General features: G+C 54.8%; 54 protein-coding genes (1 of these 54 cut by a window edge). 38 read left to right on the top strand and 16 right to left on the bottom strand.

Features of this window, described 5'->3' with window-relative positions:
- The 3 genes from PEH01S_RS21255 to PEH01S_RS21265 form a co-directional block, all read right to left on the bottom strand.
- The coding region (locus tag PEH01S_RS21255) for an ABC transporter substrate-binding protein (protein ID WP_127487863.1) at positions 1-1,436 on the bottom strand (1,436 nt) is incomplete at its 3' end.
- Positions 1,437-1,567: 131 nt separating this feature from the next.
- Complete coding sequence (locus PEH01S_RS21260) at positions 1,568-2,044, bottom strand: cytochrome P450 (RefSeq protein WP_127487865.1); 477 nt, start codon at positions 2,042-2,044, stop codon at positions 1,568-1,570.
- A 474-nt stretch (positions 2,045-2,518) separates the two neighbouring features.
- Complete coding sequence (locus tag PEH01S_RS21265) at positions 2,519-3,946, bottom strand: ABC transporter substrate-binding protein (protein WP_127487867.1); 1,428 nt, start codon at positions 3,944-3,946, stop codon at positions 2,519-2,521.
- A 306-nt stretch (positions 3,947-4,252) separates the two neighbouring features.
- On the opposite strand from PEH01S_RS21265, the gene PEH01S_RS21270 reads away from it, so the two are divergent.
- Positions 4,253-5,275 carry a right-handed parallel beta-helix repeat-containing protein gene (locus PEH01S_RS21270; RefSeq protein WP_127487869.1) on the top strand — a complete coding sequence of 341 codons (1,023 nt, stop codon included), beginning with the start codon at positions 4,253-4,255 and terminating at the stop codon, positions 5,273-5,275.
- Between the two features lie 259 nt (positions 5,276-5,534).
- On the opposite strand, the gene PEH01S_RS21275 is transcribed toward PEH01S_RS21270, so the two are convergent.
- Positions 5,535-7,250 carry an ABC transporter ATP-binding protein gene (locus PEH01S_RS21275; RefSeq protein WP_025852768.1) on the bottom strand — a complete coding sequence of 572 codons (1,716 nt, stop codon included), beginning with the start codon at positions 7,248-7,250 and terminating at the stop codon, positions 5,535-5,537.
- A 228-nt stretch (positions 7,251-7,478) separates the two neighbouring features.
- Between PEH01S_RS21275 and PEH01S_RS21280 the strand changes: the two genes are divergently transcribed.
- The 7 genes from PEH01S_RS21280 (at position 7,479) to PEH01S_RS21310 (ending at position 13,157) form a co-directional block, all read left to right on the top strand.
- Positions 7,479-8,240, top strand: coding sequence for an IclR family transcriptional regulator (locus PEH01S_RS21280; RefSeq protein WP_025852767.1), 762 nt, complete (start codon positions 7,479-7,481; stop codon positions 8,238-8,240).
- Positions 8,241-8,258: 18 nt separating this feature from the next.
- On the top strand, positions 8,259-9,032 hold the full coding sequence (locus PEH01S_RS21285; protein ID WP_127487871.1) for an SDR family NAD(P)-dependent oxidoreductase: 774 nt from the start codon (positions 8,259-8,261) through the stop codon (positions 9,030-9,032).
- A gap of 41 nt (positions 9,033-9,073) precedes the next feature.
- Complete coding sequence (locus PEH01S_RS21290; RefSeq protein WP_127487873.1) at positions 9,074-9,985, top strand: fumarylacetoacetate hydrolase family protein; 912 nt, start codon at positions 9,074-9,076, stop codon at positions 9,983-9,985.
- 28 nt (positions 9,986-10,013) lie between these two features.
- Complete coding sequence (locus PEH01S_RS21295) at positions 10,014-10,328, top strand: UxaA family hydrolase (protein ID WP_025852763.1); 315 nt, start codon at positions 10,014-10,016, stop codon at positions 10,326-10,328.
- A 24-nt stretch (positions 10,329-10,352) separates the two neighbouring features.
- Positions 10,353-11,513, top strand: coding sequence for a UxaA family hydrolase (locus PEH01S_RS21300; protein WP_025852762.1), 1,161 nt, complete (start codon positions 10,353-10,355; stop codon positions 11,511-11,513).
- Positions 11,514-11,544: 31 nt separating this feature from the next.
- Positions 11,545-12,339 (top strand): SDR family NAD(P)-dependent oxidoreductase, encoded by a 795-nt coding sequence (locus PEH01S_RS21305; protein ID WP_127487875.1) that lies wholly within the window; start codon positions 11,545-11,547, stop codon positions 12,337-12,339.
- Between the two features lie 233 nt (positions 12,340-12,572).
- Positions 12,573-13,157 carry a hypothetical protein gene (locus PEH01S_RS21310; RefSeq protein WP_025852759.1) on the top strand — a complete coding sequence of 195 codons (585 nt, stop codon included), beginning with the start codon at positions 12,573-12,575 and terminating at the stop codon, positions 13,155-13,157.
- A 77-nt stretch (positions 13,158-13,234) separates the two neighbouring features.
- On the opposite strand, the gene nagA is transcribed toward PEH01S_RS21310, so the two are convergent.
- From nagA to PEH01S_RS21325, 3 genes are read right to left on the bottom strand one after another with little or no spacing between them, the layout of a single operon-like run.
- Complete coding sequence (gene nagA / locus PEH01S_RS21315; protein WP_127487877.1) at positions 13,235-14,419, bottom strand: N-acetylglucosamine-6-phosphate deacetylase; 1,185 nt, start codon at positions 14,417-14,419, stop codon at positions 13,235-13,237.
- Complete coding sequence (gene nagB / locus PEH01S_RS21320) at positions 14,416-15,144, bottom strand: glucosamine-6-phosphate deaminase (RefSeq protein WP_127487879.1); 729 nt, start codon at positions 15,142-15,144, stop codon at positions 14,416-14,418. Before nagB ends, nagA begins: the two co-directional genes overlap by 4 nt.
- Positions 15,145-15,147: 3 nt before the next feature.
- Positions 15,148-16,008, bottom strand: coding sequence for a MurR/RpiR family transcriptional regulator (locus PEH01S_RS21325; RefSeq protein WP_025852756.1), 861 nt, complete (start codon positions 16,006-16,008; stop codon positions 15,148-15,150).
- Positions 16,009-16,288: 280 nt separating this feature from the next.
- On the opposite strand from PEH01S_RS21325, the gene PEH01S_RS21330 reads away from it, so the two are divergent.
- The 6 genes from PEH01S_RS21330 to PEH01S_RS21355 all read left to right on the top strand — a co-directional run bounded on the left by PEH01S_RS21330 (position 16,289) and on the right by PEH01S_RS21355 (position 26,167).
- A complete protein-coding gene (locus PEH01S_RS21330; protein ID WP_127487882.1) occupies positions 16,289-19,360 on the top strand; it encodes an RCC1 domain-containing protein in 3,072 nt (1,023 codons plus the stop codon).
- 200 nt (positions 19,361-19,560) lie between these two features.
- The gene (locus PEH01S_RS21335; protein WP_127487884.1) at positions 19,561-21,375 is read left to right on the top strand and encodes a cache domain-containing sensor histidine kinase; all 1,815 of its coding nucleotides are present in this window, start codon (positions 19,561-19,563) and stop codon (positions 21,373-21,375) included.
- The gene (locus PEH01S_RS21340) at positions 21,353-22,930 is read left to right on the top strand and encodes a response regulator (protein ID WP_127487886.1); all 1,578 of its coding nucleotides are present in this window, start codon (positions 21,353-21,355) and stop codon (positions 22,928-22,930) included. The genes PEH01S_RS21335 and PEH01S_RS21340 overlap by 23 nt, the downstream gene beginning before the upstream one ends.
- Positions 22,931-23,003: 73 nt before the next feature.
- On the top strand, positions 23,004-24,344 hold the full coding sequence (locus tag PEH01S_RS21345) for an ABC transporter substrate-binding protein (RefSeq protein WP_025852749.1): 1,341 nt from the start codon (positions 23,004-23,006) through the stop codon (positions 24,342-24,344).
- Positions 24,345-24,366: 22 nt separating this feature from the next.
- Entirely contained in the window at positions 24,367-25,245 is an 879-nt protein-coding gene (locus tag PEH01S_RS21350) for a carbohydrate ABC transporter permease (protein ID WP_025852748.1), read from the top strand.
- 106 nt (positions 25,246-25,351) lie between these two features.
- Positions 25,352-26,167 (top strand): carbohydrate ABC transporter permease, encoded by an 816-nt coding sequence (locus PEH01S_RS21355; protein ID WP_246063024.1) that lies wholly within the window; start codon positions 25,352-25,354, stop codon positions 26,165-26,167.
- A 207-nt stretch (positions 26,168-26,374) separates the two neighbouring features.
- Here PEH01S_RS21355 and mtnA read toward each other — a convergent pair whose 3' ends face one another.
- Together mtnA and mtnK are read right to left on the bottom strand one after the other, a co-directional pair.
- A complete protein-coding gene (gene mtnA / locus PEH01S_RS21360; protein WP_127487890.1) occupies positions 26,375-27,463 on the bottom strand; it encodes an S-methyl-5-thioribose-1-phosphate isomerase in 1,089 nt (362 codons plus the stop codon).
- Between the two features lie 21 nt (positions 27,464-27,484).
- Positions 27,485-28,690 carry an S-methyl-5-thioribose kinase gene (gene mtnK / locus PEH01S_RS21365; RefSeq protein ID WP_025852744.1) on the bottom strand — a complete coding sequence of 402 codons (1,206 nt, stop codon included), beginning with the start codon at positions 28,688-28,690 and terminating at the stop codon, positions 27,485-27,487.
- Between the two features lie 212 nt (positions 28,691-28,902).
- Here mtnK and PEH01S_RS21370 point away from each other — a divergent pair, with 212 nt between their 5' ends.
- Complete coding sequence (locus tag PEH01S_RS21370) at positions 28,903-29,082, top strand: hypothetical protein (protein ID WP_127487892.1); 180 nt, start codon at positions 28,903-28,905, stop codon at positions 29,080-29,082.
- Between the two features lie 75 nt (positions 29,083-29,157).
- Here PEH01S_RS21370 and PEH01S_RS21375 read toward each other — a convergent pair whose 3' ends face one another.
- On the bottom strand, positions 29,158-29,325 hold the full coding sequence (locus PEH01S_RS21375; protein WP_025852742.1) for a hypothetical protein: 168 nt from the start codon (positions 29,323-29,325) through the stop codon (positions 29,158-29,160).
- Positions 29,326-29,484: 159 nt separating this feature from the next.
- On the opposite strand from PEH01S_RS21375, the gene PEH01S_RS21380 reads away from it, so the two are divergent.
- The 10 genes from PEH01S_RS21380 (at position 29,485) to PEH01S_RS21425 (ending at position 39,252) form a co-directional block, all read left to right on the top strand.
- On the top strand, positions 29,485-30,060 hold the full coding sequence (locus tag PEH01S_RS21380) for a DUF1802 family protein (RefSeq protein WP_127487894.1): 576 nt from the start codon (positions 29,485-29,487) through the stop codon (positions 30,058-30,060).
- A 131-nt stretch (positions 30,061-30,191) separates the two neighbouring features.
- On the top strand, positions 30,192-31,022 hold the full coding sequence (gene sufC, locus PEH01S_RS21385) for a Fe-S cluster assembly ATPase SufC (protein WP_025852740.1): 831 nt from the start codon (positions 30,192-30,194) through the stop codon (positions 31,020-31,022).
- 29 nt (positions 31,023-31,051) lie between these two features.
- A complete protein-coding gene (sufD, locus tag PEH01S_RS21390) occupies positions 31,052-32,365 on the top strand; it encodes a Fe-S cluster assembly protein SufD (protein ID WP_025852739.1) in 1,314 nt (437 codons plus the stop codon).
- Positions 32,362-33,588, top strand: coding sequence for a cysteine desulfurase (locus PEH01S_RS21395; protein WP_025852738.1), 1,227 nt, complete (start codon positions 32,362-32,364; stop codon positions 33,586-33,588). Before sufD ends, PEH01S_RS21395 begins: the two co-directional genes overlap by 4 nt.
- Positions 33,575-34,003, top strand: a complete 429-nt coding sequence (gene sufU / locus PEH01S_RS21400) for a Fe-S cluster assembly sulfur transfer protein SufU (protein ID WP_025852737.1) — start codon at positions 33,575-33,577, stop codon at positions 34,001-34,003. Before PEH01S_RS21395 ends, sufU begins: the two co-directional genes overlap by 14 nt.
- Positions 34,004-34,018: 15 nt before the next feature.
- On the top strand, positions 34,019-35,416 hold the full coding sequence (sufB, locus tag PEH01S_RS21405) for a Fe-S cluster assembly protein SufB (protein ID WP_025852736.1): 1,398 nt from the start codon (positions 34,019-34,021) through the stop codon (positions 35,414-35,416).
- A gap of 111 nt (positions 35,417-35,527) precedes the next feature.
- Positions 35,528-36,211 (top strand): Crp/Fnr family transcriptional regulator, encoded by a 684-nt coding sequence (locus PEH01S_RS21410; protein WP_127487896.1) that lies wholly within the window; start codon positions 35,528-35,530, stop codon positions 36,209-36,211.
- Between the two features lie 135 nt (positions 36,212-36,346).
- Complete coding sequence (locus PEH01S_RS21415) at positions 36,347-36,976, top strand: peroxiredoxin-like family protein (protein ID WP_246063022.1); 630 nt, start codon at positions 36,347-36,349, stop codon at positions 36,974-36,976.
- A 12-nt stretch (positions 36,977-36,988) separates the two neighbouring features.
- Positions 36,989-37,852: a DNA alkylation repair protein gene (locus PEH01S_RS21420; protein WP_174807153.1), complete on the top strand. Its 864-nt coding sequence runs from the start codon at positions 36,989-36,991 to the stop codon at positions 37,850-37,852.
- Between the two features lie 233 nt (positions 37,853-38,085).
- Entirely contained in the window at positions 38,086-39,252 is a 1,167-nt protein-coding gene (locus PEH01S_RS21425; RefSeq protein ID WP_025852731.1) for a C40 family peptidase, read from the top strand.
- A 60-nt stretch (positions 39,253-39,312) separates the two neighbouring features.
- Here the strand turns inward: PEH01S_RS21425 and PEH01S_RS21430 are convergent, their stop codons facing one another.
- The 3 genes from PEH01S_RS21430 to moaD form a co-directional block, all read right to left on the bottom strand.
- Positions 39,313-40,383 carry an HD-GYP domain-containing protein gene (locus tag PEH01S_RS21430; RefSeq protein ID WP_127487898.1) on the bottom strand — a complete coding sequence of 357 codons (1,071 nt, stop codon included), beginning with the start codon at positions 40,381-40,383 and terminating at the stop codon, positions 39,313-39,315.
- Positions 40,384-40,538: 155 nt separating this feature from the next.
- On the bottom strand, positions 40,539-41,615 hold the full coding sequence (locus PEH01S_RS21435; RefSeq protein ID WP_174807154.1) for a ThiF family adenylyltransferase: 1,077 nt from the start codon (positions 41,613-41,615) through the stop codon (positions 40,539-40,541).
- On the bottom strand, positions 41,602-42,327 hold the full coding sequence (moaD, locus tag PEH01S_RS35860; protein WP_127487900.1) for a molybdopterin converting factor subunit 1: 726 nt from the start codon (positions 42,325-42,327) through the stop codon (positions 41,602-41,604). The genes PEH01S_RS21435 and moaD overlap by 14 nt, the downstream gene beginning before the upstream one ends.
- Before the next feature lie 199 nt (positions 42,328-42,526).
- Here moaD and PEH01S_RS21445 point away from each other — a divergent pair, with 199 nt between their 5' ends.
- The 9 genes from PEH01S_RS21445 (at position 42,527) to PEH01S_RS21485 (ending at position 51,864) form a co-directional block, all read left to right on the top strand.
- Positions 42,527-42,994 carry a molybdopterin-binding protein gene (locus PEH01S_RS21445; protein ID WP_127487902.1) on the top strand — a complete coding sequence of 156 codons (468 nt, stop codon included), beginning with the start codon at positions 42,527-42,529 and terminating at the stop codon, positions 42,992-42,994.
- Positions 42,995-43,055: 61 nt separating this feature from the next.
- On the top strand, positions 43,056-44,498 hold the full coding sequence (locus PEH01S_RS21450) for a bifunctional metallophosphatase/5'-nucleotidase (protein ID WP_127487919.1): 1,443 nt from the start codon (positions 43,056-43,058) through the stop codon (positions 44,496-44,498).
- Positions 44,499-44,601: 103 nt separating this feature from the next.
- The gene (locus PEH01S_RS21455; protein ID WP_025852725.1) at positions 44,602-45,408 is read left to right on the top strand and encodes an undecaprenyl-diphosphate phosphatase; all 807 of its coding nucleotides are present in this window, start codon (positions 44,602-44,604) and stop codon (positions 45,406-45,408) included.
- Between the two features lie 173 nt (positions 45,409-45,581).
- Positions 45,582-46,676: an HD-GYP domain-containing protein gene (locus PEH01S_RS21460; protein ID WP_025852724.1), complete on the top strand. Its 1,095-nt coding sequence runs from the start codon at positions 45,582-45,584 to the stop codon at positions 46,674-46,676.
- Positions 46,677-46,841: 165 nt separating this feature from the next.
- A complete protein-coding gene (locus PEH01S_RS21465) occupies positions 46,842-47,198 on the top strand; it encodes a winged helix-turn-helix transcriptional regulator (protein ID WP_025852723.1) in 357 nt (118 codons plus the stop codon).
- A gap of 110 nt (positions 47,199-47,308) precedes the next feature.
- Positions 47,309-48,445: a radical SAM/CxCxxxxC motif protein YfkAB gene (gene yfkAB / locus PEH01S_RS21470; protein WP_127487904.1), complete on the top strand. Its 1,137-nt coding sequence runs from the start codon at positions 47,309-47,311 to the stop codon at positions 48,443-48,445.
- 46 nt (positions 48,446-48,491) lie between these two features.
- Entirely contained in the window at positions 48,492-49,859 is a 1,368-nt protein-coding gene (locus PEH01S_RS21475; RefSeq protein WP_127487906.1) for a hemolysin family protein, read from the top strand.
- 15 nt (positions 49,860-49,874) lie between these two features.
- Positions 49,875-50,924 (top strand): sporulation integral membrane protein YtvI, encoded by a 1,050-nt coding sequence (gene ytvI, locus PEH01S_RS21480; protein ID WP_127487908.1) that lies wholly within the window; start codon positions 49,875-49,877, stop codon positions 50,922-50,924.
- A 55-nt stretch (positions 50,925-50,979) separates the two neighbouring features.
- Positions 50,980-51,864, top strand: a complete 885-nt coding sequence (locus PEH01S_RS21485; protein ID WP_025852718.1) for a YitT family protein — start codon at positions 50,980-50,982, stop codon at positions 51,862-51,864.
- A 111-nt stretch (positions 51,865-51,975) separates the two neighbouring features.
- Here PEH01S_RS21485 and PEH01S_RS21490 read toward each other — a convergent pair whose 3' ends face one another.
- Positions 51,976-52,665, bottom strand: a complete 690-nt coding sequence (locus tag PEH01S_RS21490; RefSeq protein WP_127487910.1) for a C40 family peptidase — start codon at positions 52,663-52,665, stop codon at positions 51,976-51,978.
- 121 nt (positions 52,666-52,786) lie between these two features.
- On the opposite strand from PEH01S_RS21490, the gene PEH01S_RS21495 reads away from it, so the two are divergent.
- The 4 genes from PEH01S_RS21495 to PEH01S_RS21510 all read left to right on the top strand — a co-directional run bounded on the left by PEH01S_RS21495 (position 52,787) and on the right by PEH01S_RS21510 (position 54,985).
- Entirely contained in the window at positions 52,787-52,990 is a 204-nt protein-coding gene (locus PEH01S_RS21495) for a spore coat associated protein CotJA (protein WP_025852715.1), read from the top strand.
- Between the two features lie 20 nt (positions 52,991-53,010).
- Positions 53,011-53,274 carry a spore coat protein CotJB gene (locus PEH01S_RS21500; RefSeq protein WP_025852714.1) on the top strand — a complete coding sequence of 88 codons (264 nt, stop codon included), beginning with the start codon at positions 53,011-53,013 and terminating at the stop codon, positions 53,272-53,274.
- Positions 53,275-53,307: 33 nt separating this feature from the next.
- On the top strand, positions 53,308-53,877 hold the full coding sequence (locus PEH01S_RS21505) for a manganese catalase family protein (protein WP_025852713.1): 570 nt from the start codon (positions 53,308-53,310) through the stop codon (positions 53,875-53,877).
- Between the two features lie 427 nt (positions 53,878-54,304).
- A complete protein-coding gene (locus PEH01S_RS21510) occupies positions 54,305-54,985 on the top strand; it encodes an HAD family hydrolase (RefSeq protein ID WP_127487912.1) in 681 nt (226 codons plus the stop codon).
- 129 nt (positions 54,986-55,114) lie between these two features.
- On the opposite strand, the gene PEH01S_RS21515 is transcribed toward PEH01S_RS21510, so the two are convergent.
- Together PEH01S_RS21515 and PEH01S_RS21520 are read right to left on the bottom strand one after the other, a co-directional pair.
- Positions 55,115-56,284, bottom strand: a complete 1,170-nt coding sequence (locus PEH01S_RS21515; protein ID WP_025852711.1) for a YheC/YheD family endospore coat-associated protein — start codon at positions 56,282-56,284, stop codon at positions 55,115-55,117.
- A gap of 25 nt (positions 56,285-56,309) precedes the next feature.
- Positions 56,310-57,346, bottom strand: the 3' portion of a protein-coding gene (locus PEH01S_RS21520) for a YheC/YheD family endospore coat-associated protein (protein ID WP_127487914.1). It continues 157 nt past the right edge of the window; 1,037 of the gene's 1,194 nt are visible here — the last part of the coding sequence; its start codon lies off the right edge, out of view; it ends in the stop codon at positions 56,310-56,312.

Here is a 57,346-nt window from a genome sequence, read left to right on the forward strand (position 1 = left end):
TTGCCTTCCTTCGCATTCTTGGCATCCTGCTCCTGCTTGGCTTTAATATAAGCTTCCTGCCCTTTTTCCTGCATCGTCTTGAGCGCGTCGTCCACCGATTTCTTGCCTTCGATGACGGACTGGATTTCGTTTCCGGCCAGCTCGTTGAACGGTTGATAAAATCCCATCGGGATTTTGTTGTAGTTTTTGTAAAGGCTGTTCTCACTCATTTTCAGCATATAGAACGGCTCCATACTGCGGCCCTCGCGTTCTTTGGCATAGGCCGTTCGGGAAAGCATCGCCCCGTCTTCGGACTTGGATAGCAATCTGGCCATTTCCTCGCTGTTGATATACTTGACGAGCTCCCAAGCCGCTCTCGGATTGGACGAGTTGGCATTGACGGCGAACAGCCCGGAAAGGGAGACGGAGTTCGAAACTTCCGGGTTTTTCGGATCGACCGGTACGGTAACGATATCCCAGTTGACAGGCGTTACGTCTTTCATCGTTTCCTTGGCGCGTTGAAGGCTGTTAATCATATAAGAACCTTCAACCGTCATAGCAAGTCTTCCGGTGGCGAACAAATCTTTCTTCATATGGTCTTCCATCGTCATCGGCTTATTCGGATCGAATTTTTCGTCGCTGCCGGCAAACACCGCCCCCGATTTTAAAGCTTCCACTGTCGTAAGAAGCGCTTCTTTCCAGCCGTCCGATTGGATTGTGACCGCTCCTTTGTCCGGGTCGACGAAGGATAATCCGCTGGTCCCTCCGATAGCGTTCATCATTTGATAAGCAACTTGCTTCTTATCGGAGAAAGCAAACGATGCGTTCTGGGCAAAGCCATAGATCCGGTTGTCCCCTTGTCCGTCCTTCGGGAACCGCTTGGCGAGGTCCAGCACTTCGTTCCAGGTCATCTTGTTTTTCGGCAGCGGGACGCCGTGCTTCTCGAATAAATCCTTATTATAAAATAGCGCCTGACCGTAGAAGGAAGGGGTCAACCCGTAAATATTGCCGTTGCCTTTCGCTTTGATTTGCTCCACGACGCTCGGCAAAATATTTTCGATATCGAACTTGTCCTGACGAATGACGTCGTCGAGCTGGTACAGCTTGCCGTCGTTGGCCCACTTCTCGAACAGATCCGGCGAATCGAACAAAAGCACATCCGGTTTTTCTTCGTCAATAAGCTTCTGGAATTCCTCGTTCGGATCCTTGCCGCTGCCGTAGATGCCTTGCGTGGAAACGACTTGCACGTCAATATTCGGAAATTTTGCCGAGAACAAGTTGCCGTACTGCTGGAAGAAGTAACCTTTGTCCCAGAATACGACCTTGATGCTTGCTTTCTCGTCTTTGCCGAGCTCCTTAAGCGTCTTGGACGGTTTGTCTCCTCCCCCGGAATTACATCCCGCAATCAGCACAGCTACAGCCAATCCGGCCGTGAGCCCAATACGACTTCGTTTCATTGCTTTTTCTCCACCTTTTCCGAAAGACAGCATATTACCTTGCCGCGCCGTCTTTTCCAATTATTTCTTCATCCCACTCTAATAGACGGATGAAAGGCAGAAAAGAATTCATTTTTTTTCTAAAATTTTCTTTATAATTTTTTTACAATCCGTTCTCGGGGTCGAATTCGATCGGTAGCGCTTGGCGTCCGAAAAAGAAAGAGTTCGGAATCGGGGCAAGTGAGGCGCCTTACGCCAGATGGATGATTGGCCGAAGCCAGCCAGAGAACCAGGACATCGTCCTTTTTCAAGTGGCAGCCCTGAAACTCGGTATCCTGCTTCACAAACCTCAGGACCGCTTGAACAGGGGAATAAAACCGCGGCGTTTCTTCGATCATCGTATTTAAACGTTCGGCGTTTCCGCAAATCGCAGGCTGCAGCTCGTTGCGTTCGGTAAGCAGCCGTACGAAATTGCCGAGCAAATTCGTTGTCGTCTCGTTCCCGGCAATGAGCAGCAGGATGCAAAACTCCACGATTTGATTAAGGGTCAATTTTTCCCCGTTCACCTCGGCATAAACGATCTGGGAAATGAGGTCGTCCTGCGGATCGCTCCGTCGAAGCTCGATCACCCGCCGGAAATAGGCTTCCAGCTCCCACGCGCCTCCATCTGCTCGGCACGCAGCCGTTCGACCGATTCGTGATGGGCGTCCGCCGGCGCTTCGATTGTCAAATCTCCATCCGCTCCGTCAATTTTAGCTAAAAAACGGTCTCCTGCTTGGCAGCATGAACATATGGCAGAGCACAGCGTCAATATCGTTTAGAGGCGCACTCCCAAGGGGGTTATTTCGCTGAAACGATATTTCCTGATAGGGTCGTCCGCCGCGGCACTTGCCTTCGTTGCGGAGCATAAGCTCGCCCCGGGCCTTTGGAGCGGTACCTCGGTAGGGGAAGCAATCCCGACGGAAAGTGGATTTATCTCATTTCCGGCAAGCAGCCTATTCAACCTTAACCTCTGTAAAAAAGGGCGGCGGAGTCCAGGAATGTCCGTGACCCCACCGCCTTGGGATGCCTTCTGTTACTGCCGGTTCGGCAGGCTTCACTTCTCAGTTTTCCTTCGCATTGTTGGCATCCTGTTCCCGCTTGGCCTTGATATAAATTTCTTGCCCTTTTTCCTGCATGGTTTTGAGCGCTTCGTCCACCGATTTTGTGCCCTCGATAACTGCCAGGAGTTCCGTACCGGCCATTTCATTGAAGGGTTGATTAAACCCGAACGGTATGGTGTCCATGCCTTTCATCAGCATGTCTTCATTGCTATTCAGCATATAGAAAGGCTCCAAACTGCGGCCGTTCCGTTCCTTCACGTAGGCCGTTCGCGAGAGCAGCGAGCCGTCTTCGGATTTGGCCTGCAATTTGGCCATCTCGTCGCTGTTAATAAACTTGACGAGCTCCCAGGCGGCTCTTGGATTGGAAGAATCGACGTTAACGGCGAAAAGGTCCGAAAGCGATACGGCGTTGGACACGTCCGGATTTTTGGGATTGACCGGTACGGTGACGATATCCCAATTCACAGGCGGGTCTTCCGGAAGGTTCCTGGCGTTTTGAAGGTTTGGCATGGCGTAGGAGCCGTCCAGCGTCATCGCGACTTTTCCGGCGGCGAACAGGCTCCGGCCATCGTCCATAAGCACCGTTTTATTCGGAGCGGGTTTGTTGTCAGTGCCGGTATACACCGCGCCTGATTTCAAAGCTTCCATCGCAGTTACAAGTGCATTTTTCCAGCCTTCCGATTGAAGCGTAACCGTTCCTTTACCGGCGTCGACGTACGATAAGCCGCTGGTCCACCCGATGCTGCTCATCAAGTCTAAGCTGATGCGCTTTTTGTCGAGGAATGCCCCGGAAGAGGCAAATCCGTAAATCCGGTTGTCTCCTTGTCCGTCCTTAGGGAACCGCTTGGCGAGGTCCAGCACCTCGTCCCAGCTCATTTTATTTTTCGGCAGCGGCACGCCGTATTTTTCGAACAAGTCTTTGTTATAGAATAGAGCCTGACTGTAAAAGAACGGGGCCAAGCCGTAGATATTGCCGTTGCCTTTCGCTTTAATCTGCTCGATGACGCTTGGCAAAATGTTCTCCACGTCAAACTTATCCTGTCGAATGACATCGTCAAGCTGGTACAGCTTCCCGTCATTCGCCCATCTCTCAAACAGATCGGACGATTGGAACATAAGCACATCCGGCTTTTCGTCGTCGATGAGCTTTTGGAATTCCTTGTTCATATCCTTGTTGGGGTTGCGGAACATTCCCTGCATGGAAACGACCTGCACGTCAATGTTCGGAAATTTCGCCGAGAACAAGTTGCCGTACTTTTGGAAGAAATAATTTTTGTCCCAGTAGACGACTTTAATGCTGGCTTTCTCGTCTTTACCAAGCTCCTTGAGCGTTTTGGAAGGCTTGTCTCCGGCCCCGCCGGAAGTACAGCCCGTCAGCAGCACAGCCAGAGCCAACCCTGCCGTTAAACCTTTACGAATTCTCTTCAATGCTTGTCCACCCTTTTCCAAAGACGGATCGACGACCGTCTTGTCTGATATTTGTGTTTCCAAACCGTATAACGGATAAGGGCCATAGAAAAAGGACAACTTTTCTAAAAAACTTCATTACTCTTTGCAATAACACATCCAAATTTCGTAAAATTTCCTCAAGACCCGGAGATTTTTTGTATCCGCTGGATGAATTCCGGAAAAATTCCAAGCCATTCTATGGATTCTACAAGCATAAACCAAGGATGTTTGATAATGTCAATGTTGTAACCGTTGTCAAAATAACAGATCAGGAGGCATGATGTGATGAAAAAAAGTTGGCGTTCCCGTCTTTCCTGCATATCGACCGTTTTGACGCTTGGCTCGGTGCTGCTCTCGTTTCCCGCTTCGTCGATGGCCGCCTCCGTCACCTGCAGTACGGCTGCTTGCTTGAAAAATGCCCTCGCTAATGCGTCGCCGGGAGACGTTATTACTTTAGCGGCGGGCGTGACGTTCAACGGCAACTTCGTAGCTGCCGCCAACGGCTCCTCAACCGGCAAGATTACGCTGCAAAGCGCCAGCGCTTCCAACAAAGCCGAGCTGAACGGCGGCGGTACGGGGAGCGGCTATGCGCTGCACGTGACAGGCGACCATTGGGTAATCAAGGATCTGAAAGTGACAAACGCCAAGAAAGGAATCATGCTCGATCATGCGAATTACACGCTGATTGACGGGGCCGAGGTGTACCAGATCGGGGAAGAGGGCGTGCATTACCGGGACGGCAGCTCCTATAATACGATCCGCAACTCGTATGTTCACGATATCGGCACCGTAAACCCTCAGTACGGAGAGGCGATATACGTCGGGTCCGACAAAGGAAAGTGGGGCACCTTTAACGCGGCGACGAACTATAACACGATTGCGAACAACACCCTGGGGCCGAATGTTGCTGCCGAGCATATCGACATTAAGGAAGGCTCTGCCGGGACGCTTGTCGAGAACAACACGTTCGACGGAACCGGGATGAGCGGCGCCAACGCTGCGGACAGCTTCATCGATGTGAAAGGGAATAACGACGTGATCCGCAACAATACCGGCTACCGCAACGGCAACAGCAGCATCAAGGATGCGTTTCAGGTTCATCAGCGGGCGGCCGGCTGGGGACAAAACGCCTCGTTCACGAACAATACGGTCTATTTGGACAACACGACCGCCTATGTCGTGAACGCGGCCAGCGGTACGACCGCCAGCGCCTCCGGCAATACGCGTTACCCGGCCGGAAACATGTACAACGGCAGCGTCACGAGCGGGGAAAAGACGGAACGTCCGTCTGCGTCAAGCTCCCATTAAGCGTCATACTGTTGACTTAGTGAAGTTATTCCCGTAAGAGTTTACGTCCGCCTTTGAAACCTGTGGAAATTCCGAGAATTCTAATCCAATTCACGGGTAGATAGGGGGTCCCCGGAAAGTAATCGGAATAAGCTTCCAAGTGTTACTTCACTTTCCGGGGGAGGGCAGCGGCTGGAGGGATATACCCCATCGGTGTTGCAAAGCTCAACAAGCTCAACCGTCCTCGCTTTGGCGTGGACGGTTCTTTTTCGTTCACAGTCTACGATCCGAACTGCGCTTGATGCAGCCGGCTGTACACGCCCCCTGAAGCTACGAGCTCGTCATGGCGTCCCTGCTCGGAAACTCCTTCCTCGGTAACGACGACAATGCGGTCGGCGCTGCGGATCGTGGCGAGCCGGTGGGCGATGACAAGCGTCGTGCGGCCGACGGACAACTCGGCGAGCGATTGCTGGATGGCCGCTTCCGTCTCGGTGTCGAGCGCCGAAGTCGCTTCGTCGAGAATCAGGATCGGGGGATTTTTCAGGAACATCCGCGCGATGGCGAGCCGCTGCTTTTGACCGCCGGACAGCTTCACGCCGCGTTCGCCGACGGGCGTCTGCAGGCCGAGCGGCAGCGAGAGGATGAAGTCCTCCAGCTTCGCCCGGCGGGCGGCGTCCCAGATTTCCGCATCCGTCGCGTTCAGCTTGCCGTAAGCGATATTGTCGCGCAGCGTGCCGGAGAATAGAAACACGTCCTGCTGCACGATGCCGATATGCTGCCGGAGCGACGAAAGCTTCATCTTCCGGATGTCCAAGCCGTCGATGGCGATGCTGCCGGATTCGATTTCGTAGAAGCGGGGCAGCAGGCTGCACAGCGTCGTTTTGCCCGCGCCGGACGGTCCGACGAAGGCGACGGTTTCCCCGGCCTGAATCGAAAGGTCGATATTTTTCAGCACCTTGGCGTGATCCTCGTATCCGAACGTCACCTTCTCGAAGCGGATATCTCCGCGTACCCGGTCAACCTTCACGGCATCCGGGGCATCGGCGACGTCCGGCTCCGTATCCATAATTTCGATAAATCGTTTGAATCCGGCGATCCCTTTCGGATAGCTTTCCAGGAACGCGTTGATCTTCTCGATCGGCTTGAAGAAAATGTTGATCAGCAGCAAAAAGCCGACAAAATCCCCGTAAGACAGCTCTCCTTGAACGACGAACCACGCGCCGCAGATCAGCACGAACAGCGAGATCAGCCGCATCAGCAGGTACATGCCGGACGAGCTGACCGCGATGATTTTATACGAGCGGAGCTTCGCCTCCCGGAAGTTGCTATTGCTCACCATGAATTTGTCCATCTCGTGCTCCTCGTTCGTGAACGTCTGTACGACGCGGATGCCGGTTACGCTGTCCTCCACCTGCGCGTTCACGTCGGCGATATCCGAAAACATCCGTTTGGATGCCTTGACGAGCTTCATATTGCAAACGACCACGAGCCAAATGAGCAGCGGGACGATCAGGAAGGTGAGGCAGGCCAGCTTCCAGTTGATGAACAGCATCATCGTGAACGCGCCACAGAGCGTCATGATCGCGATAAACACGTCCTCCGGGCCGTGGTGGGCCATTTCGCCGATTTCGAACAGATCGTTCGTCATGCGCGACATGAGATGGCCCGTTTTGTTGTTGTCGAAGAAGCGGAACGACAGCTTCTGGATATGGCCGAACAGCTGCCGGCGCATGTCGAATTCGATGTTGATGCCGAGCCGGTGGCCCCAATAGGTCACGATATATTGCAATCCCGTGCTGACAAAATACAGCGCCAGAAGACCGGCGCACGCCGCGACGATCAGCCCCCAATCCTTGCCGGGCAGCAGCTTGTCGACGATCAGCTTGACCGCCAGCGGAAAGCAGAGCTCCAGCAGCGCCGCCAGCACGGCGCAGGAGAAGTCGAGCACGAACAGCTTCTTATATGGCGCATAATAGCTGAAAAAACGGCGAATCATTTCCTCACACTCCAGTAATGTTTCTACGACAACGATTTTATTTTCAGGTGACATTATATAGCCGGACCGGTAGCGGCACAAGAGAAAAAAACGGTATAAACGCTTTCACCCCGCTGCCCGAAGGGCTAAATTCCGATTGACACCTTGGAAAGCGCGGTGGTACTATGAAAGAGTCAATTATATAAAACTGTGGTTTATTATACAAAACCAACTGTATTTGGAGGAAGCATGGACAAGAAATATTGGGTACCTGCCCTCGAAAAATCCGACCTTGTGCTTCAAGCGATCTCGGAGCAGCCTTCCGGCCTGAAGCTGATCGACCTGTCGAAGCGGCTCGGGATCAACAAAAGCTCGATGTTTTCCCTGCTTGCCACGATGGAAGCGCTGGATTGGGTTGTACGGGAGGATGATGCGACGTATTCGCTCGGGTCCAAGCTGGGCTACATTGGAAACGCTTTTTTCAAGCAATTCAGCTTGATCGACCGGTTCCGCAAGGAAGCCTCCGTCACCAAGCATGTCCTCAAAGAGACGATTCAGCTGGCGAAGCTGGAACGGAACGAGGTGCTTTATTTGGCAAAGGAAGAGATGCCTTCCCCGGTGCGCCTATCGTCGGAGCCCGGGATCAAATTTCCCGCTCACGCAACGGCGCTGGGCAAGGCGATGCTGGCATGGGTCGACGAGCCCGACTTCGGGACGCTGTATGCTTCGGAAACGCTCGATCCGAGTCTGACGCCGCACACGCTGCAGAAGCGTTCCGACCTGATTCGCCAACTCGAGGACGTGCGGACGAACGGCTACGCCTATGATTTGCAGGAAGCGGTCATGGGGTTCTGCTGTGTGGCCGCTCCGGTTCGTTCCGGCAACGGAAAGGTCGTCGCAGCGATCAGCTGCTCCATGTTCCAGCACGAATGGGAGGCGAAGCGGGACCTGGCCCGGAACGAAATATGCGCGCTCGCCGAAAGGCTGTCGCAGTATCAAACCACCACTTAACCGAAGGATGTGAACCCCGTGAGATTGCACAATAAGGTAACGCTCATTACCGGGTCCGGCTCGGGCATCGGGAAAAGCACGGCGCAGCTGTTCGCCCGCGAAGGCGCGACGGTCGTCGTCAACGATTTGGCGGAGGATAAGGGTCAGGAAACGGCCGAGGAAATACGCCGGGCCGGCGGGAACGCGCTGTTCGTGCAAGCCGACGTGACGAACCCCGAGTCCGTTCAAGCGCTGGTGGACATCGTCATTGCCAAGTACGGCCGGATCGACGTGCTGTTTAACAATGCCGGCATCAGCGGCGTGGGGGCGATCCACGAAGTGGAGCCCGAGGCGTGGGACCGCGTCATGACGGTCAATATCCGCGGCACGTTTCTGCCCTGCAAGTACGTCCTGCCGCATATGATGCAGCGTAAGGAAGGCTCGATCATTAACATGTCTTCCTGCATCGCCGAAATCGGCCTCGCGCGCAGAGCATCGTATTCTGCAACCAAAGGAGCCGTGCTGGCGCTGACCAAATCGATGCAGGTCGATTACGCGCCTTATAACATCCGCGTGAACGCACTGCTGCCGGGCACGATCCTGACGCCGTTCGTGGAAAATTATTTGCGGAACTCCTACGACAATCCGGAGGAGGCTTACGAATCACTTAAAAAACGCCAGCTGAGCGGCGATCTGGGACGCCCGGACGATGTGGCGCAAGCGGCCTTGTTCCTCGCATCGGACGAATCCAAATTTATGATGGGCTCCCCGCTTTATATCGACGGGGGCGTCGTCTTCGGCAAAAACGCATAATCAAGCCAAGCCTATATTCAGCCAAGGAGGCATATTCGGATATGAAATTGCTTACTTTTATCGAAGAGGGACAGGAGCGGCTCGGCGTCAAGACCGATCGCGGCGTCGTACATATCGCCAAAGCGCTTGCAGCGGTCCCTGCCGGCAACGCAGAAGTGCCGCAGACGGTGCATGAAGCGATCGAAGGCGGACCTTTCGCCGTTACGGCGCTGCAAGCTTACGTGGACCAAGCGCTGGCGGCAGCCGGCAGCGAGGCGTATGTGCTGGACGAAGCGGGGCTCACTTACGGCCCGTGCGTTCCGCATCCGAACAAAATCATCTGCGTCGGGCTGAACTACCGCAAGCATGCGGAAGAAACGAACGCGCCGATTCCGCAGTACCCGATCCTGTTCAACAAATTCAACAATACGTTGACGGGGCACGGACAGGACGTGCCGCTGCCGGTCAGCGTGACGAGCAAGGTGGATTACGAGGCGGAGCTGGTCATCGTGATCGGCAAGAAAGCCAAGTATGTATCCAAAGAATCGGCGCTGGATCACGTGTTCGGCTACTGCAACGTGAACGATTTGTCCGCCCGCGACCTGCAGATGCGCACCCAGCAATGGCTGCTCGGCAAGTCGTGCGACGGCTTCAGCCCGCTTGGGCCTTATCTGGTAACGGCCGATGAAGTCGGCGATCCGAACAACCTTTCCATCCGCTGCATCGTGAACGGCGAGGTGCGCCAGAACTCCAATACATCGGACATGATCTTCCACTGCGACGAAATCGTCAGCTACATTTCGCAGCATATGACGCTTGTTCCTGGCGACGTGATTTTGACCGGAACCCCGGAGGGTGTCGTGCTCGGATATCCCGAAGATAAGCAGGTTTACCTGAAAGACGGTGACATCGTGACGATCGAGATCGAGAAGCTGGGCTCGCTGACGAACCGTATGGTTAACGAGCAAGCGTAACGGCAGCGGACAAAAGGAGGAACGACGGATGGCAGGACCGATTATTGCAGGCGCGGATGCGCTCGTGATGGACCCGCGCGACCATGTGGCGACGGCGATCAAAGAGTTGAAGCAGGGACAGCGGATCACGTACCGGGTCCAGGAGCAAGTCCGGGAAGTGACGCTGCTGAACGACGTCCCGTTCGGACATAAAATTGCGATTCAAGACATCCCGGCCGGGACGGATATCCGCAAGTACGGCGAAGTGATCGGACGGACGACGGCCCCGATCCTTGCAGGGCAGCATGTTCACGTGCATAACGTCGAAGGTATCCGCGGTCGCGGAGACCAGGCGAAAGCGTGAGAAGCGAAGGGAGAACGAATACTCATGAATCACATGATGGGCTATAGAAGACCGAACGGCGACGTGGGCATCCGCAATCATTTGCTTATTATCCCGACCGTCATTTGCGCCAACCAAGTGTGCACCCGGATCAACCAAATGGTTCCGGATACGGTAGCGATTCCCCACCAGCACGGCTGCAGCCAGATCGGCGCGGACAAAGATCGCACCTTCGACGTGCTGGCGGGAACCGGCCGCAATCCGAACGTCGGCGGCGTCATCATCATCAGCCTCGGCTGCGAAGTCGTCGACCCGCATGCGCTGGCCGACGCGATCCGTACGACGGGCAAGCCGGTCGAAGTATTCGACATTCAATCGGTCGGCGGTTCCGTCAAAGCGATCCAGCACGGGGTGGAAATTGCGCGGAAAATGCGCGCCCAGCTTGATGAAATGAAGCCCGAGCCGGTGCCCTTCAGCGATCTGATCATCGGGGTCAAATGCGGCGGCTCGGATGCCACCTCGGGGCTCGCTTCCAATCCGGCGCTCGGTGCGGCTGCCGATTCGCTCATTCAGCAGGGCGGCGGCGTCGTGATCGGGGAAACGACGGAAATTATCGGGGCGGAGCATGTGCTCGCTTCGCGCTGCGCCGCGCCTGACATCTCGGAGAAGCTGTATCATATCGTCGACCGCTTCGAGAAGGAAGTCGAGCGGATGGGCGCCGACATGCGGGGCGGTAACCCGAGCCCGGGCAATATTGCCGGGGGACTGACGACGATCGAAGAAAAATCGCTCGGCTGCATCAGCAAGTGCGGCACCGCTCCCATCAAAGGCGTCATCGAGTACGCAGAGGACATTCCGAAGCACGGGCTCTATTTTATGGATTCGCCGGGCAACGACATCGAATGCGTCTCCGGGATGGCGGCGGGCGGTGCGCATCTCGTCTGCTTTACGACAGGACGGGGAACGCCTACCGGCTCGGCCGTCGTTCCGGTCATCAAAATTACCGGTAACAAACGGATGTTCGAGAGAATGTCGGACAACATGGACGTCGATGTCAGCGATATGCTGGAAGGCACGCTCAGCCTGGAGGCGGCGGGGCAGATCGTCTGGGAAGAAATTCAAGCGGTTGCGAACGGCAAGCTGACGAAGGCGGAAATTTTGGGCCATACCGAATTTAGCATCAACCGGATCGGACCGAGCTTATAAGCTGACGAAACAACGAAGGAGGCAACGATTTATGGGAAGATTGGCAGGGCGGGTTGCGCTCGTCACCGGGGCCAGCCGGGGCATTGGGGAAGCCATTGCCATTCGCTTGGCGGAGGAAGGCGCGCATGTCGCCATTAACTTCACTTCCGAGCGTTCGCGCCCATTGGCGGAGAACGTGAAAAAGCAGGCGGAAGCGCACGGAGTCAAAGCGATGGTCGTTCAAGCGGACGTGGGCAGCAAGCAGCAGGTGGAAGAGATGTTCCGGCAGGTGCGGGAGCAGCTGGGCGATGTGGATATTCTCGTCAACAACGCCGGAATCGCGCCGTTCGAGCCGTTCTTGAAATGTACGGAGGAGACGTGGGACCGGACGTACAATACGAACGTGAAGTCCATTTTCCTCTGTTCGCAGCTTGCGGCGAAGTCGATGATCGAAAAGCGCTACGGCAAAATCGTTAACGTCTTGTCGACCGCCAGCCTTGTCGTCACGAGTCCGGTCATTCCGCATTACCAGTCGTCCAAAGCGGCGGCGAATATGCTGACGAAAGGGATGGCCATCGAGCTGGGCAAGTACAACATCAACGTCAATGCGGTCGGCCCGAGCACGGTCGATACCGACATGTGCACGGACTATTTGGCCGACGAAGCCATCCGGGCCAAAGAAATCGAAGCGAATCCGATGAAGCGTCTGGGCACCGCCCGCCAGATCGGGGATGCGGTCGTATTCCTGGCTTCCGAGGAAGCGATGCAGGTTAACGGCCATCTGCTGATGGTCGACGGCGGTCTGACCGTCAAAGCCGCCCAGCCGGAAGATCATATGGAGCATTAATAGCAGCAAGAATCGAGCCCTCCGCCAGCCGGGGGGCTTTTTGGCACACCGTAACCCTTTGAATCCCCCATGATCAGCTCAGCTAACGATTCTCTCCGCATTTCCTAATATATGTTTAAATAGTACATAAAACGACATCAATCGACATCAAATCTAATAATCTCCTAATATTTAGCTGAAACTTTCATAATTATTCGGAGCTATAGTAGAGATATCAAGCGGAGGTGATTGGTATGAAAGACATGCAGCTGCTTCATCAGGGGAAAGTTTACCAGGGGCAAGTGTCCTATGAAGGCTCGGATTTAATGGAGGTTTCCTGCACGGAGCCGTCTTCCTTTACGGGCGGGGAATCCGTTATCTGCTTTGATTTTCAGAAGAGAGTGCAAATGCGCGTGCTGCAGGTTTCCAAATCCAAGCTGATTTTAGTGCCGGCGGATTCGGAAATTTTCAATATAGAAGCGAGACCCGACGCCGTACTGGACGATATGTACCGCGACGAAAACTTGGCGTTTCCCAGCTTCAGGCTGAACACGTACGGCACGCTGATCGACGATTTCCGGACAATGGCGGTTCGTTTTTGCCGGATCAGCCGCCTCGGGTTCGGGTTTGAAATTAACGATTTCTCCGTCAAAATGAACCATGTGTACGATACGATGATCATGTGCGACGAAGAAACGATTCATCCGAAGGTCGTGGTCCGGTATGCCCATATTCAAGAAAAAACGATCCGCTATGGCGCCGAAATTCACAGCATCTCGGCCAAAGACTTGAACAAGCTCCGCTTCTACATCGTGACGCAGCAGTTTATGGCGCAATAAGCGAGATTTCCGAAAAAAAAACAATCCGGCTGTTCCGCTTGAGAAAACGGAAGCAGCCGGTTTTTTTTGTCGCGCGATTAGTTAGGCAATTCTCTTCCTCGCACCCAGACGCGTTCGAGGTCAAGCTCCGGCGTGACGAGCAGCAGATCCGCCTGCTTGCCGGTCTCGATACTGCCGGTTTCCCCGAGCAGCCCGAGCTGCTTCGCCGGGTTCCAGCTGGCCAGCCGGCTGGCTTCCTCGACGCTGACTCCGACCGTGCCCACCACATAGCGGAAAGCGCCCATCATCGTCAGTGTGCTGCCTGCGAGGCTGTCGCCGTCGCGGAGCCTTGCGACGCCGTCCTTCACGACGACGGCAAGCCCGCCGAGTTCAAAATCGCCGTCCCCGAGACCCGCGGCGGACATGGCGTCGGTGATGAGCAGCAGATTGTCGCTGCGCTTCGTTTGGGTCAGCAGCCGGATGCAGGCCGGATGGACGTGGTGTCCGTCGGCGATGACCTCGGCGCAGATCTTGTCCTCGGTCAGCACGGCGCCGACGACGCCAGGCTCGCGGTGGTGCAGCCCTTTCATGGCGTTAAACGTATGCACGGCATGGCTCAGCCCATGCTTGACCGCTTCGCCGATTTGCGCATAGGTCGAATCCGTATGGCCGCAGGCGACGACGATGCCTTGTCCGGCGAGGAAGGCAATCACCGGCAGAGCTCCTTCGGTCTCCGGAGCAAGCGTAACGAGGCGAATCAGGCCCGGATAGCGGCTGGTCCATTCCTTCACCCATTCGAGCTTCGGCGTGACGATAAAGTTCGGATTTTGCGCGCCAGGCCATTTCGGACTGATAAACGGTCCTTCCAGATGCACGCCGGCCAACTGCGCGTACGGCATCCCTTTTTCCCGGTACGCTTTGACGCTTTCCAGCACCTGGCCGATCGCTTCGGGGGAGCCGGTTACCGTGGTCGCCAGCATCGTGGTCGTCCCGTGGCTGGAGTGAAACCGGGTAATATTCTCAAGCGATTCGATCGTGGCGTCCATGAAGTCGCTGCCGTACCCGCCGTGCACATGCACATCGATGAATCCGGGCAGCAGCCAGCTTCCGCGGGCGTCGATTTTCGTGCCGGCCGTTTCGGCCAGCGTTTCGTTCAGCTCGGCCATCGGGCCGAGCGCTTCAATTTTACCGTCCTTGACTGCGGCGTACCCGGCCGCAATCACCGCATCGGGTGTGACGACTTTGGCGTTAACGATTAACGTATCCCATGCTGCGCGACTCATTTTAGCAAACCTCCTGCTTCGGAATCCAACAATACGACGACGTGCGGGTGCGTCTGCAGCAGCGAGGCCGGGCAATCCGTCGTGATCGGGCCTTGCAGCGCCCGCTGTACGATTTCCGCTTTATCCGCGCCGCGGACGACGAGCAGAATCATTTTCGCTTTCAAAATCGTTCCGACACCCATCGTCAGCGCGTGCGTCGGCACCTGCTCCGGCTTGTCGAAAAACCGCGCATTCGCAGAGCGGGTCGATTCTTTCAGCTCCACGAGATGCGTGCCTCCTTCAAGCGTAGCGTCCGGCTCGTTGAAGCCGATGTGCCCGTTATGGCCGAGACCGAGCAGCTGCAGGTCGATCTGCCCGTACTGCTCCAGCAGGCTGTCGTAGCGGGCGCATTCCGCCTGCAGATCCGGCGCGATTCCGCTTGGAATATGGCATTGCTGCGGGGGAATGTCGACGAGACCGAGCAGGTGCTCCTGCATGAACGTGTAGTAGCTGGCCGGATGCCCCGGCTCGAGTCCGACATATTCGTCAAGATTGAACGCCGTCGCTTTGGCGAAGCTGACCAGCCCTTGCCGGTGCGTCTCGACCAGTTCCCGGTAAATGCCGATCGGCGTGCTGCCTGTCGCAAGCCCGAGCACGGCTCTCGGATTCGTTTGCAGCAGACCGGTAATGATGCCGGCGCCGGCTTTGTTCAATTCTTCTTGCGTGCGGAAAGTTAAAATGTTCATGGCTCATCTCCCTTTTTCTTTGCGGTATTTTTTCACTTCTTGAAACGACTGCTCCAGAAGCGGAACATAATCGTCAAAGTGCAGGCTGAGCAGCGCGGTAAACAAGATGTCCACCACGTGCAGCTGAGCGATCCGCGAAGCCATATCGCCGCGGCGCATTCCTTCCTCGAGCGAGGAGGCGTACAGCCGGATATCCGCAAGCTGCGAAATCCGGTTGGCCCCGAACTTGGTCAGCGAAATCGTCGTGGCTCCCCGCTCCTTGGCGCACAGGAGGGCGTCGAGCGTTTCGGGGGTTTCGCCGGAATACGAGAAAGCGAACGCCACATCGCCCTCGCCGAGACTCGTTGCCGACGTAATTTGCATGTGGGAATCCGACCAATGCTGCGCCATTTTGCCGATGCGCACCAGCTTTTGCTGGCAATCGTACGCGACCATTCCCGAGGTCGCCATCCCGTACAGATCGATGCGCCGGGCGTCGTGCAGCGCATCCACCGCCCGCTGGACCTCCGTGAGGTCGAGCTGCCGCGTCGTATCCGAGATCGAGCGCAGGTGGTTCGTTTCGATCGCCTGGGCGATGCTGTGAAGCGTGTTGCCCGCGACAATGTCCTGGTAGGAAGGCTTCGCCGGAACAGGCTGGACGAGCTCGGCAGCCAGCTTCATGCGGAAATCCCCGTAGCCCTTGAACAGCAGGCTGCGGCAAAAGCGGGACACCGTCGCAATGCTCGTTCCCGAGCGTCCGGCCAGCTCCGTAATGCTCAAATGAACGGCCTCGTGGGCATGCTCCAAAATAAATTGCGCGAGAATTTGCTCCTTCGGATTCATGTGGTGCTGTTGTTCCCGTAAGGCTTGCAGAATACCGGACATCAGATCACCTGTTTTGCAAAGATTTTGTAAATCATTTTCTTCATAAGGATCAAAACGATGAAAAATATTTTCTTCTTCATCATAGCCAATATCACTAGTTTTGGCAACTGTTTTCGGCCTAAAACCGGCCGTTTCTTAAGGCTTTTCGAATACGTGCGGACAGCGGAACCGGTTTCTAAAATTATGGCAATATTCGCCACAGCGACAGTAAAATAAGGTAAAATAAAGTTTATAGATTCATAGTGAAATCTTTGTTTTATGCAGAAGGAGTGAAGCACAAGTGGATGTTGTCGACCGGGTCGACTTCCGGCGAAAAGGAATGCTTTGGATAATCGCAATAACCGTCTGCCTCAGTCTGCTGCTGCCGCTTCCGGGACGAAGCCCGGCGTACGGTCAGGACGGGTCGAATACGATGTTCGTTTCCGTATCTTCCTCTTATTCGCATACCGTTGCGGTACGGGAGGACGGAACCGTATGGACGTGGGGGGCGAACGATTTCGGGCAGCTCGGCTACGATACCGGGGGAGCGGATCAGCCGTATCCGAGGCAGGTACCGGGGATCATGGACGCCTCGGCGGCCGCTGCCGGCGGCAACCCGACGGAAGGCGCCAAGAGCGCATTTACGCTGGTGCTGACAATGGAAGAAGGGATCAAGCGAGTGAAGTCCTGGGGAAGCAACAACAAGCACCAGCTTGGCGACGGGACGACGAACGGAAGAACCGTTCCCGGCAATGTCATGCTTGGCGCGGGCTATGAGTTGGACGCGGAACCGGTAGCGGCTCTGGCCGCCGGGTACGATCACGCTGCCTTGCTGTTCGGCGACGGAAAAGTAGCGGCTTGGGGCGACAATACATACGGGCAATTGGGGAACGGGGATCGGGAGGCAAGCGGATTTCCGGTTTTTGTGAAAAATCCGGAAGGCACAGGGGAGCTCACGGCGATGAAAGAGATCGCTTTAGGCGCTTACCATAGCTTGGCCCGGTCGACGGATCATACCGTGCTGGCCTGGGGCCGCAACAACAAAGGACAGCTCGGCGACAACACGACGACCGACAAGCTCTTGCCGGTGGAGGTCGTCCGGTCGGAAACGTTGGGCGACATGCTGACGAACGTTTACAGCATTTCGGCGGGGAATGAGCATTCGGTTGCCAAGGGCGAAGGACAGAGCGTCTACGCTTGGGGCAGCAACGAGCACGGGCAGCTGGGGATCGGCCCGACCATAGGCCATCGAAGCTACGCCAGCCGCATGACGACGGAGAGCGGCCATCCGATCGGAGACGCGGGGGGCGCGGCGGCCGGCGGCGATCATACGCTGCTCATTCGCGGGGACGGAGACACGGCTCCGCGCACGCTGTACGTGACAGGACTTAACGATTTCGGGCAGGCCGGCCGTCCCGACCGTGCCAGCGTTGCCAATCCGGTTGCGGTTCCGCTGCCGGGGACTGGGGGTTCCGGCACGGAAGCAAGGCAAGGTTTGAGCATATACTTCGGAGAGCAGGTCGACGGTATTGTCGGCGGAGCGAAAGCCACCTATATCCTCTCAAGCGAAAATAAGCTGTACGGCCTGGGGGATAACCGCCGCGGCCAGCTCGGAACAGGGAAGACGGCTGCTCCGGTATACAGCGCGGTCCCGCTCGAAATCGATTTGTCTCCAGTCAAGTCGTTGACCGCAACGAACGGGATTCCCGTCCAAAAAGCAGGCATGGGGGCCTACAGCCTTCGGCTTCCGCGCGAAATGAACGCTGTGACCCTCGATATGGTGCTGAGCCATTCCGGAATGACCGTAGAGAAAGTTTCCGCGGCCCCTTCAGGTGTAGCTGCGGTTTATTCCGGAAACCGGCTTTCGATTGGGCAGCTGCCCGTGGGACAAAGCAGGATAACGTTCGAGGTGGCCGATTCGTTTACCGGTGCCGCGGTTCCTTATGAAATTACGGTTGTGAGGCAGCCTGCCGCGGGCGATTCTCTAACGCGGTTGTCCGTTGGCGATACCGTTTCCTACGCCGGAAAGCACTGGATGATGATCGATCCTTCGAGCCGGAGCATGGTTTTGAAGCCGGGGACACAGGTCGCCAGCCTATATTGGGACAATGCCAATAAAAGCAATATATTTACTGCCGACAATCCGGGCTATCGCTTCGATCCGGCCGCGGAAGGCTCCGTAGCCAAGTATTTGAACCGGGATTTTTATGATAGCCTGGGCGAAACGAAGCGATGGATTGCCGCATCGCCGTTCGATATCAAGACTTATGACTTTGTGGACTATCAACTTGTGGAAAAGGGTTCGTTTACCGTTAACGCCAACGTCGGACTGCTGACCAAAGACCAGTTTGCCAGACTATCAAGAATTGTAGATCCCAAGCAGCTGTCCGATCACTGGCTGATCAATCCGCTGATCCATTCTCAAGCGAACAAAGCGTATCCGTTGGTTGTCAGCGCCGAAGGTGAAGTATGGTTCGATGACCGGGATCAGGAGGACAATGGCACGCGTTCGGCGCTGCCGGTGATCGCTCTAAAGGAAGGAGTCGTGCTAACGGGTGGCTCGGGTACGGACGGGCAGCCGTATGAAATCACCTTGCACGAGATGAGTATTTCGTACAACAGCACTCCTTTGTCCTACAAACCGGAAACCCGGACGTACTCGCTTAGCGTGCCGGGGAGCGTGACTCAGGTGCAGCTTGGCGTAACGTTGTACGACCCGAATGCGACGTTTTATGTCCCAGGCACGGTGACGGGGGTCACCTACGACGTTTACGGACGGACGATTACGGTATCCGGGCTGGTCGAGAATCAGACGAGATCCTTCCCCGTTGTCGCGAAAATCGGGGGGCGCTTGACAAGCAGCTTCAACGTGGAGGTCACCCGGCAATCCGGCCCTGCGGTGCCATCCGGCAATACGGCTCTTCGTTCCGTGACCTACAATTCGGCTCCGCTTGTACTGGTCGCGGCTGACACGTATCTGTTGACCGTAGGTCCCGAAACGGATGCCGTAAGCTTGCAGATCGTTCCGGACGATCCGAAGGCACAGCTCGCGCTCAAAAATCAGCAAGCCAACGTTGAATGGAGCGGCGGCATGCTGCATGTAAAATCGCTCATTTTGGGACAAAGGCTTCCAGTTGGGCTGCAAGTGACGGCTGAGAACGGAAATACGGCATTATACACCATCTTGATCGACCGGGTGAGACCTCCTTTGCCGGTCGTCACCGATCTGGAATCGGCTGCGAAAGCGATCCGCGCTCAAACGGACGTGACCGGGGACGGCAAGTTCGACCGGGCCGATGTCCTCTTCCTATTGAAGATGATTCATCCTGTTTACATGAAGGAGCCGGATTCGTCCAATCCGCTTGCCCCATAAGCGGAAACAACCGTAGCTTGGGAAAAGTTGCCCCGAAGAAACCTATGCCATGGGGCCCGGGTTTCTTTTTTATTTGCAGCTAAACCCATGTCAATGCCGAATAACCGCATTAACGCGGTGTCGCATTGTTTTAGCGGAGAGCAGGAAATCATCCCGCTGCACCGAATACTGATTTTATGATGTGAAATGGAGGGGGTTTTATGAAGAACGGCAAAAGCTCCGTTTGGACCAATGTTCTCGGCCTGCTCTACAAGCGCTTACATTCGATTGCCGTCCGGCTGTTTGTATTGTTTTTCGTCAGCATCATCGTGCCGGTGCTGATTGGAGGGTATTTATCGTATGAAAAGTCAACCAAAATGATCGAAGAGCAAGTCAGCAATGTTGCTTCGTTGACCATCAGGCAAGTGAGCGATAAATTGAATTTTATTGTCAAGGGACTTGACAATACGTCGATGAGGCTGATCGGCAGCAAGCTGATTCAAGACGCCTTGCAAGGAAAAAATGCGGCTACCCCGTATGAAAATGCGAAGCTGAACAACGACGCAAAGGACCTCGTCATCTCCCTCATTACGAATTCCCCGGAGATCATGGATATTTTTATTTTGGACGTGAACAAGCAAAATTCCATTGCGAGCTCAGGCTTTCAAGGCGTCATCGATCCGTGGGAAACGGAATGGTACCGGAAGACTATCGAGGCTAACGGGACTGCGGTATGGTTCGGACTGAATGACAGATCGTATTTGAAAGGAACGGATATGGGGATACCGGTTTTCGGCCTGGGGCGGGCGGTCAAGGATGTCGATTCCGGCAAAACGTTCGGCGTCCTGTTCATCGAAGTAAGAGGGAGTGTGCTGATGGAGGCGTTGGACGGCATTCAATTCGGCCAAACCGGCTTTACGTATGTCACGGACCCGAACAATCAGTTTGTTTATCATCCCCAAAAAGAGAATTATGGTGAAATATCCAATTTAGAGCTGCCAAACCGGACGGGCGTCATGGAGATGAACGGAACGGAGACGCTGGTCATTCCGGGCACTTTGGACAACGGCTGGAGGGTCGCCGGCATTATTCCCATCCGGGAGCTGATCGCCGATTCCATCGCCATCCGCGAGCTGACGGTCTGGATCGCCTTGGCTTCCGTACTGGTTGCAGTCGTGATGGGATACTATGTCGCTTACAAGATAGGACGGCCTCTCGTCTATTTAAGCAAGCTGATGAAGCAGGGGGAAGCGGGCGATCTGACGGTTCGCTCCAAACTGACCGGAAGAAATGAAATCGGGCAGCTCAGCCGCAGCTTCAACAAGATGATCCGGCAAATCGGCGTTCTCGTCGAACGGATCGCCGAAGAAGAGAACGAGAAGAAGAAAGCCGAAATACGCGCCATGCGCTATCAGATCAATCCGCATTTTCTGTATAATACGCTGAATTCCATCCGCTGGATGGCCCGGCTTCAGCGGACGGACGATGTCGCCGACGCGATATCGACGCTGGTGCCGCTGCTGGAGGCCAGCCTGGAACGCAACGGCTCGTTCGTCAAGCTGGGAGAAGACTTCGACTTGCTGCGCAAGTATATGATCATTCAGCAATACCGTTACGACAACAAAATCATGCTCGAGATTCATTGCCCTCCGGAGCTGAGCGAGATATCGATCCCGAGAATGCTGCTTCAGCCGATCGTCGAGAATGCAATTTTTCACGGCATTGCGCCGAAGGAAGAGGAGGGGATGATCCGGGTGACGGTTAACCGGGAAGGGGACGATGCGGTTATTGTCATTCAAGATGACGGTATCGGAATCGAAGAGACAAAGCTGCCTCATTTGTTAAGCGGAACAAGCAGCACGAGGATGAATGGAATGACGAGAATCGGACTGTTTCACGTCCACCAGACGCTGCAGCTGTATTTCGGAGCCGGATACGGACTGCGGGTCCAAAGCGAGGTTGGGAAAGGAACATTCGTTCGTATTCATATACCAATTCGAAGGGGAGATTCGCATGTTCAGAGTGCTGCTGGTTGATGACGAGCCTATAGCGCGGATCGGACTCAGAACGACGTTTGACTGGGAATCCAACGGATTGCGGCTAGTGGGCGAAGCGTCTAACGGAAAAAGGGCGATGCTATGGATCGAACGCAACGAAGTCGACATTCTCATTACCGATATTGCCATGCCCGTGATGGACGGGCTGGAGCTGATGCGTGCGGCCCGGGAGAAGAATCCTTTGATCAAGGTCGTGCTTCTCAGCTGCCATAACGATTTTGAATATGTCAGACAAGGCATCCGGCTGGGCGCATCCGATTATTTGTTGAAGCCGACGCTGGAAACGGCCGATCTCAAAAGCGTGTTGGACAAATTAAAAGAACAAATTTCGCTGGAACGCAAAAAAGAGGAGCTTTATCTTCGTCAGGAGCTGAGCGGGAAACGAATCGAAACGGAAAAGGCGCTGGTCAAGCTGCTGGGCGGCGAGGAGCTCCCTTCCGACTTGCGTACGGAGCTCGGCTGGCTTGAGGAGAGATACCGTGTTGTCGTCTGCCTGTTGGACGGAGCAGCGAAGCTTCGCGCGGAAGAGGGTGGCGTATTTATTGAAATTATGCTCGATGAAGTGCAAGCAAGCTATTATGAGCATCGAGGGCAGGGCGTCGCATTTCGCGTCTGTGCGGACAAGCTCGTATTGGCCGTTCCGGATCAGGGAGACCAAGAAGCGTTCCGGCAGTCGATCGAATCGTTTCAGACTGTTCTGAAGCAGAAAGGCTACGGCTTTACGATGGGAATCAGCAGCAGAGCCCAAGGGTGCGGTTTACTGAAAAGGGCATACCGTGAGGGAGAGGAAACGGCCAGACTGCGCTTCTACTTCGGTCCGGGGAGCGTGAGCTTTTACTCCGGCGCTCCGCTTAGAAAACCGCTTCCCGAGGATGCGGAAGGATGCAGGAACGCGTTGAAGGAAACGATGCGCGAAGGCTTCAGGGACAAGGCGGCCCTTTATGTGGAGCGAATTCTTCGTTATTGGACCTGCGAGTACCGCACCCCTGCGGAAGTGATGCGGGAAGCGCAGGAGCTTCTTTCCTTATTTCATCTGAGCAAGGGCTACGGGCTCGTGCCGATCGAGCAGACGGAAGCGGTGCGGATGATGGAATCGGTGGAAGAAATGCGCGCCTTCCTATGGTCCGCTTTTGAAACGGTGTGGATGTCCGAGGACGAAATGGAGGAAGAATACGGATTTCACCGCAGAATTATTGAGAAAGCGATCGACTACATGAAAAGCAATTTTACGAAAGCGATCAGTCTTCAGGATGTAGCCGACCATGTTGCGGTCAGCAAAAATTATTTCAGCGAAATGTTCAAGCGGGTGACCGGGCAAAACTTTATCGATTATTTGATCCATCTTCGTTTGAAACGATCCAGCGTGCTCTTGCAAACGACGGCATTGAAGGTGTACGAGGTTGCGGAAATGTCGGGGTTCAACGATGTCAAATATTTCAGCAAGGTATTCAAGAAAACGATGAAAATGTCGCCGGCCGAATTCAGGGAGCGGAGGGGAGGAAACTTCGGAATAGACAACACCTTTTCGGAATAAAAGCGGTATCGTTCATACATGCTGCTGCCTATAATGAAAGCGTGTACATAAACATGCGGAAAGGATGAACGATATGAAAACGAGGGTTCAACAGTTTTCACTTGCCTTGCTCGCGGGCGTCATTTCATGCATGCCGCTTCTTTTGGCGGCTTGCAGCAGCGGAGCTTCGCCGGGCGACGGGAGCAGCGCCGAGCCTAAGCCGGGCGAAAAAATCAAGCTGAAATGGTCGACCTGGGGCAATCCCGGCGAGCTCGGACGGTTTCAGGAATTTACCAAAGAGTTTAACGCCAAGCATCCGAATGTCGAATTTGAGTTAATTCCAGTTCCAAGTGACTACGAGCAAAAAATATTGACGCAGCTCAGCGGAGGAACCGCTCCCGACGTGTTTTATGCCGGAGACGGCACGATCGTCAAGCTGATCGAGAATCAGACGATCGCTGAATTGACTCCGTACATGAACCAAGGCGCGGACAGCAAAATCAAGGAGAGCGATTTCTTCCAAGGCTTATGGGGCGCAGCCAAAAGGAACGATAAAATATACGGCGTTCCCGTCGACTGTAATCCGTTTATACTGTGGTACAACAAAAAGCTGCTGAAGGATGCGGGAATCGCCGAGATGCCTGCGGACTTGTATGAAAAAGGTCAATGGAATTGGAATTCATTCAAAGCGATGCTGGAAAAGCTTCGCGCCAACGGAAAGCATGGATTCGTGCTCGATAACGATTGGGGACGCTATTACAGCTTTGTGAGCAGCAACGGAGGGACGATGTATAACGAGAAGGGCGAATTCGTGGCGGACAAAGACCCGAAAGCGTTCGAGGCGTTCAAATATTTGTATGACAACGTTCAGGCGAAAAACATCACGTTTGCCGGAACGCTTCCCAAAGGACAAGGCGGGGATGCGATGTTCATGTCCAATCAGGTCGGCTTCGTCTCCGCAGGCCGTTGGTATCTTCCAATCTTCAAGCAAAATAAAGATTTGGAGTTCGATATCGTTCCTTTCCCTACCAACACCGGGAAAAAAATCGAACCGGCAGGCGTTGCGACCGCTTATATGGTGATGAACAAAAATACGAAATACGCCAAGGAAGCGTACCAATTCATCAGCGAGTTCGTCTCCAAGGAAGGGCAGATTTACCGCCTGCAAGGAGGAGGCAACGCCGTACCGTCTGTCGAGGGCGCCGACGAGGTCGTCATGGAAGGCAACCTGCCGGAGCACGCGAAATATTTCCTTGACGCACGCAGCGTAGGTTATGCGCTTACCCCCGCCGAAGCGGGTGTGCCGGGACTAAGCCAAGTGATCAAGGACGAGATGGAAGCGCTGTGGCTGAAGGACGGCAAGCTGGAGGAAACGATGAAGGCGCTCGGTGTGAAGGCGAATCAAAAGATTGCCGACTTCAAGGCCGGCAAGTGATCATGGGAAGGGCTGATCGAATATGAACAAGCGGTTAACCGAGGGCATTTGGGGGGTTGCTTTTATTTTGCCCCAGATGCTCGGCCTTCTCGTCTTTGCCTTTATTCCGCTCGTTTCCGCCTTCGTCTTGAGCATGATGAAATGGGACGGCTTTGGCGAGAAGCGATTTATCGGATTGGATAATTTCGCAGGACAGCTGAACCATCCGGATTTCAAGCTGGCGCTGGCGAATTCGGCGTGGTACACGATTCTGGTCGTACCCTTGGGCATCCTGCTGGCGATTCTGATTGCGGTCGCTTTGAACAAGGTACGCGGCAAGACCCTATACCGGTTGTTTTATTACATGCCCGTCGTGACAAGCTCCATCGCGGTTTCCATCGTATGGCTGTGGCTGCTCAATTCCGAATTCGGCATCATTAACGTTTATTTGAAGCAGTGGTTCGAGATTCAGGGGCCCGATTGGCTCACGAACCGGAAGCTGGTTATTCCTTCGATTGCCATGCTCAGCATATGGTGGGGGCTGGGAGGCAATATGGTGCTGTTTCTGGCCGGCCTGCAGGGGATTTCCTCCACTTATTACGAGGCTGCGCAGATCGACGGGGCAAGTAAATTAAGGCAATTTTGGCATATTACGCTTCCGCTGCTGTCGCCTACGACGTTCTTTGCGACGATTATGTCGATGATCGGCTCGTTTCAGGTGTTCGACCAATCTTTCGTGATGACGGGCGGGGGACCGGCCAAAGCAAGCTACACGATCGTCTATCACATCTACCAGCTCGCTTTCGTCGAGTTTACATTCGGCAAAAGTGCGGCAGCGGCCGTGATGCTGTTTGTCATCATATTGACATTGACCTTGTTCCAAATGTACGTGTCCAAACGATGGGTGCATTATGGCGGGTAATGACGGCAAGAAGGGAGGGAACGGCTTGGACATAAATGCTGGAGGTAAAACGGCAATAAGCAGTGCGAGGGTTTCTGCGCTCAAGGCGGACAGGACGGGTACGAGCTTGATTGGCAGGGTGCTGCTTCACGCTCTCCTGATTGCGGGAGCCGCCGTCATGATCGGCCCGTTTTTATGGATGGTGCTCAGTTCGTTGAAACCGTTCTCGCAGGTGTTCCTCATTCCGCCCAAATGGATTCCGGATCCATGGGAGTGGAGCAACTACAAGCGCTCCTGGGAGGCGCTGCCTTTCGGGCGGGCGTATGCAAACAGCTTTTACATCGCCTTGGTTTCCGTAACGATGAAATTGATCACGTGCTCGATGGCGGCCTATGCTTTTGCCAAAATCCGTTTTCCGCTTCGCGAGCCTCTGTTCATCTTGTTTTTGGCGACGATGATGGTGCCGCATCAAGTGACGATCATCCCGCTTTATTTGATGATGAAAGAATTCGGGTGGCTCGATACCCATCTTGCCCTGATCGTTCCGGCTTCGCTGCTGGATGCGTTCGGCGTCTTTCTGCTCAGACAATTCATCAAAAGCATTCCCGACGAGCTGGAGGAAGCCTCCATTATGGACGGGGCGAACCGGTGGACCAATTATTCCCGCATCATCCTTCCGCTTATCCGACCGGCGCTTGCCGCATTGGCCATCTTCGCCTTTCTCGGAATGTGGAACAGCTTCTTCGGGCCGCTTATATTCCTGAACAGCCCGGATCGGTTTACCGTACCGCTGCTGCTGAATTTATTCCGCGGGATGTATATTACCGATTGGACGCTGATGATGGCCGGGTCCGCCATCGCCGTTATTCCCGTGCTGATCGTCTATATGCTCGGTCAAAGGTACATTATTGAAGGCGTCACGTTGACGGGCATCAAGGGCTAGGCCGGTCGGTAAAACGGATCGGGAGCGGTAGAGGGCGGGAACGCGAATCTTAATGCTGTAACGCGGTGTCGCTTTAAATCAAATAGCACAAAAAACTGCCGAGACGATCTCGACACCGAGCTTGTTGAGAAAGAGTTTTTTGATTGAACACTAAAAGCTGCCGAAACTTTCTCGGCAGCTTTTTCTGTCTCTCCCAAAGGCCCGGGGCTATTTCGTAAACAGCTTCCGCAAATTGTCCCCGTACGGAGCCCGGACGATGCCCTTTTCCGTAATGATGGCCGTCACGTACTCGTTCGGCGTCACGTCGAACGCCGGATTGAACACCTTCACGCCCTGCGGCGCGGTTCGTTTGCCGAACCCTTGCGTAATTTCGTCCTCGTGCCGTTCCTCGATCGGAATGTCGGCTCCGGTCGGCGTGTTCAGGTCAATCGTCGACATCGGGCACGCGACGTAGAACGGAATGCCGTGGGCCTTGGCCAGCACGGCGACGCTGTAGGTGCCGATCTTGTTGGCCACGTCGCCGTTGGCGGCTACGCGGTCGGTACCGACGATGACTGCCTGCACCCAGCCCTTCGCCATGACGGCGCCGGCCATGTTGTCGCAGATCAGCGTCACGTCGACGCCCGCCTGCTGCAGCTCGAAAGCCGTCAAGCGCGCTCCCTGCAGCACCGGCCGGGTTTCGTCCGCAAACACCTTAAGCGTGATGCCTTTTTCCAGCGCCAGGTACATCGGCGCCAGCGCCGTCCCGTACCTTGCGGTCGCGAGACCGCCCGCATTGCAGTGCGTGAGGACGCCCATGCCGTCCTCGAACAAAGACAGCGCGTGCTCGCCGATCAAGCGGCACGTTTCCTCGTCCTCGGTTTGGATGGCCCGCGCCTCGTCCAGCAGCGCCTGCCGCGCGCTCTCGACCGTCGTTTCCTCCGGTGCGGCTGCGCCCAGCAGCCCCTCGGCCCGCGCCCGCATCCGGTCCAGCGCCCAGAACAAATTGACCGCCGTCGGTCGCGACGTCGCGAGATAATCGCATTGGCGGTTCACTTCCGCCAGCAGCGCCTCGCGGCTCCCGGAGAAGCTGCGCACGCCGAGGTAAACCCCGAACGCCGCGGCGATGCCGATGGCCGGCGCGCCGCGGACGGCAAGCTGCTTAATCGCATCCCATACTTGCTCGGAGGTGGTCAGCTCCAAATAGACGATTTCGTCCGGCAGAAGCCGCTGGTCGAGCAGATCCAAACGGTCCTCCAGCGAATTCCAACGGACCGATTGCAGCCAGTCCGCTTGTTTGGTTTGTTCCGTAGTCACGGTGCAAGCACACTCCTTTATCTATTTCACGGCCTTCTCGGCGATTTCGATCATCTGCGCGATGGAGGTCGCCTGCCGGTTAAATTTGATGAGCGCGGTACCGATCGCGAGCGCCAGCCGTTGGGCGCGCTCTTTGGCCGCTTCGTCTTGAATTTGATTGATATCGGCCACCTGCGCCAGTCCGTGCACGCGGCGTACCATCTTGCTGCCGGTGAAGCCGAACGTATCCCGCAGCACCTCTTGCATGTACCAGTCCTGATAGCCCGGCGTCCGCGCGATCCGGTCGGTGCCATGCTGGTTCCACAGCTCCCGGAACTCGCGGTCGAACGTTTCCCATACGTCGCGGACCGTGCCGGTCAAGTAGCTGCGGAAATCCTGGCGCGAAGCCTCGTCCTCGCCCCAGCCTTCCTGCGCGGCGAAGTTCAGCAGCAGGTTGGCAAATACCGCGCCGATATCGAAGCCCATCGGGCCGTAGTAGGCGAACTCCGGATCGATGACCTTGGTCGAATCCGGCTTGATGAAGATGCTGCCGGTGTGCAGATCGCCGTGCAGCAGCGCTTGGGCGTGGGTCAGAAACTTCTCGCGAAGAATCGCCACTTCCAGATGAAGCCCGGTATCCTGCCAGATGGCGGCAACGGCGTCGCGAATGGCCGGCGGAACGTTATTGTTCGGCGAATCGGTGTACGGATCGTCAAAAATCAGGTCCTCGGTAATTTTGCACAGCTCCGGGTTGATGAACCGTTTGACCCGTTCTTTTTTCTCCTGCTGGTTCATGCCGAGATCGGACGTGTAAAAAAGAGTACGGGCCAAAAACGTTCCGATATGCCCGGCGAACAGCGGGTATTGGTTACGCTCGATCAAACCTTTGCGCATGATCGTATGGTCGCTCAAATCCTGCATGACCGTAAGCGCCAAGTCCGGCTCATAGGCGTACACGTGCGGGACAAGGTCGGGGCACAGCGATTCCTGAATCATCAGCGCTTCGCTCTCGATCCGGGCGCGGTCCAAGGTCAGGGGCCACGATTCGCCTACGACTTTGGCATACGGGAGCGCTTGCTTAAGAATGATGCTTTTCCCGGTGGAAGGCTCCGAAATATGGAACACCAGATTCAAGTTGCCGTCCCCGATTTCCCGGCTCGTGAGCTCGGAATCGGGTTGAAACAGGTCGGGTAATCTTCTTGCATATGCGATGGCTTCCGATTCCGTCAGCGGATGATATGCGGACATGGGGTGAATTCCTCCTTTTTCCATATGAAAACTGCCATTCTCTCTAGTATAAATCAATTTGGGTTGCGTTGGAATAGAGGAAATGCGTTTTCCGGGCGCGTATTGATCCGGGTCCGGCCGTGTCTTTTACAAAATGTTCATACCCCGATAATATGCCCTTAACGCTGGGGGATAAAATAAAGGTAAATACGCGGAGCTGGAGGTTTTTAATAATGGAGAAACTTCTCGGAAAACTGCTGTTGGTCGCGGCGTGCTTCGCCATTCTGTGCGTGCTTGGGTGGTCCTCGCCGGCAAATCCGTCCGTAGCCCTGCATGCGAATCCTTTAAAAGCGAGTCACGAGCAGTACCAACGAATCTCAGCTTCCAATTATTTTGTACAGAACGGAAATTGATCGGCGAACGATTGCATAGGAAAAAGGGGAGGCATGGACGCCTTCCCTTTTTGTTTGCGGAGCAAAAAGCCCGGGCTACTGCGTTCTTCTGCGATGCTCCACCAAGTCAATGGCTCCCAACACGACATGTGCGAGCCCGAAGCCGACGACCGCCGCGGCCGCCATCGGGAATTTGTTTCGCATAGCCGCGCCGGATGCTGCGACCGCCGTACCGAGAACGGTTGGAATCAGACCTTCGCGCATTACTCTCACTCTCCTCGCAGCGGATTGAATGATGCAGCGTTTTTAGCATCGATTTTTGCGAACGTTTTTATGCTCTTTCGGAATTGCAATGTTTTGGCTGGAAATCTATAATAACGTAAACGAATGGGCAAAACTTACAAGGGAGGAAAACGCAAAAAGATGATACCGCAAGGACAGGCGGTCGGACTGAAGGAATGGGCCGTGGCCGTCGAGGCTTTGAAGCAGGGGAAGCAGATCCTGATTATGCGCAAAGGCGGCATCCGCGAGGAAACCCGGGATTTTCAAGTGCAGTCTGACAGCTTCTATTTGTATCCGACCTACGAGCATCAGCGCAAAGAGCTGATCAAGCCGGAGTTCGCGGAACGGGTGGACGAGCGGGCCCCCGAATGGAGCGGCGGGCAAGCGGAAATCGGATGCTACGCCGAGCTTGCCGAGGATATCCTGATCGAGACCGAGGAACGGCTTGACAGGCTGAAGCCGTTTCACATCTGGACGGACCGGCTTGCCGAAGAGAGGCTGAAGTGGAAGCGGACGAAGCCGCTGCATGTCATGCTGCTTAGAGTCTACGCACTGGACGAGCCTGTGCGCATTCCGGTGCTGAACGAATATAACGGGTGCAAATCGTGGATGGGGCTTCCCGAATCGCTGCATGGGGCTCCGCGCCGGCCGGTGCTGACGGACGAAGCTTTTGCGACGGAGGCCAACCGGATTCGGGAGGCGCTTGCTCAAAAATAGTTCCGGGAAATCCGCGGACGGGACTTTCTTGATTTTGCATATTGAGATATAATATTATTATTGAGAATCACTGATAATCAGTTTGTAATGATTATCATTAAATAATAATTAAAACTCGGAGGCACGAAACTATGGCAAACGTACCGCATTTTACTATAGACGGTTTGAAAGCGACTGTCGAGGGCAAAGAGATTTTGAAAGGCCTTAGCTTGACGATTAAGGGCGGCGAAGTGCATGCGATCATGGGACCGAACGGAACGGGCAAAAGTACGCTGGCGTCCACCCTCATGGGCCACCCGAAATACGAAGTGACGGAAGGCAGCGTGACGCTGAACGGCGAGGACGTGCTTGAGATGGCGACGGACGAAAGAGCGCGTGCCGGCCTGTTTCTTGCTATGCAGTACCCGAGTGAAATTACCGGCGTGACGAATGCGGACTTCCTGCGCAGCGCGATCAATGCCCGCCGCGAGGAAGGCAGCGAAATTTCGCTGATCAAATTCATCCGCCAGATGGAAGCGAAAATGAAGGAGCTGGAGATCAATCCCGAGTTCATGCACCGCTATTTGAACGAAGGCTTCTCCGGCGGCGAGAAGAAGCGCAACGAAATTCTGCAAATGATGATGCTGGATCCGAGCATCGTTATTCTTGACGAGATCGACTCGGGCCTCGATATCGACGCGCTGCGCATCGTGGCGACGGGCGTGAACGCGATGCGTTCCGAAGACCGCGGCTTCCTGATCATCACCCACTACCAACGCCTGCTTAACTACATCACGCCGGACTACGTTCACGTGATGATGCAAGGGCGCATCGTGAAATCCGGCGGACCGGAGCTGGCTCAGCGTCTGGAGAACGAAGGGTATGATTGGGTCAAAGAAGAGCTTGGGATCGTGGACGAGCGGGTAGGCCAGGACGAAGAGGAATTCAAGATTCCGATGAATACGACGGCTCCGAAATACTAAGCTATCGAAAGGGAACAGGAGGATTAACCATGAGTACACAAACCGTTCTTCCGATCGATCGCGCAAGCTTGGTAGAGCTGTCCAAAGCGAGACAAGAGCCGGAGTGGATGACGACTCTGCGCGGGCAAGCGCTGGAGCTTGCCGGAACGCTCGAATTGCCGACATTGGAGAAAACAAGAATCGACCGTTGGAACCTCGCTTCCTTCGGAACCTATAAAGCGGGCGCGAAGCTGGCATCGCTCGAAGAGCTGCCGGCCTCGGCGAAGAGCCTGCTCCAGAACGACGGACAAGGACATCCCGAAAATCTGATCGTTCAGAAAAACTCGGGCGTTGTGTACAGCAGCGTCTCCGAGACGTTGAAGCAGCAGGGCGTCGTGTTCACGAGCCTTGAAGAAGCGCTGAAAAGCCACGGCGAGCTGGTTCAAAAATATTTTATGTCTGTCGTAGGCAAGGACGAGAACCGTCTGACGGCGCTGCATGCGGCGCTTTGGAGCGGCGGCGTGTTCCTGTACGTACCGAAAAACGTGCAGGTGGAGGTGCCGGTACAAGCGCTGTTCGTGACGGACGACGCCGAAGCGAGCTTTTCGCCGCACGTGCTGATCGTTGCCGAGCAGCATGCATCGGTGACCTACGTCGACAACTTCGTTTCCGAAGGCAGCTTGAACGGCCTGGTACAAAACGGCGTTGTGGAAGTTGTCGTCAAGCCGGGAGCCAAGGTAACCTTCGCTTCGGTGCATAACTTGGACGAATCGGTCACCGACCTGACGTACCGCCGCGCGCTCGTGGAGAACGACGGAAGCATCGAGTGGATCGTCGGCGAGATGCATTTCGGCAATGCGATGTCGGATACGACGTCGATTTTGAAAGGCAACGGCTCCACCTCCGATGCGAAGGTCATCTGCGTCGGCACCGGCGAGCAGAAGCTGAACGTGTCCACCCGGGCGGTTCACTTCGGCAAAAGCTCCGACAGCCAGATGATTACCCGTGCTGTTATGCGAGACGGGGCGACGGCTATCATCAACGGGATTACCAAAATCGAGAAAGGCGCGACCAAAGCGAACGGCGAGCAAACGGAAAAAGTGCTGATGCTCAGCCCGAAAGCGCGGGGCGACGCCAACCCGATTCTGCTGATCGACGAGGACGACGTTACGGCGGGCCATGCAGCCAGCGTGGGTCAAGTGAATCAAGAACAGGTATACTATATGATGTCGCGCGGCGTTACGCGGGAAGAAGCCGAACGGTTAATCATTTACGGCTTCCTGGCACCGGTGGTGTCTCAAATTCCACTGGAGCAGATCGCGTCACAGCTGCAGCTTCTTGTGGAAAGGAAGCTGGGACAATGAATACGGCGGACATACGCAGTCAATTTCCCATTCTTCACCAGGATGTGAACGGACACCCGCTCGTTTACCTGGACTCGGCAGCCACATCGCAAAAGCCGGTGTCGGTGATCGAAGCCGTCAAACGTTATTACGAGCTGGATAATGCGAACGTGCACCGCGGCGTCCATACGCTCGGCTCCCGCGCGACGGACGCTTATGAGGGCGCGCGCGAGAAGGTGCGCCGCTTTATCAACGCATCGTCCACGGAAGAAATTATTTTTACCCGCGGGACGACGACGGCGATCAACCTGGTCGCCTCGAGCTACGCGCGGGCCGTATGCGGCGAAGGGGACGAAATCGTCATTACGCCGATGGAGCACCACAGCAATCTCATTCCATGGCAGCAGGTCGCGAAAGCGACCGGCGCTGTCTTGAAATATATTCCACTCCAGCCGGACGGTACGATCCGTCTGGCGGATGTGGAAAAAACAATTACCGAGCGCACCAAAATGGTATCCGTCGTTTACGTGTCCAACGTGCTCGGCGTTGTCAACCCGGTGAAGGAAATCGCGGAAATCGCCCATCGCCACGGCGCCAAAGTGATGGTGGACGGCGCACAAAGCACGCCGCACCTCAAAGTGGACGTGCAGGCGCTGGGCTGCGATTTTTATGCGTTATCCGGTCATAAGATGTGCGCTCCTACCGGAATCGGCGCGCTTTACGGCAGGAAAGAGCTGCTGATGGAAATGGAGCCGATCGAATTCGGCGGCGAGATGATCGACCATGTCGGATTGTACGATTCCACATGGAAAGACCTGCCTTGGAAATTCGAAGGCGGCACGCCGATTATCGCCGGCGCCGTCGGGCTGGGAGCGGCAATCGATTTCCTCGAAAGCATCGGCTTGGATGCCATAGAGCAGCATGAGAAGCAGCTGACGGCTTACGCGATGGAACGGATGCTGCAAATCGATGGCTTAACGGTCTACGGTCCGCAGCAAAATCGTGCGGGGCTGATCACGTTCAACCTGGACGACGTGCATCCGCATGACGTGGCCACCGTGCTCGACGCCGACGGGATCGCCGTCCGTGCCGGCCACCACTGCTGCCAGCCGCTGATGCGCTGGCTGAATGTCACGGCAACTGCCCGTGCGAGCTTCTATCTGTACAATACCGAAGCCGATGTAGACCGGTTGGTCGCTTCCCTTATTAAAACAAAGGAGTACTTCGGCTATGCAATTGGATGATTTATACCGCAGAGTCATTATGGATCATTACAAAAATCCCCGCAACCGGGGCACTTTCGAGAATCAGTCCGTCACTATCGATCTGAACAACCCGACCTGTGGCGATAAAATCCAGCTTCAAATGCAGGTCGAGGACGGTAAGGTCAAAGCGGCCAAATTCGTAGGGGAAGGCTGTTCGATCAGCCTTTCATCCGCTTCGATGATGACGGAGGCCGTAAAAGGCAAGACGTTGGAAGAGGCGCTGGAAATGGCCGAGAAGTTTTCCGGCCTGATGAAGGGCGAACCTGTCGAATTCGAATACGAAGATTTGGAAGCTTTATCCGGCGTGAACAAATTCCCGGCCCGGATCAAGTGTGCGACACTGGCTTGGAACGCGCTGCGCAAAGGAATCGACCAAGTAAACACCAACAAATAAGGAGGTATGGCACCCATGGCTAAGAAAATGCCGGAATTGGAAGAATATAAATATGGGTTTCGCGACGAGCACAAAGCCGTGTTTCAGAGCGGAAAAGGCCTGACCCGCGAAATCGTCACCGAGATTTCCAGAATGAAGGGCGAACCGGAATGGATGCTGGAGTTCCGCTTGAAGTCTTTGGAGCAGTTTTTGAAAATGCCGATGCCGCGTTGGGGCGGTAACATGGACGATCTGGATTTCGACGATATTCAATACTACGTGAAGCCTTCCGAAAAACAGGGGAAAACGTGGGAAGAAGTGCCGACGGAAATCAAGGAAACGTTCGACAAGCTCGGGATCCCGGAGGCGGAGCAGAAGTTCCTGGCGGGCGTATCCGCCCAGTACGAGTCCGAGGTCGTCTACCACAGCATGCAGAAGGATCTGGAAGAGCAAGGCGTGCTGTTTATGGATACGGACACGGCGCTTAAAGAACACCCGGAAATTTTCAAAAAGTATTTCGGGACGATCATTCCGCCGAGCGACAATAAATTCGCCGCACTGAACAGCGCGGTATGGTCCGGCGGCAGCTTCATCTACGTGCCGAAGGGCGTGAAGGTGGAAATTCCGCTGCAAGCTTACTTCCGGATCAACTCGGAAAACATGGGGCAGTTCGAGCGCACGCTCATCATCGCCGACGAAGGCAGCTTCGTGCATTACGTCGAAGGTTGTACGGCTCCGGTCTACAGCACGAACTCGCTGCACAGCGCCGTTGTTGAGATCATCTGCCTTAAAGACTCCCGTGTCCGCTACACCACGATTCAGAACTGGGCGCCGAACATTTATAATCTGGTTACGAAACGTGCGGTTGCGGAAGAAAATGCGACCATGGAGTGGGTTGACGGCAACATCGGCTCCAAGCTGACGATGAAATATCCTGCGGTTGTGCTGAAAGGCCGCGGCGCAAAAGGCATGGTGCTTTCCATCGCCGTTGCGGGCAAAGGCCAGCATCAGGATGCCGGTGCGAAAATGACGCACTTGGCACCGGATACGACCTCCACGATCGTCTCCAAATCGATCAGCAAGCACGGCGGGAAAGTGACGTACCGCGGCTTGGCTTCGTTCGGACGCAACTCGGAAGGCTCCAAAGCGAACATCAAGTGCGATACGCTCATCATGGATAACGAATCGACGTCCGATACGATTCCATACAATGAAATCATGAACGACAACATTACGCTGGAGCACGAAGCGACCGTCTCGAAAGTATCCGAGGATCAGCTGTTCTACCTGATGAGCCGCGGATTGACGGAAGCGGAAGCGACGCAAATGATCGTTATGGGCTTCATCGAGCCGTTCACGAAAGAACTGCCGATGGAATACGCGGTCGAAATGAACCGTCTCATCAAATTCGAAATGGAAGGCTCGATCGGCTAAGTTTTCCTTTCCGGCTAAGCATGAAATACGAAATACGTATCTGCGGCGACGTTTACACTTTGGTGTAAAGTTGCCCGGATACGTATTTTTTTATAAGAATGAGGGAGAGACATGGACAAACTTCAATACCTGTCACAATTCAATCTGCTGAATTCGCTGTCGATGGAAGATTTAATTGAAATGGATCAGTTAACTTCGATAACTACGGTTGCGAAAAATCAGTTTATCCAAACGCCGGACACTTTCACCGAGGGGCTTTACTTTGTGAAGAAAGGGAAGGTCCGCCTGTATAAGCTTAATGCCGAAGGCAAGCAGTTCACTCTTGATATCCTCAGCGAAGGCAACGTGTTCGGCGAAGTGGCCGGAATTTCATTTGGCACAAGAGAGCTGTACATAGAAGCGGTGGAAGAATGTCACATTTGCTTGATGAATAAGGAAAGATTCGAAAGTTTTTTAATTCATCATCCCCGGTTTATGATGAGTTTAATGAAAGTATTGAGCGAACGAATGATCGATATGAGCCATCTGGCTCAGAGCCTGGCCCTTGCAAAGCTGCATGACAAAATTTTATTTGTTCTTATGAAGCTTTCCGACCAGTTTGGCGGTACGGAGGATTGCGAATTTTACAAAATCGACATTCCTCTTTCCCATCAAGAAATTGCCAATTTTGTCGGCGCAACCCGAGAGGCCGTTACGGCAGCCCTTCAGGACCTTGTGAAAGAACAAGTGATTAAAACCGGATTCAAAACGATCTACATTCACCGGCACAAGCTTTTGGAGAGGAACGTCATTTAAGGTTCCGGCCGCAGTTGTAAGCTGGATTACATCTTTCCCTTAAGAAAAAGAAGTATCGTATAGAGGCTAAAAACTATACGAAATGGAGAGTTGATTCTTATGGAAAAGACGTCGATTCAAAGGTTGCTGCCTGAATTGGAAGCGGCGACGGCACAAATGAAGCGGATACTCCCTCAAGAAGCGTTGGATGCGTTCGAAACGTCGATCCGCGAGCTTCGGGAATCCGGTGTAGGTACGGGATTGGAGCTTGGAACCAAAGCACCTGACTTTACTTTGACGGCTCATACAGGGAGCAAAATCACGTTGTCTGAGGAAACGGCTAAGGGTCCCGTTGTGCTTACCTTTTATCGCGGCGGATGGTGCCCCTTTTGCAACTTGCAGTTGGCGGCCTATGAGAGAATATGGAGCGACATTCGAGCGGCCGGCGCTCAGCTCATAGCGGTCAGTCCCCAAACTTCCGATCAGTCCAACCTTCTCAACGAAAAGCATCGGTTGAGTTTTCCTCTCTTAAGCGATACATATAATCAAACAGCGGAACAATACAATTTGAAATTTAAAATGCCCGATCATTTGCAAGACATTTACAGGTCGCTGGGTATTTCCCTGGATGCCTTTAACGGCGACCACTCCTGGGAGCTCCCTGTGTCTGCTACTTTCATTATGGATAAAGAACGAATCATCCGTGCGGCTCAGGTGGATGCGGATTACAAAAAGCGCATGGAGCCTGCCGAAATCATACGGATGCTTAATTCCATCTTGACGTAGCGGGGGGCAGCAATGGAACAGGAAAAGACAGTTCCCGTATCCGGCGCGATTTTACAGCGGAAGGGAGCGCAAAAGGCCGTCGATATCCCGGAAGCTGTGATCCAACTGCTGCAGAAAGGGGAAATACAGACCGTAAATCTTACGGAATGGCTGGCTATCGATCATCTCAAGCTGCTGCAGCATCTGATCTGCGAGCTCGATTTGCATAAAGAATCGGATGTAATCTTATCCGGTTTGGAACGGCTGAACCCAAAGAAGATCATGGGTATGCTCCCGGCCATTGCGAGAAAGTGGCTTAGTCTGTTGGAGCGTATGCCGGAAAAGGAAGGCTCCCGAATCTTCCATGCTTTAGCTTCTCATCGTTCGGATAGCGTGCGCTGTTGGGCGGGTTATATGATCGGATTGGACGAACGGTTAACGATCAGGCAAAAATTCACCGGCATTCGTCCGTTTGCTGCGGATTCCCATTTTGGCGTGCGCGAGATTGCCTGGATGGCTATGCGGGAATCGATTTCCAAACAATTATCGGAATCCCTCGATATTTTGCGCGAGTGGGTGCGCGATGAGGATCCGAATATTCGCAGGTTTGCCGTCGAATCGCTCCGCCCGCAAGGCGTGTGGGCGAAGCATCTTGCCGAATTGAAAAAACAGCCCGAGCTGGCCCTTTCGCTTTTGGAGGAGGTGAAGTCCGACCCGGTGAAATATGTGCAAGATTCGGTAGGAAATTGGCTGAACGATGCCGGTAAAACAAATCCGGACTGGGTGCGCCGGATTTGCAATGCGTGGCTGGAAGCTTCGGATACGAAGGAGACGAAACGAATCGTGGCCCGGGCGACAAGAAGCTTACTGAAAAACTCAAAGGAATCGTTACATTAGACTAAGGATGAAAAGCCTCCATCGCCACCTTGGGAGCAAAGTGGTTTTGGAGGTTTTCACGTTCTTATGACACGGCGTCTTTTTGGACTCTGGATCGCAATCTTCCCGCAATTATGCGAGGGGATTGCGATTATTTGTTTCCAGCAAACCGGGTGCATAGCCCGCTGACTCCTGCTTCATCCTATAAAGGGACCGAATTCCGGCGAATTCACGAATGAGAGGAGCATGGTGCGATGATCGGATCATGGCGGCGTCCGGTGGCGGCCTCGTTGGTGGTATGCTTGCTGGCGGCAGGCTGCGGGCCTCAATTATCGAAGGAACAGCGGCTTTCCAATCAACAGGGGATTCCGAGCAACCACGGACAAGCCGCAAACCGGTTAAAAAGCGAAGAATTGAACGGAAAAACGACAGCGATCGGCCTGAACGGCGGGTTTATTCGTATGCTGCCCCAGAGCCGGGTGGAAATGACGATTCCCACCGTGACCATAGGGGGGACCGCTTATGTGGTCGGGTCGGATTTTGCCAAAATTGTCGGCTTCCGGTCCAATTGGGATCAAGCCAGGGGCGTATTTCAGTTGGGGGAGCATGATGCGTCATACGAACTGAAGCCGGGCCAGCCGTCAGCGTTGAGAGACGATGAGACGGTGGCACTTAAGGAAGCGCCTATTCTTTTTAATGCTCAGATCCATATTCCAGTTTCGGCGTTAAACCCGGTATTTCAGAAAGATTTTTCATTTGAAATCAAGGAGCAGGCGGCGGTCGTCCAAGCGACCGATTGGGCGGTTAGCGGGGCGATCGACGGCCCGCTGGAGGCGAGTACGGGAGCGGAGCTTGACTTCGGCGACGATCCGCAGGACCCGGTCCAAGGCACGGAAGGGGCTTCGGCGATGAGACTGGAGCCCGACCCGCTGCTGGAGGCTTCTGGTGCCGTGGAGGCCATGAAAGAGCTGAACGGTTTTTCCGGGAACGACGACATTGCGGTTCCCGCTCTGAGGCAGGTCGATATGAACGTTTTATTGACGCGGGCGCAGCGGTACGTCGGCGTGAACTATGCATTCGGCGCTGCGCCTTATTCGACCTCGGGCAAGTTCGATTGCTCCACGTTTACGCAGTATGTGTTTGCCAAATCCGGTATCACGCTGAACCGGACGGCCCGGGCCCAAGCCAAGCAAGGCACCGCAGTTGACCGAAAGCAATTGCGGAAGGGGGATTTATTGTTCTTTTACGTCCCCGGTAAGTTTCGAAGCCAGAAGACGGTCGGCCATGTCGGCATTTATTTAGGGAACCAGAGAATGATTCATTCTGCTCCGGAGCCGAAAGACGGCGTACAGATTACCCATATCAACAATGCGTATTGGAAGCAGACGTTTTTGGCTGCCAAGCGGGTATCCTCTTCATAAGAAACAGCCCGGCCGGTTCAATCCGTCTGGGCTGTTCTTCGTATTTAAGGCCAACGCATATTAATCCGCGAAAATGTGTTCGACTTCCAAATCGGTCCGTTCCGACAAATCGATGAACGTGCCGTCAAAATTAACGAGCGGCCGGAAAACATCGGTCGGATGGGTGAGTACGATCGTGCCCATTTCACCGGAAGCAAGCTGAATTTTTTTGCCGATAAAATTCGGGACCATATGCTGGATAAACAATTGCGTAATATGAGGATCAATTTGTCCGAAGCTGCACCGGTGAAGCTCGCGCAGGACGAACAGCAGATCGCGTTTTTTCTGGTATACCCGGCTGGAAATCATCGCGCTGTAAATGTCCGCAACAGCGACGATCTTGGCCAGCGGATGAATTTCATCTCCGCGCAGACCATACGGGTAACCGGACCCGTCGAGCCGTTCATGGTGCTGTAAAGCAGTCAAGCATATTTCTGCGGGCAGACCCGAGCGCTGCAGCAGCTCGTATCCGTAGATCGAATGCTTTTTCACGCGTTCATATTCTTCCGCCGTCAATTTTCCGGGCTTCTGAAGAATGGCCGGATCGATGAGGCCTTTGCCAATATCGTGCAAATAACCCGCTTTGCCGGCGAGTACAGCTTCCGGCTCCGATTGCCCGAGCCACTTGGCGATATAGTAGGAGATCATGCCTACTTGCACGCTGTGTTGATATGTATAATCGTCCGTGCTGTTTAACACGAGCAGGAGCGAAACGACGTCCTTCTCCTGATGAACTTGCTGGACAAGCGGATTGAAACCGATATCAATTTGATCCTTCTGCACGATGCCTTGTTGAATCGCTTGCTCAAATATGCTTTTCACGCCGTCTACTGCTTCATGATAGGCTGCTACGGCGGCAGCTGAGGCAGTGTGTTCCGTCTGCGCGGAAGGAGATTCGTCTCTTGCTGTGTCGGGCCCGGGATCATCCGTACGAAAAGCGATGTCCACTTCATCGATATGGTGCAGCTTCAGCTTCTCAATGTCATCGACAGACAGTTCGGTATGTGCGGATAGGACCAGCAGTCCGTACCCGTTAAACGTATCCGAGCCGAGCCGATCGCCTACCTTGACTTGATGGATCGATATGAGCACAACGGGTTCACCTCTGTCCTGGGGTCACGGGATCTTTACCGGAATAAAAAGTTGTCCCTTTCGTCTCATGATAACAGGAAAATGAACCCGAGACACTCGAATTTTGTCGAATAAAAGGTAAAAATTAATTAATAATTAATGTAATTTGTAACGAATTACATTCCGATATAGCGGCTGTACAAGCTTTTGGCCAGGGTAGGGTCCTCGGTGCCCTGTACGATCATCCGTCCGTCCGGGAAAAGCACCAAGGTCAACGCTTCGTCCAAATGAAGCTTCAGGAGAAACGGATTTTTCTCGACTCGTCCAAGCGGCTTAAGCCGTTCTGCCCATTCCTCCAAAGAGAGCGCGGCAGGTGCAACGGGCTGGATTTGGACAGAATTCCGGCCGCACAGCGTCTGGATCGTATCTTCCTCCAGCGAAGCATCCAAATATTCGAATTGCCGTGCCGCGCAGCAAGGACAATCCGCTTTGCGCGCTTTCGACACGTCGATCGCGGCGTATTGGTTGTACCAGAGGTCCCAATGGACCATTTTGCGGTTCAGGTGCTGACGGGCCCCCACAAGCAGCTTGAGCGCCTCGGCCGCTTGGTGGGAGGCGACCGTATGAATGATCGATCCGATCACGCCTGCCGTATCGCATGTCTCCGTCGTGCCCCGCGCCGGCGGTTGGTCGAACAAGCATCGCAGACAAGGCGTTTCGCCGGGAATGACGGTGTGCGAGACGCCGCGGGAGCTTACGGCGCCGCCGTAAATCCACGGAATGCCGTGCTTGACGCTGACGTCGTTAATTAAAAAGCGCACCGTAAAATTATCCGTGCCGTCGAGGATAAGCTGGACGTCGGCCAGCAGTTGCTCGGCATTGGCGAAGTTCAAGTCGGCCACGACCGGCTCGATGACAACGCCGGAATTCGCCGCGCCAAGCCGGGCCGCGGCCGCTTCCGCTTTGGGCGCGGAGCCGGCCGCATCCGCTTCGTCGTAAAGCATCTGCCGCTGCAGATTGCTCCGCTCGACGAAGTCGCGGTCGATCAGGCGAACGAAGCCGATACCGGCGCGCACCATATGATTGGCAAGCACCGTTCCGAGCGCGCCCATGCCTACGATGGCGACGCGGGCCTGCAGCAGCTTGGCTTGTCCGGCTTCGCCGATGGGGGAGAACAACATCTGCCGCGAATACCGTTCCCGGTCCGCGACTTGTACGTTTTCCTGCTCCGTCATGCTGTCAGTCACGTTCATTCTTCGGTTCTCCTTCCCGCGGAAGACCGGCTGCCGGATTCCAGGGGCCTTGCTGATGGCCTTTCCACTCCGAGCCGTCCTCCCAAATTTCCTTCTTCCAGATCGGCACGATTTGCTTCAGCCGCTCGATGGCATACCGGCTCGCCTCATAGGCGGCGTCGCGGTGCGGCGAGGATACCGCAATGACGACGCTTGTCTCGCCTACCGGCACCGTGCCGAGCCGGTGCGTAATCGCGAGCCGCGTACCGGGCCAGCGCGAGGACAGCTCGTCGCCGATTTGACGCATCGTTTTCAGCGCCATCGGCTCGTAGGCTTCGTATTCCAGCATTGTGGTCCTTTTGCCATGGGTAAACTCCCGGGTGGTGCCGACAAAAGCCAGCGTCGCGCCATGGTCGGGGTGCAGCACTTTGGCCGTCACCTCATCGGTAAGGATCGGATCGCGCGTGATGGCGTAGGGCTCCGGCTCGCCGCCGGAAACAGGCGGGATGAGCGCGACTTCGTCCTGCCCGGTGATGCGGACCGCGTCGTCCGCATATTGTTGATTTACCGCGACGAACGCTTGCTTAAGCACGTCGGATGCCGCGGGGTAGCGGGCCGCCAGCAGCGCTTTGAGCTCCTGCGGCGTCAGCCCGTCCTGTTCTATGTCCAGCTCCAGTACCGGAGAGCCGAAATGCTCGGCCAATCCGGCGAAAAGCAGCAGCTTCAGCTTCATGGTTGCTCTACTCCTTTGTTCATGCGGCCTTTCGAAGTCCGGCGAACGGGCCCTCTGTGCGGCAGATTGTCGCTCGGACCGCTGCCAAGGTCGTGATTCGCCGACTTTGCGGGCTGTTCTTTTCAGTTTCAGCATACCATATTTTTAGCGAAAAATGATATAATGGTTGGTGATGTTTCAAGGGAGATGGAGGCGTAGCATGACTATAGAAATCGTAGATGAGCACGTCGGCCGCGTCAGGTATACCGTAAGCGAGCTGGCGGCCATCGCTCCGCGGAGGTTTCCGGTGCAGGAGCGGGTAAGCGGCGTCACGGGAAACGCGTTTGATTGGCCGGCATGGTACGAGGCTTGGCTTCAAGCGCAGCAGGCGGAGCCGGGAAGGCCACCGACCCGTCTGGAGGTCGAAGGGGCGGACGAATTTCAAGCGGGCATTCCTTGGGGCGAATTGAAGGAAGCCTTGGTTCTTTTCGAGCAGGAGGACGGCAGCCCTTTGACCAAAGGGTATCCGATCCGTTTGTACGTTCCGGGCGGAAGCAGCGAATGCCTTAATGTGAAGAGCGTCGTGCGAATGCGGATTCTCTACGATGAGGAGGCAGCGGTAAAATCGTCGACGTACGGATTCAAAAATACGATATCGCCGGAGCAGCTGCTTAAGCCCCGTTCTTGAGTGCACGCGGCTCCATTCATCTACTCGCTACTTGAAGGAAGGTGCCTTTGTGAACGAACGAATGAGGCTGCGCGTCCTTCATACGAACGATATTCACAGCCACTTTGAACAAATGCCCCGCATCGCCTCCGTCCTGCGGAGGCTTCGCGCGGAAGCCGGAGAAGAGCGGACGCTTACGCTCGATATCGGGGATCATATCGACCGGATGCGCCCGGAAACCGAAGGAACGGACGGCCGGACGAACATCGCGGTCCTGAATGCATCCGGATATGAAGCCGTCACGCTCGGCAACAACGAGGGATTGTCCTACACGCAGGACGTTCTTTCGGAGCTGTATGGCCGACAGGCGAGCTTCACCACCGTCATCTGCAACCTGCCTGCATCGGCTACGGGAGAGCTGCCGCCGTGGGCGGTGCCGTATCATATCGTCCGGAAAGCGGGCTTACGTATTGGGCTGATCGGAGTCACCGCCTGCTTTCCCGAGTTTTACAACCTGCTCGGGTGGGACGTGCGGGAGCCGTTCGACGTCGTTCCGCCCCTTGTCCGCCAGCTTCGTCCCCAGGTGGACGTGCTCATCGTCATGTCCCATCTCGGGCTGCGCAACGACGAGCGCATGGCGGCCGAAGTGCCGGGCATCGATCTGATTTTGGGCGGGCATACGCATCACTTGCTCGAAGAACCGCTGCGCGTCGGAGGGACGCTCGTCTGCGCCACGGGCAAATTCGGACAATACGTCGGAGTCGTCGATCTGGAATGGGACCCCGCCGAACAGAGGGTGGCGCATGCGGAGGCTTCCGTGCAAGCGGTGGCAATCGAGCCGGAGGATGAGGAGATCCGCAGCCTGATCAGGGAATATGGCTCTCGTGCCGCATCCGAATTGGACCGCGAGGTCGCCCGCCTGCCAGTCGAGCTGCCGTTCGACTGGTATGGCGAGTCGCCGCTCGGGAATTTGCTGGCCGGGGGATTGCGCCGGTGGATGGGAGCCGAGATCGGTCTGGTCAATGCCGGACAGCTGCTCGGCGGGCTGCCGCAAGGCCCGGTATCGGCCGGTATGCTGCTTCAATTGTGCCCGTCGCCGATCAACCCGTGCCGGATGAGGCTGACCGGGACGCAGCTGCTTCGCGCGCTGGAGGAATCGCTGCTTCCCGAGTTCATGGACAAACCGCTGTACGGTTACGGCTTTCGCGGCAAAGTGCTCGGAACGCTGTGCGTCGACGGACTCACCGTACAATACGACCCGGAAGGGGCGGATTATGCGAAGATTCGCGCCGTGGACGTCGGCGGGAAGCCGCTGGAGGCGGAGCGGGAGTATTTGGTCGGGACCATCGACATGTTTACGTTTCGGATCGGCTTCACCAGCCTCGGAGAAGGGACGGAGCCTCAGTTCTTCCTGCCGGAATTTTTGCGCGACGTCTTGCTACGGGAGCTTCGCGACGAAGCGTCGCTTCATCACAGCTTCTCCCGACGGTGGCGAACGGTCGGAGAATCGCCGCACAATACTTAAGGATGCGCTTCGTTGTGTACAAACCGCAGCAAACAAGCTAGAATATAAAAAACGATTCATGATACGAACCGGATCAATTCGAGGGAGAGAGTAGGAGGAGCGCATGCACGATTGGTGGGTAGCGGTTATTATCGGCATCGTGGAGGGCTTGACGGAGTTTTTGCCCGTTTCGTCGACGGGCCACATGATTTTGACAAGCACGCTGCTGGGGATCCCCGATACGGATGAATTGATCAAAACGTTCGAGATCGTCATCCAGCTCGGCGCCATCCTGGCCGGGGTCGTCGTCTACTGGAAGCGGATTTTGCGGCTGTTCGGCCTCAGCAAGGAAAAGCCCAAAGCGGGCAAAGGAATGAACTTGCTGCACATTATGCTGGCGATCGTACCGACGCTGGCGATCGCGTATTTGACGAAAGATTTTATCAAAGCCTACCTCTTCTCGCCGGCCACCGTGCTTATAGGCCTGATCCTTGGCGGTGTGCTGCTCATCATCGGGGAAAAATTCCAGCCGAAGGTCACGGCGCACGATGTCGACGAGCTGACGTACAAGCAGGCGTTCTTCATCGGGCTCTGGCAGATTATTTCAATCTGGCCGGGCTTCTCCCGCTCGGGATCGACAATTGCCGGGGGGATGCTGGCCGGCGCGAGCCGCGGGGCCGCCGCCGACTTTACGTTTATTATCGCCATCCCTGTCATGGTCGTGGCTACCGGATACGAGCTGATAAAAAACCTCGATGCGTTCTCTTCCGGAGATCTCGGATTTTTTGCCATCGGCTTTATCGTTTCGTTCGTCGTAGCGCTGCTCGCGGTCGTGACGTTCATCAAATTCGTACAAAAATTCAGCATGTCGTACTTTGCGTATTACCGCTTTGTCGCAGCCGCTTTGTTCTGGCTCTTCGTGCTGCGGTAGCTTGTTCGCCGGAAATGGGGGGCTTCCTCTTGTTTCCGGCTTTTCTCGTCCGAAGTTCATATAAATTTAGTCAAAACGTGAAAAAACATATTGCTCTTTTGTTTCGAATTCGATACGCTTAATCATATCGATATTTTCTAAATTTTTCTTTAGAAAGAAGACGTGGTTCGTTGATGCGTTTGCTTCCGCTAAGCATGGTCAGACCCGGCATGCGCCTTGGGAAAAAAATATACAACTCGGACGGGTTGACGCTGCTTGGCGAGCGGGTGGAATTGACGCAGGCGCTTATTACCCGCCTGGGCGAGCATGGTGTGGATTTTGTCTATATCGACGATCCCCGGACCCGGGATTTGATTATCCATGATGTCCTTAGCGAGGAGACCCGGACCCATGCCATTACCGAGATCCGAACCTCCTTCCGCAAAATGATGGAGGATCAGGTCAAGCGCAAATTGGTGGGGCAGCTGCAGGTCGGCAAGGCGTTTCGCGGGATGATGAGCATGATTTTGGACGACCTGAGCCAGCACAAGGATGCCATGATCATGCTGACCAATATTAGCCTAATGGACGAATATTTGTTCCACCATTCGCTCAATGTGTGCATTTATGCAACGATGCTCGGCATGGCGCATGGCTACGACCGGGAAGAACTGATGACGCTCGGCCTTGGGGCGCTGCTTCACGATGTGGGCAAAACCCAAATCCCGCTGGAGCTGCTGCGCAAAAAAGGAAAGCTGTCGGACAGCGAATATGAACGGATTAAGCAACATACCATATTTGGCTTTCAATTTCTGAAGGACGAGCCCAACATTCCGCTGCTTGCCGCGCACTGTGCCTTTCAGCATCACGAAAGGCTGGATGGCAGCGGGTACCCCCGCGGACTCAGGGGCTCGGAAATACACGAATATGCGCGGTGGATCGGCCTGGTCGATTCTTACGACGCCATGACGACCCACCGCGTGTACCGCAGCGCCATGCTTCCGCATCAAGCGATGGAAATTTTGTTTGCCGGATCGGGCACCTTGTACGAAACCAGGCAGATCGAGCTGTTCCGCGATAAAATCGCGATCTATCCGATCGGCATCACCGTTACTCTGAATACGGGTGAAACGGGAGTGGTCGTCGATTTGAATGCGAACGTGCCGCAGCGTCCGGTCGTGCGTCTGCTGCTGGATGCGGAGGGACAGGAGCTGAAGGATATGCCCGAAATCGATTTGTCCAAAATGCTGTCGGTCATGATTACCGGCGTCAATCATAAACCTATATAGCTTAGAGTCGTGCAGAGGCAGCTTCCCGGAAGCTGTCTTTTTTGGCATTGGCGGCGGTTTGGGGGGCTTGTTTCATTGTAAGCATTTGGAGTTTTGAAGCATAGCTGTTTTTCTAGTATAATGTTAAAATATAAACTAACTTCTCTTTCGTAAGGAGGTGATCGAATGGACCCAATTTCAAACGAAGAGGAATGCATGGCTTCCGTAGAGGAGGTGCTGCACATTTTCGGAGGAAAATGGTCGTTCCTGGTCCTCCGTCAACTGTTTAAAGGTCCGCAGCGGTTCAATCAATTGCGCCGGAATCTGGACCATATCAGCACCAAATCGCTGACCGATATTTTGCGTCATCTGGAGGAGCATGAGATTATTCGTCGTCAAGTGTTTCCTACGGTACCGGTAACCGTCGAATATTCCTTAACGGAGAAAGGCAAAGACTTTCAAACCATACTTGTGGAAATGGGAAATTGGGCAAGAAAATGGGGAAAGCCGCGCGGCATCGACCTTTCCGAACAGCTGGAGTAAGGTGCGGCGCGATAGGACGTCGGTTTTCTTTTCAATCGTATTACGATACAATGGGTAATATATTATTGTTAGATTTTACTTTTTAAAGAAGTCAGGTGTGAAAAAACAACATGTCCGATCGCTTAATCGTCAACGACTTGCCTGTATTGCCCCAGATAACGCCCGAATACGATCCGTGGGACCCGCTGCGCTCGCTGCAATCGCATAGCGAACACCGATTGACGAGCGTCGAGCTGACGGTGACGAATTTATGCAACATGCGCTGCGAGCATTGCGCCGTCGGCGAATCGCTCTTGGTATCGGAAGGACCGCGCATCCCGCTGAATGTCATTTTGAAACGGCTGGACGAAGTCGAGGACTTGGAGACGATCAGCATCACCGGCGGGGAGCCGAGCTATCACGAGCAGACGGTGCGCGAATATATTGTCCCCCTGCTTCGCTACGCCAGGGAGCGCGGAGTTCGTTCGCAGATAAATTCCAACGTGACGCTGGACCTTTCGCGGTACGAAGCGATGGCGCCTTATCTCGACGTCATGCATATTTCGTTCAACTATTTGAACGCCGACGATTTCTACGAAGTCGGGTTCGTACGGACAGACCGAAGAGTATCCGCCACGACGGCGGCTAAATTATATGAACGGATGGTTGAGAATGCGAAAGCGCTCGCGAGCGGCGGGATGTTCGTTTCGGCGGAATCGATGATCAATTACCGGACCCACGGGAAGCTGAGCGGTATCCATCAGTTGATTCGGGAGATGGGATGCCGCCGCCATGAGGTGCATCCGATGTATCCAAGCGCTTTCGCTTCCAATTTACCGGTGTTGACGCTGGATCAGACGCGGGCTGCGATTCATCGGCTGCTCGACGACCGCGATCGCGATTTGTGGATGCTGTTCGGCACGCTGCCTTTCTATGCTTGCAGCCCGCTGGAGGAGGACAGGGAGCTGGTTACCCGCCTTCGCCGCGAGCCGAACGTGACCGTGCGCAACGATCCCGACGGCCGCAACCGCCTCAACGTGAACCTGTTCACGGGCGACGTTTTCGTCACCGACTTTGCGGACGTGCCGGCGCTCGGGAACATTCATGCGGACCGGCTCGATCAAGTATTCGCGCGCTGGAAAGATCATCGCCTGAGCAAGACCGTGAGCTGCCATTGTCCGGCTGCAAACTGCTGCGGACCGAATCTTCTGGTCGTCGATACGTATTATAAAGACGTCGATTTCGGCCAGCGGAAAGCGCTTGTGTAATTCGGCCATTATCCCATTTTACTTTTGCAAAGGAGACTGATCCTTCTTGGAAAGTCACAGTACAGGGTTCGATTTCGGATTAATTTCGCTTAATCTTTTACTGGTCGTGTTTTTGGTGCTGCTGAACGGTTTTTTTGTTGCAGCGGAGTTTGCATTGGTGAAGGTCCGGGCTACGCGCCTGCAGCAGCTGGAGAGCGAGGGAAACCCGAAAGCCAGGTATGCGCTTGCCGTAACCAAAAAGCTGGACGCTTACCTTTCTTCCACGCAGCTCGGCATTACGCTGGCGTCGCTGGGGCTCGGATGGGTAGGAGAACCGGCCGTCTCGCATCTGATCGTTGAGCCGGCTCTGGCAGCATTCGGACTCGGGGGAGCTTGGTATGCCAATGCCTTGTCGTTTGCGATCGGATTCGCCGTGATCACCTTCATGCATATCGTGCTCGGCGAGCTTGCGCCCAAATCCATGGCTATTCAGAAATCGGAAGCAACCTCTCTATGGCTGTCGGCTCCTTTAATGCTGTTTTACAAAATCTTTTATCCGGCGATCTGGCTGCTGAACGGCGCCGCGAACAAGCTCTTGAAGCTGGTTGGGATTCAGCCTGCTACCGAGCAAGAAGCCCATACGGAAGAAGAAATTCGGATTTTGATGAACCAGAGCGCCCGCAGCGGTCATATCGACAAGGACGAACTGGCGCTATTCGATAATATATTTGAGTTCTCCGATCGGGTCGCGAGGGAAATTATGCTGCCCCGGACCGATATGGATTGTTTGTTTACCGAGCTCAGTTTTGAGGAAAACTTAAAAATCGTCTATGAAACGAAGCATACGCGCTATCCGGTGGCCACGGACGATAAGGATGAGATCATCGGATTTGTCCATATGTCGGACTTGCTCACTTGCGATCCGGACAAGAAGCACGATATCAAAGAGTTCTTGCGTCCGGTGCTCATGGTGCCCGAATCGATGGAAATCAGCCACGTGCTGCGGCTTATGCAGAAGAAACGTTCCCAGCTCGCCGTCGTGATCGACGAATACGGCGGAACGGCGGGATTGATTACGACCGAAGACATTCTGGAGGAAATCGTCGGCGAGATTCACGACGAATTCGACGAGACGGAGCGGCCCGAAGTGGAGAAGATCGGCGATGCCTACTCCGTTGACGGACGCGTGCTTCTGGAGGATCTTGACGACCGGCTTGCCCTCGGGATCGAGGACGATGAGGTGGATTCGATCGGAGGCTGGCTGTTCAAGCAGCTGGAAGGCTCCGTCTCCAAAGGCAGACGGCTGGAGCAGAACGGCTTCTTGTTCGAAATTACGGAGGTCGAGCGATTGCGTATTTTGCGTGTGAAAATTCAGCCTGTTGAAAAACAGCCCGTTTCGGGTCCGCTAGCCGGTCAAAACCATCCTGACGAATAGGGGGGTACCCGTTCGATGTCGCTTAAAACGATCGTTTTTTGCGTGCTTGGCGCCGTGCTTTTGTACGGAATGTTCACCATCGGCTTCCCATTTTTGCTTGCCATGTTGATTGCCCTGTTGCTCGAACCGATCGTTCTGCTGCTGACACGAATATTCCGCGGCGGTCGCGTGCCGGTTTCCGCCGTAGTCTGTACTCTTTTTACCGGCTCGGTGCTTGGTTTCGTTTATCTGATCGGCTTCAAAATCGTCACGGAGCTCATTCAATTCTGGAAGAACGCTTCCGTGTATTTGAGCGACGCCAAGCTGTTTATTGAAGATTCGTCGGCAAGGACCCGATTGTTCTATAAGCTGCTGCCGTACGACGTTGCCGAGCAGGTGCAGCGCTACGTGGAAACGGGAGCCGGGATGCTTACGGAAAACTTGAAAAGCATCGTAGCCGCCATCTCCAGCTATTTTCTCGACGTGGCCAAAACGATTCCGAATTTGTTCGTGTTTTTCGTCGTGTTCGTGATCGGTCTTTACTTGATTTCGTTCAGTCTGCCGAAGCTGCATCAGTCGTTTCTGAACCTGTTCGAGACCCAGTCGAGACCGAAGGTGGCTGCGGTGCTGAGCGATCTGCGCCGGGCTATTATCGGCTTCCTGTTCGCGCAGTTGCTGATCAGCCTGCTAACGTATATGGTGACCTTGGTCGGCTTGCTTGTTCTGAATGTCGAATATCCGCTTGCCGTAGCGCTTCTGATCGTGCTGGTGGATATTTTGCCGGTGCTTGGGACGAGCGCCGTGCTCGTTCCGTGGGCGGGGTACAGCATGCTCGCGGGAGATATGCGGCTCGGCATCGGACTGATCGTCCTGCTGCTCGTCATCATGGTGTTCCGGCGCCTGATCGAACCGAAAATTATCGGCGACGCCGTCGGGATCAATGCTTTGGCGGCATTGGTCAGCATGTATGTTGGCTTCCAGCTGGCCGGAGTGATCGGTCTCATTCTGGGGCCCGTGCTCATCATCGTGTACCAGGCGCTTCGCCGGGTCGGTCTGCTTAAAATCAATATCAAGCTGGAACAGTAACTATAACCATAAAATTTTGTCGTTCATACGGTCATAGATCAAAGGGGGAGAAGCAATGCAGGCAGGTCTCAAGAATGCCAAGCAGCATTCCAAATTAACGTTGCCCAAACTGGTAAAACGCGCCGTCTTTATTTTATTGGGGGCGGCGCTTGTCTCGGTCGGCTTGGAAAACTTTTTGGTGCCCAACAATATCATTGACGGGGGAATCGTGGGCATCTCGATTATTACCTCGCATTTGTCGGGTATTCCGATCGGCGTATTTCTCTTATTATTCAACCTTCCGTTTTTGTTTATCGGGTACAAGCAAATCGGTAAAACGTTCGCGTTATCTACCTTATTTGCGGTTTCTCTGATGTCTGTCGGCACATGGCTGCTCCATCCGGTGCCTCCGCTGACGACCGATCCGCTGCTTGCAGCCGTGTTCGGGGGCATTATTCTCGGCATCGGCGTCGGCATGGTCATCCGTTCGGGCGGCTCGCTCGACGGCACGGAAATTATGGCGATTCTGTTCAGCAAGAAAACGCCGTTCTCGGTCGGCGAAGTGGTGATGTTTTTTAACCTGTTCATCCTGAGCAGCGCGGGCTTCGTGTTCGGATGGGATCACGCGATGTATTCGCTTATCGCTTATTACATAGCCTTCAAGCTGATCGACATTACGATCGAAGGCTTTGACGAATCCAAATCCGTCTGGATCATCAGCGAGAACAGCCGCGAGCTCGGAGACGCCATCATGCACCGTTTGGGCCGCGGGGTCACGTATTTGCAAGGCGAAGGCGGATTTACCGGCGGCAATAAGCTGGTCATCTTCTGCGTCATCAACCGCTTGGAAGAAGCAAAGCTGAAGTCGATCGTCGAGGAGCTCGATCAAGCCGCGTTTCTGGCTGTCGGCAATATTCACGACGTGAAGGGCGGACGCTTTAAGAAAAAGGACATTCACTAAAAAGAAAAACCGTCACGGCCATTCGTTCGAAGGCAGGGAGCGCATCATGCACGCCTGCTTGGGACGAGGGCCGCGGACGGTTTTTTTGTAGCGAAAAAGGAGTCGCTGCGATCAATAGTAGCGGCGGGCGCCGAGGTATTTGGGGCCCCAGTAGCTGCTGTCCAGCTTTTGTATGGCGATGCCGGCGGAGCGGGTGGCGGAGATGAACTCGCCGTTGCCCATATAAATGCCGACATGGGAGACGACGCCGGGCTCGTTCAAGCCGAACAATACCCAGTCGCCGGGCATCAGACGATCCCGGTCAACCGCAAAGCCCATACCGGCCATGACGGACGAGCTGGTCCGGGGCATGGGGACTCCTTGCTTCGACAGCAAGTAATAGATAAAACCGGAGCAATCGAAGCCGGCAGGCGTGCTTCCGCCCCACGCGTAGGGCGTGCCTATGTATCGTTTTGCATCTGCGAGGATGGATTTCTTCACAAGTGCACGGGACAGCGCGGTCCGCGTCGTTCCGTCAGCGGCCCCGGTCATCGGCAGACTGTAGGCTTGCTGGAAGGCCCGGACGGCCTGCACCGTATACTGGCCGTAATAGCCTGTAGCATTCGGGTAGGTGAAATAGCCAAGCGATCGAAGATTGTGCTGCAATTCCGTTACCGCCGTTCCGGATATGCCTTGGGACAGGACGGTCGGGGTTTGCGCGGCAGCCGAGTAAGTCGAATCCGGGAGGACGGAGGGGACTGCGATCAGGCAAGAAGCGGTGACCGTCAGCAGCCATCTTTTTGAAAACGTTTTCTTTGACAAAACACTTCAGCTCCTTTTTCCTTCTGCAGGGGGCAGATGAAGTTGTTGTCATTTTATACGCATAATGGACGAGCGGCAATGTATAAATATTGGTAGATTGCTAAAGGAGGCATTTCCGGCCATGGATCTTGAGAAAGAATGGTATCCGTATGTCAGCCCCTTCGACCCTTGTCCGCCGATTACGGTTAAGACCTTTGTTATTCCGCCAAATCTGTATATTCAGTTTCAACCGCCGCAGCTTCCCCAATATCCCCCGCTTCAAGCGCTCCGGTGCGGTACGCTCTGGCCTGCGCTGTATAGTCCTTACGAAGCCAAATATTACTGAAAGGACAGGAGGTGAACGGCATGAAACAACCGCTGCCCCCCCACTACTACACGCTGTTGGAGGAACTGCAAGCGATCGATTTCGTGCTGGTGGAGCTGACGCTCTATCTGGATACGCACCCCAATGACGCCCAGGCGTTGGAGCAGTTTAACCAGCATGCCCAGCAGCGCCAGCTTTTGGCCCAACGGTACGAGTCCGAATTCGGTCCGCTTATGCAGTTTGGTCGCAGCTTTTCGGGCTATCCGTGGCAATGGTGGGAACCGCCGTGGCCGTGGCAGGTCTGATTCAAAGCGGAACCAGGAGAGGAGACTTGAGCGATGTGGATTTATGAGAAAAAGCTGCAGTACCCGGTCAGGGTCAGCAAGTGCGACCCGCACATGGCAAAGCTGCTGATCGAGCAGTACGGCGGTGCGGACGGCGAGCTGGCGGCGGCGCTGCGGTATTTGAATCAGCGGTATACGATACCGGATAAAGTGATCGGGCTTTTAACGGACATCGGGACGGAGGAGTTAGCCCATCTGGAAATGATCGCCACCATGGTCTATAAGCTGACGAAAGACGCCACGACGGAACAGTTGAAGGCCGCGGGGCTAGACGAGCATTACGTGAATCACGATAAGGCGCTGTTTTACCACAACGCTGCGGGTGTGCCTTGGACGGCTGCCTACATTCAAGCAAAAGGCGATCCGATTGCCGACCTGTACGAAGACATCGCCGCGGAGGAAAAAGCGCGCGCCACCTACCAATGGCTGATCGACATGACGGACGATCCGGATCTGCAGGACGGTCTGAAGTTTTTGCGAGAGCGCGAAGTTATTCATTCGCTTCGCTTCCGCGAAGCGGTGGAGATTTTGAAGGGGGAGCAGGGAGCGAAAAAGGTGTTTTAAGCGAACAGGGCAGCCTATCTTGGCGTGCCCTGTTGTAATTTTTCGATTAAATGCCCGAATTCTTCGAATAAGTCCGGATTATCCCGAATGATCCAACGCTTGAATGCCGTAAATGGGATGATGGTCTTAGGTGCAATTCAATCTGTCTAATAAGCTCCTTTTTGGAATCGTGATCTTCGGGGCCTTCCAATTCATAGTACTTTTTCAAAATATCTTGAAAGCGATACAGTTCATCAAGCAGTCTGCTTTTAAGTTATCATCATATTTGGCACCTTTTATGTTGTTACAATGACCGCAAGCATAGAATTTCCACTGAGTCACCCTGCATCGTTTCATGAAAGCGAGTGATTCCTCCGTTTGACAATCTGTGACAATCGTGGTTCTATAAGACGTGATATGCTTATGCGGATGTCAGGAGGAGAAGGGAATGTCGACGAACAAAAGAACACCGGAAGCGATGATCTTCGATTTGGACGGGACGCTGTTTCAGACGGAAACGCTGCTCCTGCCGGCTTACCACGCCACATTCGAACAGCTTCGTGCGGAAGGGCTGTTTCAAGGGGAAACGCCGGATGAGAAATACATATTGAGCGGACTTGGCATGCTGCTGGAGCATATATGGCAGCTGGTGATGCCGGATGCCGATGTGACGGTTCACCGCCGGGCGGACGAGCTATTGCTGAAGCTGCAAGTGGAGGCGATGGCGCGCGGCGAAGGCAAGCTGTATGAAGGCGTTGCCGACACGCTGAGGGAGCTGCGCCGGAGAGGCGTGCGGCTGTTCATTGCCAGCAACGGCCTGGAGGCTTATGTCAAAGGCGTCATCCGCCATCAAGGGCTTGAGCCGCTGTTTGAACCCGGAGGCTTGTACAGCGCAGGGGAATATGCGACCCGCTCCAAGGTGGATCTCGTGCGGCAGCTTCTGGACAAGTACGGCATCGAACACGCCTGGATGGTCGGCGACCGTTCATCGGATGTCGAGGCGGGACATGCGAACGGGCTGTTCGTGGTCGGCTGCGATTATGCGGGGTTCCGCAAAGAGGGAGAGCTGGATCAAGCCGACGTCTGCATCGCGGATTTCCGCGACCTTCCGGCATTGCTCGAAGCGTAAAGGAGCGGAAAACTTATTATTTGAAGTTTCGGACCCGGATTTGCCGGCGGAGCACAAAAACATCGATGACGCATCGGTGTTTTTTTATGGACAAAAACCGGGATCCGCCAAAAAGAAAAGACCGCTGCATCAATCAGACCGGTCTCGTTGAGATTCGCTTTGCCGGGGCTGCGGAACAAGGTCCAAATGTCTGGTACCGGCTTTAGGAGCCGCTTTTTGTTGGAGCAGATGGAGAGCGAATTCGATAGGCCGGCGAATCGCCTTGCGGTATGTCTGCAGATCTCCGGTTAATCGGAATACGTCGCGCGAAGGCTTCGGATTGACCTCCAGCAGCCAAACATGCCCCGACGGATCGACCGCCAGATCGATGCCGGCTTCGCAATACGTGCCGAACTTGGTTTCGAGATGCTGTGCGACACGAAGCCCGAGGGTATATGCCGTTTCCTTGATGGTTTTTACTCTCTCTTCCGTCCCGAAGCGGCTTTTGAGCAGCGTTTCCATCGATATCGCCTTCCCGCCGCCGTGCAGATTGGAAGTGACGGAAAAAGGGGGGCCGATACGCCCGGCGCATCCGGTTACCTGCCACTTCCCTTGGCCGTCTTTTTGCACCAGCATCCGGAAGTCGTGCACCCGGCCATCCTTCAGCTCAAGCGGAATGCCCTGCTGCACGATATATTTGCTCTGCAGCCCCCAGCCGGCAAGCCGCACCGGAATTTGCGCTGCGGTCACCTTGGTCGCAGGCAAAATGCGGCGCTCCGCATCCCTTCCCTGCATGAGATAACTACGGCTTCCCCGCAGCCGCTGCAAGCGGACGATCCCGCGCCCCCCCGTGCCGCTTTTCGGTTTCATGTACACGACCGGGTGCTTCTTCAGGAACTGCTCGAGCTGCTTCCGGCTTCTGTAATGAACGGTGGAAGGCAGGTGCGGAGCGATATTTTCATTTTCCGAAAGCAGGCGGTAAACAATCCATTTGTTGGCCAGCGGCCGGCTCAGGTAGCGGAGCTTGGTATATTTTTGCCGGAAGCGCGTGATCTTGCGATAATTGTCCGCCCCGTGATAGCGGCAACGGTCATAGACGATCGGCGGAAAGCCGACCCACCTGCGGGTCCATGAGCGGGTTGCTTTGTTATACGAGAGCGCGTGGATCCGCATTCGGTTGTCATCCACATCGTCCGGGGTGAATATGAACACATCCACCCCGAGCTTTTGTCCGAAAATGCTCAGCTTGCGGTAAAACGAAAGCTCTTCCAGCTTCCGTCCCGGCATATACATCGCCAGCACGCCAAGTTTTGTACTCAAGATGGAGCTCACCTGCCTATCTTTCTTATTTATCGCGCTCGGCGTTGGTTTGAGCCAGAAGGGGAAAGGGCGCCGTTTTTTTGAGAGGGCGTTTCGGTTTGCGCTTGGCCAAATAGATGGAGTACAGGATCAGATTTTCGAGCGATTTTTTGCGGATCGGCGGCTCGTCGAATTTCATCGGCTTGGAGTTTGCCTCGAAAAACCAAATATGCCCTTCTTGATCGACGCCGAGGTCCATGGACATCTCGCCTAACATATGACCGCTGGACTTTTCGATCTGTTTCGCGATGGTGAGCGCCGCTTTTTTGGCGCGGGCGATGATGCGTCTGCTGCCGGGCCCGCCGAAGGAGTAGGTAAGCAGCTTGGCGGGATCGTCAATGGAGCCGCCCCGTGGAACGTGGGTCGTGATGCTGAGCTTTCCGGCCAGTCTGGCGCCGATCCCCGCGACGCTCCACAGGCCCTTGCCGTTCTTTTGCACGAGCACCCGCAGATCGAACGGACGCTGCTTATAGCTGGAGAGGGGAATTCCTTGTTGGATGATGTAGTCCTTACCTCCGATCAGTTCCTGTACTTCCGACCATAGCCGGGAGACGTTCGGGTAACGGGAGATATGGCTTCTCGTTTTTTCCTGAATGCTCAGCTCGAATATTTTGGACTTCGTATCGAGAAGGCTTCGGCTTACTTTCATGATACCCTTGCCGGCTTTGCCGCGAATCGGTTTGAGGTACAGAAACGGATACTCGGCCAGCAGCTTGTCGAGCTCCTCGCCGGAGGAGAGGCGCTTCGTGGCGGGAATGTAGTTCTGCGTCTTTTTGGCGTGATTGAGCCATTCGAACAAGGTCCATTTATTAAAGAAGGACGGGTTGAAAAAACGGATCCCTCTCTGCCGCATGCAGGCTTGAATCACCTGCTGCACCTCGGGGAGCAGCTCGAATTTGCGGTAAGGAATCCGGTTATAAATGACGTGGGGGGCGGGAAACACCCCTTTTTTCCACGTTTTGTCGGCGGCGTTGTAGGTGTAGCCGACGGCTTTGCGTCCGGACAGCTTGAAATCGGTCGTCG

Source organism: Paenibacillus ehimensis NBRC 15659 (genome assembly GCF_004000785.1).
Lineage (GTDB): Bacteria > Bacillota > Bacilli > Paenibacillales > NBRC-103111 > Paenibacillus_G > Paenibacillus_G ehimensis.

Excerpts from the sequence above, each read along its gene's own strand:
- PEH01S_RS21270 (WP_127487869.1), top strand. The coding sequence starts at position 4,253 with ATGAAAAAAAGTTGGCGTTCCCGTCTTTCCTGCATATCGACCGTTTTG.
- PEH01S_RS21275 (WP_025852768.1), bottom strand. The coding sequence starts at position 7,250 with ATGATTCGCCGTTTTTTCAGCTATTATGCGCCATATAAGAAGCTGTTC.
- PEH01S_RS21280 (WP_025852767.1), top strand. The coding sequence starts at position 7,479 with ATGGACAAGAAATATTGGGTACCTGCCCTCGAAAAATCCGACCTTGTG.
- PEH01S_RS21290 (WP_127487873.1), top strand. The coding sequence starts at position 9,074 with ATGAAATTGCTTACTTTTATCGAAGAGGGACAGGAGCGGCTCGGCGTC.
- PEH01S_RS21295 (WP_025852763.1), top strand. The coding sequence starts at position 10,014 with ATGGCAGGACCGATTATTGCAGGCGCGGATGCGCTCGTGATGGACCCG.
- PEH01S_RS21300 (WP_025852762.1), top strand. The coding sequence starts at position 10,353 with ATGAATCACATGATGGGCTATAGAAGACCGAACGGCGACGTGGGCATC.
- PEH01S_RS21305 (WP_127487875.1), top strand. The coding sequence starts at position 11,545 with ATGGGAAGATTGGCAGGGCGGGTTGCGCTCGTCACCGGGGCCAGCCGG.
- PEH01S_RS21310 (WP_025852759.1), top strand. The coding sequence starts at position 12,573 with ATGAAAGACATGCAGCTGCTTCATCAGGGGAAAGTTTACCAGGGGCAA.
- nagA (WP_127487877.1), bottom strand. The coding sequence starts at position 14,419 with ATGAGTCGCGCAGCATGGGATACGTTAATCGTTAACGCCAAAGTCGTC.
- nagB (WP_127487879.1), bottom strand. The coding sequence starts at position 15,144 with ATGAACATTTTAACTTTCCGCACGCAAGAAGAATTGAACAAAGCCGGC.
- PEH01S_RS21325 (WP_025852756.1), bottom strand. The coding sequence starts at position 16,008 with ATGTCCGGTATTCTGCAAGCCTTACGGGAACAACAGCACCACATGAAT.
- PEH01S_RS21335 (WP_127487884.1), top strand. The coding sequence starts at position 19,561 with ATGAAGAACGGCAAAAGCTCCGTTTGGACCAATGTTCTCGGCCTGCTC.
- PEH01S_RS21340 (WP_127487886.1), top strand. The coding sequence starts at position 21,353 with ATGTTCAGAGTGCTGCTGGTTGATGACGAGCCTATAGCGCGGATCGGA.
- PEH01S_RS21345 (WP_025852749.1), top strand. The coding sequence starts at position 23,004 with ATGAAAACGAGGGTTCAACAGTTTTCACTTGCCTTGCTCGCGGGCGTC.
- PEH01S_RS21350 (WP_025852748.1), top strand. The coding sequence starts at position 24,367 with ATGAACAAGCGGTTAACCGAGGGCATTTGGGGGGTTGCTTTTATTTTG.
- mtnK (WP_025852744.1), bottom strand. The coding sequence starts at position 28,690 with ATGTCCGCATATCATCCGCTGACGGAATCGGAAGCCATCGCATATGCA.
- PEH01S_RS21370 (WP_127487892.1), top strand. The coding sequence starts at position 28,903 with ATGGAGAAACTTCTCGGAAAACTGCTGTTGGTCGCGGCGTGCTTCGCC.
- PEH01S_RS21375 (WP_025852742.1), bottom strand. The coding sequence starts at position 29,325 with ATGCGCGAAGGTCTGATTCCAACCGTTCTCGGTACGGCGGTCGCAGCA.
- PEH01S_RS21380 (WP_127487894.1), top strand. The coding sequence starts at position 29,485 with ATGATACCGCAAGGACAGGCGGTCGGACTGAAGGAATGGGCCGTGGCC.
- sufC (WP_025852740.1), top strand. The coding sequence starts at position 30,192 with ATGGCAAACGTACCGCATTTTACTATAGACGGTTTGAAAGCGACTGTC.
- sufD (WP_025852739.1), top strand. The coding sequence starts at position 31,052 with ATGAGTACACAAACCGTTCTTCCGATCGATCGCGCAAGCTTGGTAGAG.
- PEH01S_RS21395 (WP_025852738.1), top strand. The coding sequence starts at position 32,362 with ATGAATACGGCGGACATACGCAGTCAATTTCCCATTCTTCACCAGGAT.
- sufU (WP_025852737.1), top strand. The coding sequence starts at position 33,575 with ATGCAATTGGATGATTTATACCGCAGAGTCATTATGGATCATTACAAA.
- sufB (WP_025852736.1), top strand. The coding sequence starts at position 34,019 with ATGGCTAAGAAAATGCCGGAATTGGAAGAATATAAATATGGGTTTCGC.
- PEH01S_RS21410 (WP_127487896.1), top strand. The coding sequence starts at position 35,528 with ATGGACAAACTTCAATACCTGTCACAATTCAATCTGCTGAATTCGCTG.
- PEH01S_RS21420 (WP_174807153.1), top strand. The coding sequence starts at position 36,989 with ATGGAACAGGAAAAGACAGTTCCCGTATCCGGCGCGATTTTACAGCGG.
- PEH01S_RS21425 (WP_025852731.1), top strand. The coding sequence starts at position 38,086 with ATGATCGGATCATGGCGGCGTCCGGTGGCGGCCTCGTTGGTGGTATGC.
- PEH01S_RS21435 (WP_174807154.1), bottom strand. The coding sequence starts at position 41,615 with ATGAACGTGACTGACAGCATGACGGAGCAGGAAAACGTACAAGTCGCG.
- moaD (WP_127487900.1), bottom strand. The coding sequence starts at position 42,327 with ATGAAGCTGAAGCTGCTGCTTTTCGCCGGATTGGCCGAGCATTTCGGC.
- PEH01S_RS21445 (WP_127487902.1), top strand. The coding sequence starts at position 42,527 with ATGACTATAGAAATCGTAGATGAGCACGTCGGCCGCGTCAGGTATACC.
- PEH01S_RS21450 (WP_127487919.1), top strand. The coding sequence starts at position 43,056 with ATGAGGCTGCGCGTCCTTCATACGAACGATATTCACAGCCACTTTGAA.
- PEH01S_RS21455 (WP_025852725.1), top strand. The coding sequence starts at position 44,602 with ATGCACGATTGGTGGGTAGCGGTTATTATCGGCATCGTGGAGGGCTTG.
- PEH01S_RS21460 (WP_025852724.1), top strand. The coding sequence starts at position 45,582 with ATGCGTTTGCTTCCGCTAAGCATGGTCAGACCCGGCATGCGCCTTGGG.
- PEH01S_RS21465 (WP_025852723.1), top strand. The coding sequence starts at position 46,842 with ATGGACCCAATTTCAAACGAAGAGGAATGCATGGCTTCCGTAGAGGAG.
- yfkAB (WP_127487904.1), top strand. The coding sequence starts at position 47,309 with ATGTCCGATCGCTTAATCGTCAACGACTTGCCTGTATTGCCCCAGATA.
- ytvI (WP_127487908.1), top strand. The coding sequence starts at position 49,875 with ATGTCGCTTAAAACGATCGTTTTTTGCGTGCTTGGCGCCGTGCTTTTG.
- PEH01S_RS21485 (WP_025852718.1), top strand. The coding sequence starts at position 50,980 with ATGCAGGCAGGTCTCAAGAATGCCAAGCAGCATTCCAAATTAACGTTG.
- PEH01S_RS21495 (WP_025852715.1), top strand. The coding sequence starts at position 52,787 with ATGGATCTTGAGAAAGAATGGTATCCGTATGTCAGCCCCTTCGACCCT.
- PEH01S_RS21500 (WP_025852714.1), top strand. The coding sequence starts at position 53,011 with ATGAAACAACCGCTGCCCCCCCACTACTACACGCTGTTGGAGGAACTG.
- PEH01S_RS21505 (WP_025852713.1), top strand. The coding sequence starts at position 53,308 with ATGTGGATTTATGAGAAAAAGCTGCAGTACCCGGTCAGGGTCAGCAAG.
- PEH01S_RS21510 (WP_127487912.1), top strand. The coding sequence starts at position 54,305 with ATGTCGACGAACAAAAGAACACCGGAAGCGATGATCTTCGATTTGGAC.